General features: G+C 46.9%; 50 protein-coding genes and 3 pseudogenes (1 of these 53 running past the window's edge). 25 read left to right on the top strand and 28 right to left on the bottom strand.

The window, feature by feature from the left end; genetic code table 11:
- The 3 genes from ACFW2W_RS23840 to ACFW2W_RS23830 all read right to left on the bottom strand — a co-directional run.
- Positions 1–253, bottom strand: partial view of a glycosyltransferase family 4 protein gene (locus tag ACFW2W_RS23840; RefSeq protein ID WP_378184175.1) — the 5' portion only. The gene continues 938 nt to the left of window position 1, outside the view; only the first 253 of its 1,191 coding nucleotides appear in the window; the start codon lies at positions 251–253; its stop codon lies beyond the left edge, outside the window.
- 389 nt (positions 254–642) lie between these two features.
- Positions 643–867 (bottom strand): hypothetical protein, encoded by a 225-nt coding sequence (locus tag ACFW2W_RS23835; protein WP_378184173.1) that lies wholly within the window; start codon positions 865–867, stop codon positions 643–645.
- Entirely contained in the window at positions 831–2,528 is a 1,698-nt protein-coding gene (locus ACFW2W_RS23830) for a DUF2079 domain-containing protein (protein ID WP_378184171.1), read from the bottom strand. Before ACFW2W_RS23830 ends, ACFW2W_RS23835 begins: the two co-directional genes overlap by 37 nt.
- 114 nt (positions 2,529–2,642) lie before the next feature.
- On the opposite strand from ACFW2W_RS23830, the gene ACFW2W_RS23825 reads away from it, so the two are divergent.
- Together ACFW2W_RS23825 and ACFW2W_RS23820 are read left to right on the top strand one after the other, a co-directional pair.
- Positions 2,643–3,836: a histidine kinase gene (locus ACFW2W_RS23825; RefSeq protein ID WP_378184169.1), complete on the top strand. Its 1,194-nt coding sequence runs from the start codon at positions 2,643–2,645 to the stop codon at positions 3,834–3,836.
- A 78-nt stretch (positions 3,837–3,914) separates the two neighbouring features.
- Positions 3,915–4,058, top strand: a complete 144-nt coding sequence (locus tag ACFW2W_RS23820; protein WP_378184167.1) for a hypothetical protein — start codon at positions 3,915–3,917, stop codon at positions 4,056–4,058.
- Here the strand turns inward: ACFW2W_RS23820 and pyk are convergent.
- The 9 genes and pseudogenes from pyk to ACFW2W_RS23775 all read right to left on the bottom strand — a co-directional run bounded on the left by pyk (position 4,055) and on the right by ACFW2W_RS23775 (position 12,328).
- Complete coding sequence (gene pyk, locus ACFW2W_RS23815; RefSeq protein ID WP_378184165.1) at positions 4,055–5,839, bottom strand: pyruvate kinase; 1,785 nt, start codon at positions 5,837–5,839, stop codon at positions 4,055–4,057. The genes ACFW2W_RS23820 and pyk overlap by 4 nt on opposite strands.
- Positions 5,840–5,985: 146 nt before the next feature.
- Positions 5,986–6,534, bottom strand: coding sequence for a pentapeptide repeat-containing protein (locus ACFW2W_RS23810; protein ID WP_378184163.1), 549 nt, complete (start codon positions 6,532–6,534; stop codon positions 5,986–5,988).
- Positions 6,535–6,597: 63 nt separating this feature from the next.
- Positions 6,598–7,890 (bottom strand): pentapeptide repeat-containing protein, encoded by a 1,293-nt coding sequence (locus ACFW2W_RS23805; RefSeq protein WP_378184161.1) that lies wholly within the window; start codon positions 7,888–7,890, stop codon positions 6,598–6,600.
- Positions 7,891–7,923: 33 nt separating this feature from the next.
- Complete coding sequence (locus tag ACFW2W_RS23800; RefSeq protein ID WP_378184159.1) at positions 7,924–9,282, bottom strand: PQQ-dependent sugar dehydrogenase; 1,359 nt, start codon at positions 9,280–9,282, stop codon at positions 7,924–7,926.
- 119 nt (positions 9,283–9,401) lie between these two features.
- On the bottom strand, positions 9,402–10,487 hold the full coding sequence (locus tag ACFW2W_RS23795; RefSeq protein ID WP_378184157.1) for an RNA ligase family protein: 1,086 nt from the start codon (positions 10,485–10,487) through the stop codon (positions 9,402–9,404).
- An 82-nt stretch (positions 10,488–10,569) separates the two neighbouring features.
- Entirely contained in the window at positions 10,570–11,256 is a 687-nt protein-coding gene (locus ACFW2W_RS23790; RefSeq protein WP_378184155.1) for a chromophore lyase CpcT/CpeT, read from the bottom strand.
- Positions 11,257–11,271: 15 nt separating this feature from the next.
- Positions 11,272–11,487 (bottom strand): annotated as a pseudogene (locus ACFW2W_RS23785) (hypothetical protein); the annotation flags it as partial.
- A pseudogene (locus tag ACFW2W_RS23780) lies at positions 11,463–11,615 on the bottom strand (deoxyribodipyrimidine photo-lyase); the annotation flags it as partial. The pseudogenes ACFW2W_RS23785 and ACFW2W_RS23780, both read right to left, overlap by 25 nt.
- 29 nt (positions 11,616–11,644) lie before the next feature.
- Complete coding sequence (locus ACFW2W_RS23775) at positions 11,645–12,328, bottom strand: S-layer homology domain-containing protein (protein WP_378184153.1); 684 nt, start codon at positions 12,326–12,328, stop codon at positions 11,645–11,647.
- A 485-nt stretch (positions 12,329–12,813) separates the two neighbouring features.
- On the opposite strand from ACFW2W_RS23775, the gene ACFW2W_RS23770 reads away from it, so the two are divergent.
- From ACFW2W_RS23770 to ACFW2W_RS23745, 6 genes and pseudogenes are all read left to right on the top strand, one after another.
- A complete protein-coding gene (locus ACFW2W_RS23770) occupies positions 12,814–14,610 on the top strand; it encodes a serine/threonine protein kinase (RefSeq protein ID WP_378184151.1) in 1,797 nt (598 codons plus the stop codon).
- Between the two features lie 241 nt (positions 14,611–14,851).
- A pseudogene (locus tag ACFW2W_RS23765) lies at positions 14,852–15,020 on the top strand (IS630 family transposase); the annotation flags it as partial.
- 831 nt (positions 15,021–15,851) lie between these two features.
- The gene (locus ACFW2W_RS23760) at positions 15,852–18,065 is read left to right on the top strand and encodes a GumC family protein (protein WP_378184149.1); all 2,214 of its coding nucleotides are present in this window, start codon (positions 15,852–15,854) and stop codon (positions 18,063–18,065) included.
- A gap of 987 nt (positions 18,066–19,052) precedes the next feature.
- Complete coding sequence (locus tag ACFW2W_RS23755; RefSeq protein ID WP_378184147.1) at positions 19,053–20,300, top strand: glycosyltransferase family 4 protein; 1,248 nt, start codon at positions 19,053–19,055, stop codon at positions 20,298–20,300.
- On the top strand, positions 20,297–21,472 hold the full coding sequence (locus ACFW2W_RS23750) for a glycosyltransferase family 4 protein (protein ID WP_378184145.1): 1,176 nt from the start codon (positions 20,297–20,299) through the stop codon (positions 21,470–21,472). Before ACFW2W_RS23755 ends, ACFW2W_RS23750 begins: the two co-directional genes overlap by 4 nt.
- A 336-nt stretch (positions 21,473–21,808) precedes the next feature.
- The gene (locus ACFW2W_RS23745; protein ID WP_378184143.1) at positions 21,809–21,970 is read left to right on the top strand and encodes a hypothetical protein; all 162 of its coding nucleotides are present in this window, start codon (positions 21,809–21,811) and stop codon (positions 21,968–21,970) included.
- Positions 21,971–22,121: 151 nt separating this feature from the next.
- Here the strand turns inward: ACFW2W_RS23745 and ACFW2W_RS23740 are convergent, their stop codons facing one another.
- The gene (locus ACFW2W_RS23740; RefSeq protein ID WP_378184141.1) at positions 22,122–24,338 is read right to left on the bottom strand and encodes a hypothetical protein; all 2,217 of its coding nucleotides are present in this window, start codon (positions 24,336–24,338) and stop codon (positions 22,122–22,124) included.
- 389 nt (positions 24,339–24,727) lie between these two features.
- On the opposite strand from ACFW2W_RS23740, the gene ACFW2W_RS23735 reads away from it, so the two are divergent.
- The 6 genes from ACFW2W_RS23735 to ACFW2W_RS23710 all read left to right on the top strand — a co-directional run bounded on the left by ACFW2W_RS23735 (position 24,728) and on the right by ACFW2W_RS23710 (position 31,262).
- Positions 24,728–24,913 carry a hypothetical protein gene (locus tag ACFW2W_RS23735; RefSeq protein ID WP_378184139.1) on the top strand — a complete coding sequence of 62 codons (186 nt, stop codon included), beginning with the start codon at positions 24,728–24,730 and terminating at the stop codon, positions 24,911–24,913.
- Positions 24,910–26,304, top strand: coding sequence for an oligosaccharide flippase family protein (locus tag ACFW2W_RS23730; RefSeq protein ID WP_378184137.1), 1,395 nt, complete (start codon positions 24,910–24,912; stop codon positions 26,302–26,304). Before ACFW2W_RS23735 ends, ACFW2W_RS23730 begins: the two co-directional genes overlap by 4 nt.
- A 166-nt stretch (positions 26,305–26,470) precedes the next feature.
- Positions 26,471–27,799, top strand: a complete 1,329-nt coding sequence (locus ACFW2W_RS23725; RefSeq protein WP_378184135.1) for an O-antigen ligase family protein — start codon at positions 26,471–26,473, stop codon at positions 27,797–27,799.
- 217 nt (positions 27,800–28,016) lie between these two features.
- Positions 28,017–28,985 (top strand): methyltransferase domain-containing protein, encoded by a 969-nt coding sequence (locus ACFW2W_RS23720; protein WP_378184133.1) that lies wholly within the window; start codon positions 28,017–28,019, stop codon positions 28,983–28,985.
- A 46-nt stretch (positions 28,986–29,031) separates the two neighbouring features.
- Positions 29,032–30,126, top strand: a complete 1,095-nt coding sequence (locus ACFW2W_RS23715; RefSeq protein WP_378184131.1) for a glycosyltransferase — start codon at positions 29,032–29,034, stop codon at positions 30,124–30,126.
- A gap of 185 nt (positions 30,127–30,311) precedes the next feature.
- On the top strand, positions 30,312–31,262 hold the full coding sequence (locus tag ACFW2W_RS23710) for a glycosyltransferase family 2 protein (protein WP_378184129.1): 951 nt from the start codon (positions 30,312–30,314) through the stop codon (positions 31,260–31,262).
- Between the two features lie 131 nt (positions 31,263–31,393).
- Here ACFW2W_RS23710 and ACFW2W_RS23705 read toward each other — a convergent pair whose 3' ends face one another.
- The 4 genes from ACFW2W_RS23705 to rpmI all read right to left on the bottom strand — a co-directional run bounded on the left by ACFW2W_RS23705 (position 31,394) and on the right by rpmI (position 33,550).
- Positions 31,394–31,921 carry a tetratricopeptide repeat protein gene (locus ACFW2W_RS23705; RefSeq protein WP_378184127.1) on the bottom strand — a complete coding sequence of 176 codons (528 nt, stop codon included), beginning with the start codon at positions 31,919–31,921 and terminating at the stop codon, positions 31,394–31,396.
- A gap of 97 nt (positions 31,922–32,018) precedes the next feature.
- Positions 32,019–32,849 (bottom strand): transporter substrate-binding domain-containing protein, encoded by an 831-nt coding sequence (locus tag ACFW2W_RS23700; protein ID WP_378184125.1) that lies wholly within the window; start codon positions 32,847–32,849, stop codon positions 32,019–32,021.
- 48 nt (positions 32,850–32,897) lie between these two features.
- A complete protein-coding gene (rplT, locus tag ACFW2W_RS23695) occupies positions 32,898–33,254 on the bottom strand; it encodes a 50S ribosomal protein L20 (protein ID WP_378184123.1) in 357 nt (118 codons plus the stop codon).
- A 98-nt stretch (positions 33,255–33,352) separates the two neighbouring features.
- Complete coding sequence (gene rpmI / locus ACFW2W_RS23690; RefSeq protein ID WP_190413800.1) at positions 33,353–33,550, bottom strand: 50S ribosomal protein L35; 198 nt, start codon at positions 33,548–33,550, stop codon at positions 33,353–33,355.
- Positions 33,551–33,660: 110 nt separating this feature from the next.
- Here rpmI and ACFW2W_RS23685 point away from each other — a divergent pair, with 110 nt between their 5' ends.
- Entirely contained in the window at positions 33,661–33,786 is a 126-nt protein-coding gene (locus ACFW2W_RS23685) for a hypothetical protein (protein WP_378184120.1), read from the top strand.
- A 28-nt stretch (positions 33,787–33,814) separates the two neighbouring features.
- Here ACFW2W_RS23685 and galK read toward each other — a convergent pair whose 3' ends face one another.
- Both galK and ACFW2W_RS23675 read right to left on the bottom strand, forming a co-directional pair.
- Entirely contained in the window at positions 33,815–34,873 is a 1,059-nt protein-coding gene (gene galK / locus ACFW2W_RS23680; protein WP_378184236.1) for a galactokinase, read from the bottom strand.
- A 180-nt stretch (positions 34,874–35,053) separates the two neighbouring features.
- Positions 35,054–35,527, bottom strand: coding sequence for a TspO/MBR family protein (locus ACFW2W_RS23675; protein WP_378184118.1), 474 nt, complete (start codon positions 35,525–35,527; stop codon positions 35,054–35,056).
- Positions 35,528–35,538: 11 nt separating this feature from the next.
- Between ACFW2W_RS23675 and ACFW2W_RS23670 the strand changes: the two genes are divergently transcribed.
- Both ACFW2W_RS23670 and ACFW2W_RS23665 read left to right on the top strand, forming a co-directional pair.
- A complete protein-coding gene (locus ACFW2W_RS23670; protein WP_378184116.1) occupies positions 35,539–35,661 on the top strand; it encodes a hypothetical protein in 123 nt (40 codons plus the stop codon).
- Positions 35,662–35,773: 112 nt separating this feature from the next.
- Positions 35,774–36,514, top strand: a complete 741-nt coding sequence (locus ACFW2W_RS23665) for a PEP-CTERM sorting domain-containing protein (RefSeq protein WP_378184114.1) — start codon at positions 35,774–35,776, stop codon at positions 36,512–36,514.
- On the opposite strand, the gene ACFW2W_RS23660 is transcribed toward ACFW2W_RS23665, so the two are convergent.
- Positions 36,498–38,963: an ATP-dependent helicase gene (locus tag ACFW2W_RS23660; RefSeq protein ID WP_378184112.1), complete on the bottom strand. Its 2,466-nt coding sequence runs from the start codon at positions 38,961–38,963 to the stop codon at positions 36,498–36,500. The two genes, ACFW2W_RS23665 and ACFW2W_RS23660, sit on opposite strands and share 17 nt — an antisense overlap.
- A 183-nt stretch (positions 38,964–39,146) precedes the next feature.
- Here ACFW2W_RS23660 and ACFW2W_RS23655 point away from each other — a divergent pair, with 183 nt between their 5' ends.
- Positions 39,147–40,955, top strand: a complete 1,809-nt coding sequence (locus ACFW2W_RS23655) for a glycosyltransferase family 39 protein (RefSeq protein WP_378184110.1) — start codon at positions 39,147–39,149, stop codon at positions 40,953–40,955.
- A gap of 90 nt (positions 40,956–41,045) precedes the next feature.
- Here the strand turns inward: ACFW2W_RS23655 and ACFW2W_RS23650 are convergent, their stop codons facing one another.
- The 4 genes from ACFW2W_RS23650 to ACFW2W_RS23635 form a co-directional block, all read right to left on the bottom strand.
- Complete coding sequence (locus ACFW2W_RS23650; protein WP_378184108.1) at positions 41,046–42,116, bottom strand: LOG family protein; 1,071 nt, start codon at positions 42,114–42,116, stop codon at positions 41,046–41,048.
- A gap of 25 nt (positions 42,117–42,141) precedes the next feature.
- Positions 42,142–42,318, bottom strand: a complete 177-nt coding sequence (locus ACFW2W_RS23645) for a hypothetical protein (protein ID WP_378184106.1) — start codon at positions 42,316–42,318, stop codon at positions 42,142–42,144.
- Between the two features lie 173 nt (positions 42,319–42,491).
- Positions 42,492–42,815, bottom strand: coding sequence for a thioredoxin (trxA, locus tag ACFW2W_RS23640; protein WP_378184104.1), 324 nt, complete (start codon positions 42,813–42,815; stop codon positions 42,492–42,494).
- 313 nt (positions 42,816–43,128) lie between these two features.
- Positions 43,129–44,292: a GuaB3 family IMP dehydrogenase-related protein gene (locus tag ACFW2W_RS23635; RefSeq protein ID WP_378184102.1), complete on the bottom strand. Its 1,164-nt coding sequence runs from the start codon at positions 44,290–44,292 to the stop codon at positions 43,129–43,131.
- A gap of 92 nt (positions 44,293–44,384) precedes the next feature.
- Here ACFW2W_RS23635 and ACFW2W_RS23630 point away from each other — a divergent pair, with 92 nt between their 5' ends.
- Positions 44,385–44,507 (top strand): hypothetical protein, encoded by a 123-nt coding sequence (locus ACFW2W_RS23630; RefSeq protein ID WP_378184100.1) that lies wholly within the window; start codon positions 44,385–44,387, stop codon positions 44,505–44,507.
- A 13-nt stretch (positions 44,508–44,520) separates the two neighbouring features.
- Here ACFW2W_RS23630 and ACFW2W_RS23625 read toward each other — a convergent pair whose 3' ends face one another.
- The gene (locus ACFW2W_RS23625) at positions 44,521–44,772 is read right to left on the bottom strand and encodes a hypothetical protein (protein WP_378184098.1); all 252 of its coding nucleotides are present in this window, start codon (positions 44,770–44,772) and stop codon (positions 44,521–44,523) included.
- A 394-nt stretch (positions 44,773–45,166) separates the two neighbouring features.
- Here ACFW2W_RS23625 and ACFW2W_RS23620 point away from each other — a divergent pair, with 394 nt between their 5' ends.
- On the top strand, positions 45,167–47,497 hold the full coding sequence (locus ACFW2W_RS23620) for a tetratricopeptide repeat protein (RefSeq protein WP_378184096.1): 2,331 nt from the start codon (positions 45,167–45,169) through the stop codon (positions 47,495–47,497).
- A 120-nt stretch (positions 47,498–47,617) separates the two neighbouring features.
- On the opposite strand, the gene ACFW2W_RS23615 is transcribed toward ACFW2W_RS23620, so the two are convergent.
- The 3 genes from ACFW2W_RS23615 to ACFW2W_RS23605 form a co-directional block, all read right to left on the bottom strand.
- Positions 47,618–48,097 (bottom strand): hypothetical protein, encoded by a 480-nt coding sequence (locus ACFW2W_RS23615; RefSeq protein ID WP_378184094.1) that lies wholly within the window; start codon positions 48,095–48,097, stop codon positions 47,618–47,620.
- An 8-nt stretch (positions 48,098–48,105) separates the two neighbouring features.
- Positions 48,106–50,325, bottom strand: coding sequence for a flotillin domain-containing protein (locus ACFW2W_RS23610; protein ID WP_378184092.1), 2,220 nt, complete (start codon positions 50,323–50,325; stop codon positions 48,106–48,108).
- 274 nt (positions 50,326–50,599) lie between these two features.
- Positions 50,600–51,304: a DUF1449 domain-containing protein gene (locus ACFW2W_RS23605; protein WP_378184090.1), complete on the bottom strand. Its 705-nt coding sequence runs from the start codon at positions 51,302–51,304 to the stop codon at positions 50,600–50,602.
- 72 nt (positions 51,305–51,376) lie between these two features.
- Here ACFW2W_RS23605 and ACFW2W_RS23600 point away from each other — a divergent pair, with 72 nt between their 5' ends.
- The 5 genes from ACFW2W_RS23600 to ACFW2W_RS23580 all read left to right on the top strand — a co-directional run bounded on the left by ACFW2W_RS23600 (position 51,377) and on the right by ACFW2W_RS23580 (position 57,361).
- Positions 51,377–51,508, top strand: coding sequence for a hypothetical protein (locus ACFW2W_RS23600; RefSeq protein ID WP_378184088.1), 132 nt, complete (start codon positions 51,377–51,379; stop codon positions 51,506–51,508).
- 642 nt (positions 51,509–52,150) lie between these two features.
- A complete protein-coding gene (locus ACFW2W_RS23595) occupies positions 52,151–52,390 on the top strand; it encodes a hypothetical protein (RefSeq protein ID WP_378184086.1) in 240 nt (79 codons plus the stop codon).
- A gap of 103 nt (positions 52,391–52,493) precedes the next feature.
- Positions 52,494–54,953: an endonuclease MutS2 gene (locus tag ACFW2W_RS23590; protein WP_378184084.1), complete on the top strand. Its 2,460-nt coding sequence runs from the start codon at positions 52,494–52,496 to the stop codon at positions 54,951–54,953.
- Positions 54,954–55,097: 144 nt separating this feature from the next.
- A complete protein-coding gene (locus ACFW2W_RS23585) occupies positions 55,098–55,688 on the top strand; it encodes a DUF3038 domain-containing protein (RefSeq protein WP_378184082.1) in 591 nt (196 codons plus the stop codon).
- Between the two features lie 41 nt (positions 55,689–55,729).
- On the top strand, positions 55,730–57,361 hold the full coding sequence (locus ACFW2W_RS23580; protein ID WP_378184080.1) for a DUF4335 domain-containing protein: 1,632 nt from the start codon (positions 55,730–55,732) through the stop codon (positions 57,359–57,361).
- The last annotated feature ends 310 nt before the right edge of the window (positions 57,362–57,671 follow it).

The raw sequence follows: 57,671 nt of genomic DNA, 5'->3' as shown, positions 1-57,671 counted from the left end.
TACCGCCGTGAATCCCCATGCTCTGGTTCAAATTCACGACCCAGTGGAAGAAGTCATAACCGTAACCCACTGGCACCCGATGTACGTGGACGCCATCTACCACTTCGTACAGCGGCGCGTGACCAAACTCCACTGTCAGCAAGTGGACTTCATGCCCCAGTTTGATCAGTTCTGGATATAACTCCCCTACATGGCGGGCAATTCCTCCGACAATGCGCGGCGGAAATTCCCAAGTCAGGACTAAAATCTTCATTTCCCCCAATCCCCCCAATTCAGTTACAAATCGCTACAGATCGACATAGTTCTAAAAATTATAGTCTCCTAGTTGGGACAATAAGGGTGTTATAGATTTAAATAATCTTTTAACCCTGAGCAGAGATAGACACTCAATCTATTTCTATTGTTGCTTTTATTTGAGGGATAAGCAGTTAATACAATAAGAAGCAAGAAAAGAATAAATTATGAAATGTGAAGCCTAGAGTTTATTTCTTTTCTAGCTCTAGATATCAATCGCCTTCATCCTACCGCTAGCTCTTGATGTGCTGCCGAATAGATATTTCAATAACGAAGTTTGTCCCCAAATAAACTCTAAAAGACACTTCAATTGCCTATCCGGTTTTTCCACAATAATCCCCAGATTAATTAACCACCCCAGACCGATGCTCTTGCCCATCGGTTTCGTTGTGAAAAAGAAGGCATGATTTGCCATCCATATTGCCATTTGGGAACATCTATGACTTCCGTGGGAATGCGGATGTTGCTGGGTTGATATGGAATTGCTCGGTGCGTGCGATCGCTTAGTTTGCCACTAGATGCGACAAAAGACGAATTTAAGTTAGAGAAATCTGTTGGCGAAATGCCTGCCACGCAGCGATCGCTTGATCGTTCGAGGCAACTCCTTTTTGCATTAAAATAACGCCATCTTTGAAGCCAATGATGCCATACTCCCCACTACCAGACAGCCGATCGATCGTGGGAACACCCTGTTGCAATAGTCCGCGTTCTTCCTTGAAAGCGGCTTTATACTGCTGCGCTTGCCACAAATCAGCAATGATGTAATCCACATTGACCACTTCACCAGCATCATTGCGGAGTTGCAAAGACGGGAAGCGGATGATTTCGCGGCGACCAGAAAGATGGGGCACGAGATAGGTTGTTGCCGTTACACTGGCGTCAGGCGGAATCTGAGCCAATAAAGGGCTTCCTTGGCTGACGTGTTCCCATTGCCGCGTCAGAGGGACATAAACCAAAGGCTGAATAGAATCTGGGATCAGGAAGTAAAAAGTCCGATTGGGGTTAGAAGTGAGCGTAAAAAACACTGAAAGGCAGAGGCAGATGACCCAAAAGCGCCGAAACGACGGCGAAATCGATTTGGGATAATTAGGTTGCACCTCAGACTCAGCAATCTCTGATGTCTGAGGTTTTCGCCCCCATTTAAAATCTCTTATCCAGATTCTAAAGTCGCTTTGCCCTGCCCACCAGAGAATTGCCCCGTAAAATAGCCCAGGCACGATTGTCATCGCATAGCGAATATTAATGGCTAGAACCGACTGTCCCTTACCTAATAAAAGTTTCAATAGGGGAAATCCCGCTACCATCCAAGAAGCCGGAGAAATCGCTGGCACAAAAGCCAGGGGCAACCATTGACCTAATAAATACTTAATCGTGCCAAAGAAGGGTGAAAACAGCTCGACGATGAGTCGCCAGGGGTTAGTCACCATTCCCCAGATAATTTCTAAGGTAGAAGCTTCTTCGCCATCCGCATACTGCCCGAACCGCTCCATCATAAACCGCTGAGAAATATCCTCGGAAAACAGCGGCATGATCAGATTAGTGAGGACAATCATGTAAGCAAAACTGAGGCTACAGACGGCAAGACCCGCCCTGGGATAGCGTTTGCTCAGGATCATGTAAAACCCGATACTAAACAGACTCACACCCGAATCTTCCCGAACCGCCAGAATCAAAACAGCCAGCACCCAAAATAGCCACCACCAGCGCTTTTCCATTGCTAGCAGCAATCCAAAGGTAAAGAGGGGAATTTGGCAAATATCGTGGAAATTAGCTAAGGTAGGGCCAAGAACAGCGTTAGCGCCGTAAAAGCTGACAGTAATTAGGGCGGAAATTCCCGGTTCCAGATGCTGTCGAGCTAGGACGTACAGAACCAAACCGGCGGTGGTTACGAGCGTAACTTGCAAAACGCTGAGAGTTGCGGGTGAGGGAAACAGGGCATATAAGGGTAGCCACAGCAAAAGGGCTGGGGTGAAGTGTTGCCCTAAGCGGTGGTAAAAAACTTCTGGGACTTCGCCATTGTGGACAACGTTGGTCGAAAGCTGCGAAGACAGGGAACTCTGAAAGAAGCGACCGTGAATGCCGTTCCAGAAGACTTGATTAAAGATGCCTTGATCGTAGGAGGAATAAAAGGTGAAGTGCCGATGCAGGATGAAGATGAGAGCGAACAAAAAAAATGCGATCGCTGCACCCATCACTACCCGTAACGCTGGCTGCTTGTGTAATTTCAACAACATCACTCACAATCGTTTATAAATGTTAAATAGATATTAAATTGAAAGCGGACTTTCGCTTCTCGTCCACTCTCAGTCAATACCCCTAAGAATTAAAGTGTCATCGGTTGGTTCCCAGTGCTGAAACCAGATTACATACAGGCAGCTCTTGAAAAACCTACCCATTCTGAAGCATCGCTACAGCTACTGCTGTTTGTCGATGAGCGTCCGAGTTCGCGCAAACAAATCCAGCAAATCCAAACTTATCTGGAGAACTTAAAGACCGAGTTTCCCTTTGAACTTCAGATGGTCGAGGTGGGGGAGCAGCCCTATTTAGCCGAACACTTTAAACTGGTGGCAACCCCAGCCTTGATCAAGATTCATCCAAAACCCCGACAGACGCTGGCTGGGAGTAATTTAATCGCTCAACTGAAGAATTGTTGGCCTCGCTGGCAACTGTGTGCCGAAGAATACCAGGAGACTTTAGCACGCGAGACCAACTCACCGACCACCGAGGCAGAAAAATCAGCGATTCGTTCTGTTGCTCATTCCGCAGAACTGATTCAACTGTCTGACGAAATTTTTCGCCTCAAGAAAGAAAAAGAAGAACTGCTGGAGCAGCTACAGTTTAAAGACCGGGTACTCGCCATGTTAGCTCACGACCTGCGGAGTCCCCTAACAGCCGCCTCTCTGACAATGGAAACTTTAGAATTAAGCTTAAATTCAAACAACAGCAGCAGACCCGCCAAGCTAACACCAGCACTGACCGAGCAGTTAAGCAAGCAGGCTCGTACCCAAATCCGGGCAATGGATCGGCTGATCGCAGATATTCTGCAAGCCGCCAGGGGTACGAGCGCCCAATTGCATATTCAACCGCATAAGTTGGACTTGGGGGCGCTTTGTTATGAGGTAATTAATTCACTGAAAAATCGGTGTCAGGGGAAATCTCAATCCTTGGAAACCGATATTCCCCAGGATTTGCCCTATGTCTATGCGGATGAAGAACGGGTGCGCCAAGTGATAGTCAACCTTCTGGATAACGCGATTAAGTACACGCCAGAGGGTGGCAGGATTCAAGTTTCAATGCTGCACCGCACGACCCAGAAAATTCAGGTGAGTGTTGGGGACACGGGTTTTGGTATCCCTGCGGAGAATCAAGAGCGCATCTTTGAGGATCGCTATCGCCTAGAGCGAGACGAAGCAAAAGAAGGGTATGGGATTGGTCTTGGCTTATGCCAGCGGATTATTCGGGCGCATTATGGGCGGATTTGGGTAAACTCGAATCTAGATAAGGGCAGCATTTTTCACTTCACGCTGCCGATTTACAAATAATTAAAAATTAAAAATTAAAAATTAAAAATTAAACACAAATAATTAAAAATTAAACACAAATAATTAAAAATTAAATTCTTGCTTTTTTTACCTTATTGTGCAAGTTTGGGGGAAATGAGCGATCGCTCTCGTTGCCGATGTGTGTTTGTGTCCTCTGCGACGAAAGCAATTCGTCAAAGGAGCGATCGCACAAAAGAGATCAACAGAAGCGATCGCGCTTAAACCGGCAGTGCCGCAGTCGTCGGAGAAGTCCCTGCCATAGCACCAGAGTAAACCAGACCCCGTTGCATATCTAGCGTCAAAATCGCTCCATCCCGAATAATTTCCGTCGCCTTCTTGACGCCCACAATTACCGGCACCCCAAGGCGTAAGCCAATCACAGCCGCATGACTGGTTAGGCTTTCATCCTCAGTAATAATCCCAGATGCCTTGCGAATTGCTTCCACAAAATCGGCATTCGTGCGGGGCACCACCAGAATTTCCCCATGATTAAAGTTTCCCACCTCTTTAGCAGTGCAAGCCACTCGCGCTCGACCGCTCACCGATCCCTGACCAATCCCAATTCCCTTGCCGAGAACTGATGTCACCATCTCAACTTTAATCAGGTCGGTTGAACCAGAGATGCCTTGGAGCGTCCCGGCAGTCATCACCACCAAATCTCCTTCAGCCAGCAGATGTTTCTCCAGTGCCACGTTGATTGCCGCCTGGAACGTCTGACCCGCTGAAGGTAAATCCAGCACCAGAAGCGGCTTCACGCCCCACACCATCTGCAACTGCCGCGCCACGTCCACATGGGGAGTCACTGCCAGAACCGGCGTAGAAGGTCGAAACTTAGAAACATTTCGGGCAGTGGCACCGCTTTTGGTCAACGACATAATCGCTGCTGCCCCCAGCTGCTCGGAAATTTGACCAACCGCCTGACTAATAGCATTCGTGATCGAGCGAGTGGTGCCCCGCACGTTACGGGCGATTTGTTCTTGCTCAATCCGCACGGCAATTCGCGCCATCGTCTCCACCGCTTCGATGGGGTATTTACCTACCGCTGTCTCGTTGGAGAGCATCACGGCGTCGGTTCCGTCCAAAATCGCATTGGCGACATCGGAAATTTCAGCACGGGTGGGACGGGGATTGTTCACCATGCTGTCCAACATCTGAGTTGCCGTAATTACCGGAATGCCCAGCTGATTCGATGTTGCAATCAGCCGCTTTTGCAGGATCGGGACATCCTCAGCAGGCAATTCAACGCCCAAGTCACCACGAGCCACCATGACACCATCGCTGAGCGAGAGAATGGCTTCCATTTGGTCGATGGCTTCGTGCTTTTCAATCTTGACAACCACCGGCACTTGCTTACCAGCACTGGAAATCAGCTCTTTAATTTCCAGCACATCCTGGGGGTTGCGGACAAAGCTCAGCGCTACCCAGTCAACGCCTTGGTCAAGACCAAACATCAAGTCTTTACGGTCTTTGTCAGTCAGCGCCTTAATTGACAGATAGACGCCAGGGAAATTCACTCCTTTGTTATTAGAAAGTGGCCCGCCTACGACAACGCGACAGTGCAATTCCCGCGCCGTGCGGTCTATCTGTTCCACCCGCATTTCCACTTTGCCATCATCCAAGAGAATCGCTGCCCCGGTCGGGACTTCATCTGCTAGAGGTTCGTAGGTGACAGAGCTAATTTCTTGGGTGCCTGGGACGAGGTGACTGGTTAAGATGAAGCGATCGCCCTTATTGAGGACGATAGACCCCATTTCAAACCGTCCCAAACGAATTTTGGGGCCTTGCAAGTCTTGCAAAATGCCCACCGGCTGATTCAGTTCAAAAGCCATCTGGCGGATCAAGCGAATGCTACGCTGATGGTCTTCATGAGTTCCATGAGAAAAGTTGAGGCGCAGGGTCGTCGCACCCGCTTCAATTAAAGCGCGTAAGACCTCTGGACTACTGGTAGCAGGGCCAATCGTAGCGACAATTTTTGTCCGGCGCTGGGGATTTCGCAGTTGCATGGGGCAAAATTCAGGGAGAGCAGAAGAGGACTGCGTGTAACACGAAAGCAAAGGGATACTATCACATTTGTTCCAACTCCTATTAGGGCTTTGGAGCCACTTCCCCTCTCTACTGTGTAGATATTATACTAAAAAACTTATGAATTTTACGGATTCATCGGTTCCCTGCGGTCTTGGTTGATGGGTTGCCCGGTCTCAGGTGCCGGTTTCTTTTGTGCCTCAGTAACCGGCTTGTAGACTAGACCTGAAGGCATAATTGTCCCGGTGAGATCGGCACCCGTCACGTCAAATGCTTCCTTCGCTTTGACCCCCTGTAGACTCGCATACTGCATCTTCGCAAACCGCATCTTCGCACCGCTGAGGTTAGCTCCATTTAGAACAGCATTGCTCAGATTAGCATTCTCCAAGGTGGCTGCTGTGAGATCGGCACCGGCTAGCACGACACTGGTGAGATTGGCACCCTTGAGATTGGCACCCTTTAAGTTGGCACCGCTTAGGTCATACCCGGTCAAGTTCACATTGCTCAAGTCACAAAATTGACATTCTTTATTAATTAATAATCTCTGAACGTGTTCTGGATTCTCTGCTTTGACCGACACTGCAAAGCAGACAGGCATCAACAGGGCGGTAGCGAGGATTCCTGGTTTCATGGGATGGTAGCCAACTGAGGAGATGAGTATCGATTGAACTGCCAAGACGCTCTCTTGTTAGCCATGCGCGTCGGAACAAAAGAGTCAACGGGGATGGAATGCGATCGCTCAATATCCATTCAATCCAATGACACCTTTGAGCTTAGCATCCTTCCAATTGGCACCCGTCAGGTTGGCATTCGCTAAGCTAGCCTGACCCAAATCTGTTTGAGTCAAGTTGGCATAACTCAGATTAGTATTTCCTAAATTGGCACCCCTGAGATCGGCACTGCTGAAATTGGTGTAACTCAGATTGGCTCCTGTCAAAATAGCATTCATCAGATTGGCACTTTCTAGATTGGTGCCAATCATCGACGCACCGCTTAAATTGGCAGACCGCAAATTCGCCCCGCGCAAGTTTACACCGCTCAAGTTGGCACCGCTCAAGTTGGCACTATCCAGATAAGCATCATGGAGATTAGCACCCGCCAAATTAGCGTTGGTGAGGTTGGCAAGCGGCAGTTTGGCATTGGTTAAGTCAGCATCGTTGAATTTAGCACCCGTCAAATTCGCACGATTGAAACCAGCACCCGTCAAATTCGCACCCGTCAAATTCGCACCCGTGAGAGTAGCACTTTGCAAATTAGCTGCTGTCAGCGATCCTTTTTGCAGATTGGCACCCGTGAGAATTCCACCATTCAAGTCAGCATTATTCAAAGAAGCCTGACTCAAGTCAGCATTGCTCAAGTTGACACTATCCATATTGGCAGTATCTAACTGGGCATTATTCAACTTGGCACCTGTGAGGTTGGCACCTGCTAAGTTAACAATTTGCATCTGAGCATCTTTTAGGTTTGCCCCGCCTAAATTGGCACCCGAAAGATTAGCTTCTATCAAATTGGCTTGTCCGAGATTTGCACCTGCTAACTGGGCAAAATTCAGTTGAGTTTGCGCTAGCTGGGCACGCTCTAGCTTAGCGCCCGTGAGGTTAGCTGCATATAAGTTTGCCCCCCGCAATTTAGCGTCTGTTAAATCAGCAACAATTTTATTTGCAGCCGCCAATTTTGCCTGTCTCAAGTTCGCCTTTTCCAAATTAGCGGCAGTTAGTTTGGCACCGTTGAGCTGGGCACCCTCTAGCTTAGCGCCCGTGAGGTCAGCAGCCGTCAAGTCGGCACCGTCAAGCTGGGCATTCCTCAAGTCGGCATTTCTGAGGTTAATTCCCCTGAGTTGGGCATCTTTCAGGTTACATCCAGGGCAAGTTTTCAGCGTCAGCAACTTCTGCACGTCTTTGGAGTTTGCCGCTTGGGCTGGGGTTGGTAAGCCAAGCGTTAACACTCCGACGACTGAAGTCGCGGCTAAACAAACCAAGCCCGTCTTCGCGGGCTTAAGGACAGCGAATTGATTAACTGGTTTTGGGTGCATGGGGCAGTTCTTCGAGCCGCGATTAACAACTAGTTAAGAGCCACGATACTGGATGCGGTAAATCCGGTTATTGGCTTCTTCCGTCAGCAGCAAACTCCCATCAGGTAGCACGAGTAAACCCACCGGACGCCCCCAGGTGGTTGGGACAGATGGGTTAAGCAGGAACCCGGTGAGAAAATCTTCATAGTAGCCCTGAGGACGCCCGTTAGAGAAGGGGGCAAAGACAATTTTGTAGCCGGTGCCTTGGTTACGGTTCCAGGAACCGCGAAAGGCGACAAAAGCGCCGTTGCGATATTTTTCGGGAAAGGTATTGCCGTCATAAAACTGCAATCCCAAAGCAGCCGAGTGGGCTTGGAAGAGAACGTCGGGCGTCTTTGTTTTTGCTACCAGGTCGGGACGTTTGCTCTTTCCGTTGACCAGATGACGCGGGTCAAGAAGATTTGGTGCCAGGTAGGCGTAAGGCCAGCCATAGAATTCTCCCTGTTGGATGCGGGTTAGGTAGTCGGGTACCAGGTCGTCGCCCAGTCCGTCTCGTTCATTCACGGCAGTATAAAGTTCGCCAGTGGTGGGGTGAAAGTCGAGTCCGACTGGGTTGCGTAAACCGTAAGCAAAAGTTTGCTGGTTGGAACCATCTAGGTTCATCACCTGTACAGAGGCACGGGGTATGGGTTCTTCTGAAGCGTTGGATGCCGACCCAATTGAGACGTAGAGCTTTTGCCCATCGGGTGAGGCAACGACGTTGCGCGTCCAGTGCTGGTTGTAGCCGCCGGGGGTTAAGTTAGCGATTTTTTCGCCTGTCCCGGTGAGTTGCTGTTGTCCTTGAGTGTAGGGATACCGCCGGACTTCGCCTGTGTTGCCGAGGAAGAAGTATCCGCCCGCAAAGGTCATGCCAAAGGGGATATTTACCCCATTTTGAGAACTGGCGAAGGTTTGGCGGACATCGGCGACGCCATCGCCGTTGGTGTCGCGCAGCAGGCGAATCTGGTTTTGTCGGGTTTCGGTGACTAACACGTCGCCGTTAGGGGTGAGTGCCAGCCAGCGGGGTCTGTCTAGATTGTCGGCAAAGACGTTGACGACGAAGCCAGCCGGGACGCGCAGGGCGGGGTTTTGCGGGATGGGCACCACGTTGGGCGAGTTGGAGGCACTGTCGCTGGCGTAGGGTTTGGGTAAGTTATTGAGGGTGATGCGAATCGGTTGGGGTGTGAGTGGTTCGGTTCGCACCACGTTTTTGGTCTGAGCCGCTTGGGAAAGCTGTTGGTTCGGCTGTGCCGGAGTTTCTGTCGGTTGCTCGGTTGGTTGGGTTGTCTGGGGGTCGAGGGATGCCTGAGTTGAGTCACAGGCGGCTGCTGTAGTCAGGATGAGCAGCAGCAGCAAGAAACGTATCGATTTCATGTCAACAATGTGGGAACTCTAATTCCAGGGTAGTCATTGAAGACTGGAGTGCGATCGCATCCTTAGCTCCAGATCGAGTATTAGTTGACCACTGCTGACCCTACAACTGTCCTTAGATATTATTTTTTGAAGTAATTATTAACCAATTTTTTTGATTCCCGCTCCACTTGCTCCATTAGAGTTTGCTGACTTTTCTCAGGTAAGGTTTTTAAAATGCTTTCATAAGATTCGTTAAATGTCTCTAATACATCATTTACGAACAATCGAAAAACTTTCTCCAGGCTTTTTGTATCTTTACCAGAAATTCGCCCTACTTTCGATATAGCATTAATCAATCTATTTTCTGTAACCAGTGCAAGCATCGCCTCCTTTAACCATTTTTCATCACTAAAATAGTTAGTAGCTGTTGCTGGTTTTTGGTTAGTCCATTTCTCTGCCTGATGAAATCGGCTTTCTTCAGCGAATTCTGGGATTTTTCTCTTCAAAACTGGTCTGATTCTTCCCTTGGGAGTATCTATATAGATTGACTTTACAGGTTTAATGACAATGCCTTCCGCTTTATTGCTAAATGACAATTTTGGTAAACCTAATAAGGCAGGGATGGTAGAATCAAACTCTATATTCTGTGCAAGCGCTTGTTCGTATTTCCCAATAAATAGCGGTTTCGCACCCAGCATTTCTACTTTATGAAATATTTTTAGCGCTTTCTCATAATCTATATAATCTCGTTTTGCAGCGCTACTATTTTCTTCAACAGCGATATCAAAAGCACAAAATTCAATTTTAGGTGAATAATATATGCCTGTTTGGACAGCCTGGACATTAGGAACAGCAGCTACATCAGGATGGGGATATTCTCCTCCAAACAATTCCCCATACACAGAAACTCTAAACGTTCCCTGACGTTCCGCCTGGATAATATTGAATATTTCTTTAACTTGTTGGGCTAATTTATATCCAAGTGTTTGATATCCAAAAAAGTCTTCGTCTGGCTGCAATAATTCTTTTCTCTTGGCAAACTGAACGTCTGATCCGTCTGCAATTATACAAAAATTGGCTCCGTGAATTTTTTCAGTTACCACCCAATCAGTTTTCTTGAAAGCGCGATAATCTGATTCTTTCAAATTCCAATTATTCGGATTTTCCGGTATTTTTTCATAGCTGATATGCGTCCAGCCGGTGAATTTGCCTTTTTGTTTGTCCATAGATTTTAGTTTTTTGGAAAGAAGCTGAGAGAATGCGATCGCTGCAAGCCAGCTTCTTTCAGAAGATATATAATTTAGCAATTCAGCGACTCGCGTTTGGCTTAACCCACCGAAACTGATAAGGTTCGCCTTTTGTACCCCAAACCTGATTTCCTGCGGCATCAAAAGCGCGATCTAATGTGTCCATGCCAGTAGAATGCAATACAATCCGATTTGTTACCTTGACAGCGCCTTTGTAGTCGCTGGGACAACCCGCCTCCGGTGTTTCGCCAACATATTTATCATCCTCACGCTTTAAGAATACGCTACACTTGGCAGAACCAACGTCGCTCAACTTGACAACGCGCTGGGCTTCTGGCTGACTGCACAAACCAATCAAAGCTTCTGGAGTTGGGGGTTTAAATGATTGCGATTCAATGCTTTGATTATCGGCAGCGGGGGCAATTTTCAAGAATCTCTGCCGATAGGGTTTGGCAAGATTCTGAGACATGGCTTGTTCTTGATAGAGAAAAACTGCCTGGGGATTTTGTTTAGTATCCTCGACACTAACTTTGCAAGTCGTCATTCTTACATTTGGGGCTTTTGGTTTGGCTTGCGCTTGTGCGGAAGTATCCATGACTCCCACTAAATGCGACACCACTTCCCCTACTTGCTGCTGAATTGGCAGCGATGCCTGAGTATTGGGTGGTTCCCCACAGGAATAAGCCGCTGTTCCAGTTGAAGAGACAAGGGCGATCGCTATCAAACTCCTAATTCTTGTATTCTTCACAATAGTCTCCTAGTGCTAATCAAAAACATAACGTTCGGCAACGCGCCAGTAGCGAGAAAAGCGTTTAAGGTCAATATATCCGTCGTATTTCACAAACGGCTCAACAGGTAACACTTCGATAGGCAGCGATTCCTTAATTTTGTCGCAAATGTGGGCAAACCGGGGGCTAGGACTTTCTGTTGTAACGATCCTATCGGCATTGTGTTCCTTGGCAAAAGCGATCGCTTCTCTAGTTCATCGTAGCTGCCCTCAAAGTCACAATGATCGTAGAGGGGGCATTGGCGACAATAGACGCCATCCGTGTAGCGTTCTAAGTTCTCCCGGTTGAAGAAATAGGGCTTTTGGCTAAAGGTACTCGCTTTCTCAAAGAAAATGGGTTTTTCGGAACTTACTGGATTGGTAAGCTAGCCGGAGAAGGCAAATCTTCTTCTAACAGCGGTGCGGGTGCTTCTTGCCGTTCCAAAAATTTACTCAAGGCGTAAGCCATATCTCCTCTCGTCATCGGATTTAGAGGGTTAATATTGCCTTGTTCATCGGTATTGGCAAATCCCTCATAAAGTGCAGTTGCCATCGATTTTTTAGCCCAATCCGGTATATTTCCTGAATCTGGATACTTTGCAAGAATTTTGGCAACAGTGTCAGTCGGAAACTGAAATACACCGTGAGCTTGGGCAAAGATGGATAAAGCTTCAGCGCGATTGATTTTTTGGTTGGGGAAAAACATATTTCCCCGATATCCCTTCATAATGCCAGTTTTTAAAACTGTCTGAATGTCGTTATATGCCCAGTAGGAAGAAGGTACATCTTGAACTGAAATAACTTCTTGTTGGGTGGCACCAGCTCGTTTATCAAGTTTAAAAGTCTTGACCAAAATTGAGGCAAGTTCTGCACGACTGATGAATTGTTCTGAATGAAACTGTCCATCTGGATATGCAGTCATTAATTTGGCAGCAATCACCTGTTCGATGGGATCGGATGGGGCGTCTGAAGCAGGTTGTGTTTGAGCATAAACAACGGCTGGAAAATATTGTAGAAGTCCCAATAGAGAAAGAGTGCCCAGGAGCTGACGCATAATTAAAACCACTTTTCAGTTGCTAACTTCACTGTACAAACACTGTAACCAAATCTTCATCGCCCATTCGGGTTAATCAATGCGAGGTTCTTAGCGCAACAGCGATCGCTGCGCCCAACCCTAGACGACCCAAACCTCTCGAATTATTAACTTCCTTAGAAATATCCAGATTAGCAACTGAATAGCTGTGTCATAATTACAATCCTTAGATATCAAGTTCTTAACTAGGTGTAGCTTACCCACTTTGCCTTTATGAACTTTCACAGCGAAAACAGAAATTCCTACTCCTAAGCTGGTGAACTAGGATGAGAAAGGACAACTGGGAAGAGAAAGATGGTGTCTCGGAAAAGGCGTACACCTACTTCGTTTTATCAGCTGTCTATTGTTTGCCGGAGCAGGCTACTCGCTCTGGCGGATGCCGCTAACTGCAACTGCTCGCGTAGCGGTTGCATAGAATCGTTCAACCTGCGTTCGTTCTCTCACACATGAGCAACTTTCCAGACTTATCCAGCCACGGTTATCAGGTCGTCCGAGAATTAGGACACAACCGCGCCGGTGGTCGAGTAACCTACCTGGCGCTCAATCTGAAAACACGGCAACCCGCCGTCATTAAACGGTTTCAGTTTGCTAAAATCAACGCCACCTGGTCAGACTACGACTCCTACCAGCGCGAAATTCAAGTGTTACAGGGGCTGAATCATCCCGGAATCCCCCGCTACCTGGATTCCTTCCAGACATCCGATGGCTTTTGTATGGTTCAGGAGTATAAAAAAGCACCGTCTTTAGCCGTGCCCCGTAGCTTCGACCCCGATGAAATTAAGAAAATTGCGGTCTCTTTATTAGAAATTCTCGTTTATCTGCAAAATCGCATTCCCACTGTTATCCATCGAGATATTAAACCCGAAAATATCTTGGTCGATGGCAACATCAATGTTTTTTTAGTTGATTTTGGTCTGGCTCGAATTGGGGATGGCGAAGTGACGATGAGCAGCGTGGCAAAAGGAACTTTAGGGTTCATGCCGCCCGAACAATTATTCCATCGTCAACTCACTGAAGCCTCAGATTTATATAGTTTGGGAGCAACGCTGATTTGCTTACTAACTGGAATCAAATCTGCTGAAATTAGCCAGTTAATTGATGATGATTATCGCCTTAATTTCAAGCATCTCGTTCCCAAACTCAGTCTGCGGTGGATTGACTGGTTGCAAAAGATGGTGGAAATCAAACTAAAAGACCGCTATCCTAACGCAGCGATCGCTTTGGAAGCACTCAAGCCTATTTATGTTATTCGCGTACCAGAAGCAAAGCTGAGTAAACCCATCCTAGAATTTAAGGCAAGAAAATTAGGTGAAAGGGTGACTCAAACAATCGCAGTTACGAACTCGATTCCTGATACCCTTCTGGAAGGAAATTGGCAAGTGGCACCGCACGAAAGCGATCCACCCCATACACCAGATACTCACACTTGGATTTCTTTTGATTCAGTTAAGTTTGAGAGCAATCAGGCGAAGTGTAAAATCAATGTGAATACCAGCCGATTGATGGCAGATAAAACCTACGAGCGTCATCTGTTATTACACACAAATTCTCTGCCAGAAACTCACGATATTACTGTTAAGATTCAGACTGCGCCAGTTCCGATTGCGAACAAAAAACTACCTTATATTGCTCTCGCTTTACTGGTGACACTTGCTGCCTCGGCGGCTTGGGTTGAGGGAATAGCTTGGGGCGGAACGATTGCCCAAGTTGGGGCGATGGGTGTGGTAATGGCTGGGTTTGTAACTCTGTTTGTCGCTGCATTTGGTGTGGCAGCGGCGGCTACGGCGGCGGCTGGGGCTGTGTTCGTCGCTAAGCTTCTATCCAGGTATAAAATTAAGTTTGCGGGTGTAGACGCGGCTGTGGCTTTGTTGGTGGCGGGAATTGTCGCTTTTTTTGTGACGGGGTTTGGCGAGCAATTTAGAGCGGCAAATTCGGCGGCGGTTGGGTTTGAAGCTGTGGATTTTGCTGTATTTATGGCTGGATTTGGGGCACAGAGTCTGGCAGTTAGTTGTTTGAAAAGAGGATTTAGTACCAATCTAGCGATTGGGGTGTCGCTATTAGCAATGGCGTTAGGCATGACTTTAGGAATTGGCTTCCAAGTTGGATTGCTAAATCCTTTGGTGATGGGCGCTGTTTTGGCAGTTGGTTTACCTTTGGGAACAATCTTGTTTTATCCCCCTTTTGAGCGGGCAAGGTTGATTGGTAACTATCGCAAGTTTGAGCAACATTTGATTAAGCCGTAGTCAGGCAATTTGACTCACGCCGCGTGCAACTTTTTTTCAGTGAGTTCGGTAGTTATCCCCAATTTATTGGGAAACTAACACAAGTTGCACATCGCGTTTTTATATTATGTCCGGTTAATTAACCCATAATTAACCGGCAATCGGAACCCCACCTCCAGCCCTCTCTGTTCGCAACTATGCCTTACCCATAAGTCGCAAAACGAGTGTAGGGAGGGGGGTTGAGAAGTATTCATTTAGCACATCGAAGCAAAGCTATTACAATTTATTTAAAGAAGCCCGGATGAGTTGGAAGAAAGCTCAAATGCACAATCCCAAATATGACTCACAATTAGTTGCCTTAAAAAAAAGAAATTTGTGAACTATTGGAGGGGCAACCAGGGGAAATAGAGGCAGGAGAGCTAGTTTTATTCAGGACTTACGCAACATCACCACATCTCAGAGCAACCACAAGGGGATTGAACCGACAAGAACGCTATATGTATAAGCTTTGCGTAAGTCCTGTTATTGCTGGAAGTTAGATTTCCTATAAATTGTCTTGCAACGGGGTTGGGGAAAGCCAGAGGAAGCCGCTTATAAATGGGGACGGCCTCATTCAGGCAGCAAGTATATTCATGCAGTGAATCCTGGCAATCGTCCTATTTGTTAAGGCTGGTGGTAATACCATTGACTAAAGAATAATTGTATGTTTATACACATATCTCAGCATTTGGAGAGCGATCGCACAAATCAGAAATATGTTCCCAAATATTTATGATAAATTAATCCTCCAATTACTCCGCCCTGCGCGTCCCAAAAACTGCCTCAGATATGACCAAAAATATTTCGGACTCAATTGTTTGCGTGATTATATAGCGATCGCGCAGTGAATCCTGCTTTAAGATGTAAGCTTAGAGGTGCTTTAATCCAATGCGATCGCACTTCTACTCTTTGCCATAGTCCTGTTGTCCGTCAGCATCAAAACAAATTTCACAGCCAGCTCTTGTTAATCCGTCTTATCTAGAGCTGCCAGCCGGATGCTACTGCATACAGCTTTAAGCTCATCCTTTGATTGATTAATAGTTTTAATCGCTCTAACTTTCACTAGCCTTGTTAGGATACAATTGTCGGCTGAGTAAGAACTGCCAGATGCTGCCTCTTGATAAGCGAGGAAATAGTCTACACTGCAAGGACTCGCTTCTGGGGGCGACTAATACACCTGCCTCCAAAACAACCTTATTACCACTCTCCTACACGAGCCTCTTATGGAAACTAGAGAATACACAGAAGATATAGATTTTAAGAAATACTGGCTTATCCTCAAACGGCGTTGGCTACCCGCCACCACCGTCTTTGTATTTACAGTTACACTAGCTACCGCATTTGCGTTCTTAAAAAAGCCTACCTATGAAGCCGAAGGAAGGCTTTTGTTTAAGAAGCAAAATACGACTTCTGCCTTAGTCACAGAGGCAGGAGCAAAAATCGGACAGTTGGAACCGCTAAACGTCTTGAATACCCCTCTGGATACAGAAGCAGAGATAGTCCGTTCTGAGCCTCTGATACAAGAGACGATAAATTCCCTAAAGCTAAAAGACCAAAAGGGAGACCCCCTAAAAACTATTGATTTCCTAAAACAGCTTACGGTAAAAGGTATCAAAGGAACCGATGTTTTGCAGATATCCTTTAAAAGCAAAGATCCCGAAGAAGCTGCAAAGATAGTCAACAAAGTTATGAGTCTGTATCGCGAGAAGAACATACTTAATAACCGCGCTCAAGCAGCTGCGGCTCGCGAATTTATTACTCAGCAGCTACCCAAGACTGAAGCTAATGTTCGTCAAGCAGAAGCAGCTTTGCGTAGTTTCAAAGAACAAAATAACATTGTAGCTATAGAAGAAGAAGCCAGCTCAGCTGTAAAAGCGATCGCAGAGCTAGACAGCAAAAAAGCTCAAACTCAGGCTGAACTTGAAGATGCAACTGCTAGAGTCGCCGCCTTCCAAAATAAGATAGGTCTGAATTCACAGCGGGCTATGACACTAAACTCGCTTAGTCAATCTCCCGCAGTTCAGCAAGTGTTGATAGAACTCCAAAAAATTGAAGGCGAGTTGACAGTCGAGCGCACCCGTTTTCAGGATGAAAACCCCAAAATAATTAATCTCGAAAGTAAACAAGCGGCATTAAAAGCTTTACTACAGGAACGAGTAACGCAGGTTGTTGGCAGTAACCAACAAGTGTCCGGAGAAAATTTACAAATTGGTGAATTTGAACAAAAACTAACCGCAGAATTAGTTAATGCAGAGGTGCAACGCTTAGGTTTGGCTAATCAAGTCGGTTTTCTATCTCGCGCTCAATCTGCATACAAACAAAGAGCTAACATTTTACCCAGATTGCAACAGGGTCAGCGGGATTTCCAACGGCAAGTAGAAGCCGCACAATCTACCTATCAAATCCTTTTGAAAAATCTTCAAGAGGTACAAATTGCGGAAAATCAAAATGTAGGCAACGCTAGTTTAATTGCCGCCGCTACAGTTCCAGAAAAGCCCGTAGGTACTCGCAAGGTAATAATCCTAGCTGCCGCAATTGTGGCAGGCAGTCTGCTTTATGTAATTACTGCTTTCCTTGTAGACCTGAAAGATCCAACCATCAAAACTGCCAAGGAGGTGCGGGAGTTATTTAAATATACCGTCTTGGGAATGATTCCTTCTTTGAAGAAAAAAGTTACTTTTCGCAGTAAGAAACTAGAAGGAATTGTTCCGCAGCTTCCTGTTAGAGATAATCCACATTCGGTTATCAGTGAAGCTTACCGAATGCTTCAGGCAAACTTGAAGTTTCTCACTCCAGATCAAGAGCTGAAAGTCATTGCGGTGACAAGTTCTGTTTCTAAAGAAGGCAAGTCTACGGTTTGTGCCAATTTGGCTATAGCTATGGCTCAACTGGGAAGACGAGTTTTATTAATAGATGCGGATCTGCACCATCCCATGCAGCATCATATCTGGGACTTGACTAATGCAATTGGTCTGAGCGATGTCATCGTTAATCAAGCTGAGTTTGAGATGGCTGTGCGAGAAGTGATGGATAACCTGGATGTGCTTCCTTCTGGGGTGATTCCTCCTAATCCATTGGCTCTTGTTGACTCAAAGCGGATGGCTGCATTAATTGAAGATTTTTCTAAAAACTACGATTTTATAATCCTTGATACGCCGCCAATCGTTCTGGTGGCAGATGCTCTAGCAGTGGGCAAAATGACTGATGGTATTTTATTGGTAGTCCGCCCAGGCGTGGTTGATACTGTCAGTGCTGCTGCTTGTAAGCAATTTTTGGTGCAATCAGGTCACAAGGTTTTGGGTTTGGTAGTCAATGGTGTGATTGTGGAAAACGAACCTGATAGTTATTTCCACCATGCCAAGGCATACTACAAGGAAGATGCCACTACGCCGAAAATGCTGACCGCTAAGACACCAAAAAATAGCGATCGCTCTTAAACGGGCATTCGTAAATACTTCTAGCTCGAACCATAAGCGTACTGTTGTAGGGACGTTCTATACGCTTATGGCAAATCATCTTATCCTAACCGTATTAGGAGCAGTGGAAAACTTTTTTTACGGGAGAGGGGCGAGTCCCCTTTCCTGGCAAGGAAGGCAGCTAAGTTTATATACTTGCAGGACTTACGCAAAGCTTATACATATAGCGTTTTTTCGGGTTCAATCCCCCTGTGGTTGCCGGTGGCAGATGTGGTGATGTGCGGCGAGTCCTGACTTGCTTAAATGCCGTTACGTAGATCAGCCTCTCCCGATCGGAAACTCCAGCAAATTCGCTCCTTAGGCAGGCTGCTACTGCGGATAAACCAAGAAATATATCTTTTAATGAAGAATATTAAAAAAATTGCTTTTTTGTGTAGTGGATGTCAAATTACACTTTTAAATGCAGACTTCATTAGTAGTTTATATCCGATGCCTCAGAAAATTCATTGTAAAGTACAAAAGTACAATTTATACAAGAACGAGCTTATTAAGTAGTTCTACGGAGAAACCAAATCAGCCAGCAACTGTCCTAAGGAGGATTTTGTAATTTCCTACTTTTGATAGTAGTAGTAGCAGGTTCGATTTGGCATAATATTAGATTTGCCAAAAGCGTAGGAATGGCTTGACCAGGGTTTTTCGGCTTGGGGACGAAATTATAAGGCAATGTTAGATCGAGTGAATCTTTTGGCTTCCTAGAGTTTTAAACCTGATTATGAATTTGCCATGAAGTCAAGTATGGAATTTGAGAAGTCTCTGTGAAATCTGGCAAATTCAATTTACTTGCGTAGTGCTTTACAGTAATCTAAGCAATAACGCTGAAGAGAATCTCAGATTCCCAAGTAAGCTAAGCAATCATGCTGAAATAAATCTACTAACAGGCTGCTAAATTAATCTTTGTTGCTCAAAAAAAACCACCAGCACACCTAGCTATATATAGGTTTTATAATTATGCGTAAACCTGTTTTGACTATCTTCTACCAGTTCAATCCTAATGGCATTAGCATCGGGGGCATTCAAACAGTCATACGCACCTTTGTCAAATACGCTCCCAGCGAGTTTGAAATCCGGCTGGTAGGAACGGAGAATGATCCATCCCAACCCATAGGAGTATGGAGAGACACCCAGTTGGCAGGCAGAGAAATCCGCTTTATGCCCTTGTTTTTCATAGAAAACGATAACTTTAAAAAATTAGTACCAACCACTATTAAATATACGGCTGCCCTTTTGGATCGTAACTTGAGTTCGGATTTCATGCACTTTCACAGGCTGGAACCGACGCTTTTTACTCGCAACTGGTCAGGAGAAAAGACTCTTTTTATTCACAACGATATTCAAAAGCAGGTAAATTCTGCGGACAAGAAAGATGCTATTTTGTGGCAACGTTTTCCAGCAGCGTATTTTGCTATCGAACGCTATCTTGTAAGCCAGTTTTCCCAAATATTGTCGTGCAACACCGATTCGGTGCAACATTACCAGCAGCGTTACCCAGAAATAGCAGAGCGCGTTTCCTACGTCAAAAACACAGTAGATAACGAAATCTGCTACCCATTAACTGACGATGAACGAGAGGAAGGTAGGCGCACACTTGCACAACGGATGGGTTTAGCGGAAGATACGCGCTTTATTCTCTTTGCTGGTCGCCTTCACGCCCAAAAAGATCCCGTACTGCTAATCCGCTCCATTGCCGCCCTGAACGATGCAAATGTTCACCTCCTCATAGCAGGCGATGGAGACTTAAAGGATAAGCTACGTTCTGAGATTTCCCGCCTTGGATTGTCCGGACAGGTAACGCTGCTGGGTGCATTAGCCCAGGCAGAACTTGCACAGTTGCAACGTGTATGCAGTGTTTTTGTACTAACTAGCGCCTATGAGGGTCTTCCTATGGTCGTTCTCGAAGCACTTGCCAGCGGTACGCCAGTGGTGACAACCCAATGCGGGGAAACGCCAAATCTACTCACTGCTGAGAGTGGAGTGGTATGCCAGGAGCGCACACCATCGGCAATTGCAGATGCCTTGCGTAAGGTACTGCACAACAGTGGAGATTATCCAATCGAGGCTTGTGTTAAGGCTGCCGAACCTTACAGTGCCAAGACTGTCGTGGGTGATATCTACAGCAATATGTTAAGCCGCTGGCAACAGCGGAATTTATCTACCAACCAGATTAATCATAAAAGCTTTACCGGGGTTTCACAATGAAAATTGCCGTAATTGGAGCGAAAGGCTTGCCTGCTAAACAGGGTGGAATCGAGCATCACTGTGAAGAAATTTACTCGCGGGTGGTTGAACAGGGTCACGAAGTAGATTTGTTTGCTCGTTCCTCATACACCGGAAATGTTTCACTGAGTCACTATAATGTTCATGGTGTGCGGGTTGTTTCCATACCCAGCTTAAATGTCAAGGGAATGGATGCTCTGTTGAGTTCGGCGCTGGGAGCGATCGCTTCCAATGCGAAGCGTTATGATATTGTTCACTTCCACGCTTTAGGTCCAGCCCTCTTTAGCTGGATGCCAAAAATTGCCTCCTCGGCAAAAGTTGTTGTTACCTGTCATGGCTTAGACTGGCAACGTGCCAAATGGAACAAAGCTTCTAGCGACCTAATCCGTCGCGGCGAACGCGCTGCTGTCCGCTTCTCTGATGAGATGATCGTCGTCTCAGAGGAACTGCGCTCATACTTTAAGCAAACTTACGGTAAAGAGACAATTTATATTCCTAACGCACCCTCAAATATGGGTGATTCAGACCCTACTTTTGCTTATGGAACTTCGCTAGGTCTAGAACAGGGACGCTATATTCTATTTTTAGGTAGACTGGTGCCGGAAAAGTGTCCCGACTTACTCATCAAAGCCTTCCAAAATCTTCAGCAAGAAGGATGGAAACTCGTCATGGTGGGCGGTACCAGCGATACCAATGAGTTCACCTCGAAGATAACCGACATGGCGGCGAATAACAAGAACATAATATTCACAGGTGAACTTAGAGGTCCCCGTCTAGCAGAAATCCTTCGGGGCGCGGGATTGTTTGTACTTCCTTCTGAGTTGGAGGGATTACCTCTATCAATGTTGGAAGCAATGCAGGAAGGTGTTCCCGTACTCGGTAGTGATATTCCCGTGCATCAGCAATTGATCGGCAAAGACCGGGGGATGCTTTTCCAGGTGAAAAATGTAGACTCCTGCCTCCGCAGCTTGGAATGGGCAATCAATCACCAGAAGGAATTGGCGGTAATGGCTAAAAACGCCCAGAGTTATGTACAAGCAAACTATACCTGGAACCAGATTACTGCCGAAACGTTGAAATTGTACAACACACTCACCACGTTTGTGCCAGCAAAACCACCAATTCCAGTTTCAAACACTCCTGCCAAGGCTTAAGAGTGCTGTTGCATATCTAGATTGCAATATAACTTAATATTTTCCGTCAGTGGTAGGGACGCACAGCTATCTGTACGTCCCTACTATTTTTTGTATTTGAATTTCTTTTACCGAAAAATAGCCGTTAACACAGACTTAACCAATGTTATAAGCGCGACACGTATTTTTACACTCAATTACGTATGTACTAGCACCATTAAGTTATAAAACTTAGCTTTCAGGACAAATTAATCACGAACCCTTAAATTTACTGGTTGAAAATTATACTTAAAAGTATCCCCGTAGGTTTTCGGGTTTATAAAGAAGTTCTTTACAATTAATTCAAGAAATTCACTGATGTCAACGCCACGTACTGTTTTATATGCTAGAGGGGTAAACAAAGCTATTTATAAAAATGAACGCCTTTATCAAGAAACTAATTTCTCTGAGCATAATGTTTATCTTCACGGCTGCTGGTTTCGTAGTATTGGCATTTTCGGTAGTCTTGATGATGGTTGAATCTCTCGTCTCGCAAGTGTTGTCAGAAGTAACCGCACTACAAAATAATTCTTTAACAGAAAGTGTTACTAGCGCGGAAGAACCGTCTAGAGGTTCCCAAATCTGTTAAAGGCTAATGCCTTGGTACTTGGCGGATAAATTTGACCAATATTCAGGGGCGAATTGCGTGTACGGGCGCGGAAGATAAAGCAGCCTGCTCCTTGGAATCGTTAGGAGTTCCATAGTAGATGCCCCTGCCATTGGTGCCAATGAAGACCAAGCCAAACTGCTGCCAACTCGCCTCCATCACATTTGGCTCCCCACCGATGGGATTTTGGCTAGAACCGATGCTTATCCAAGTTTTGCCTCTGTCGAGAGAACGGAAGATTCCCTCGCCCAGACCAGAAATTTTTCCATACAAATAAAGCGCCGGAGTTGTACTTCCTGTCTGCGGTTTCCCGAAAGTAAACAAATGCGCCTTTTCTACTGAAGGCAACTTAGCGAAAGTTTTGCCACCGTCTGTGGAGTGGAATAAACCTTCCCAGTCTAGGCTGAGCCAGACTTCATCTTTCGCATCTGGAATTGTTTTTAGCGCATACTGAGCATATTGATCGATAGTTGGAATGGATGAGTTGACAACGCTGAAAGATGCACCTGTGTCAGTGCTGCGGTAAACTTTGCCGTCGCTGTAATAGTAAAAAGTATTGCCATCTACTTTATCCGCCACCAAGGGCTGACCCCAATACCACGGGCCTTTTGGACCATTAGGTAGTCCTGACACTGCACTCCATGATGCGCCGCCATCGGTGGTGCGTAGGGGTGGAGCAAGACTTACAGCTACAACAAACAAATTTGGGTTAGTTGCCGATATAGCTACGCGCAGTGGCATTGATGCCGGAAATGACGCAAACTTCTTCCATGTTAATCCGCCGTCTGTTGAAGTTGCTCCTGTATAAGTTGAGTTCCACCTCGAACCGCCAACGCGAACGAGGCGCAAAGGGTCGCTTTGGGAGTAGGCGATCGCGTAGGTGTCGCGATTGGCATTATTTATGGGAGAAATACCTTCAAACCTTTTGGCGGGAAAGGCGTTAAGTCCATTGTTGTGATAGAAACCGTCTACATCGGCTACCCCACTCAACAAGAGTGCGCCCTTGGGAGGTGCAGCTAGAGCAAAAGCAACTACCTCTTCGTGTCCTTGCTCATAGTTAGTCCAAACGACCGAATTGGCGTTGATATTGTCTGTCTGCCAAATTCCAAACCCGTCAGTTAACCATACTTTCCCTGGAACTTTTGGGTCAAACTCAATCGCGGAAGTCCACAAGGAAAACATGGAGTCGTCCCACCAAGGAACGGTATGCTTTATCGATGCCTTTAACTCTTTCCAAGTAACACCACCATCTGAGGTTCTGTAGATTTTAGTAGAGGTAGATTGACCTAAGGCTACCAGTACGTCGTTGGGTGTAAGAGGGTTAACGCTTAAAGCATTAAAAGCTGCTGGTTTTTTTTCTGGGGTGATGTTGCTCCAAGTTCCGTTTTGATACTTGCTAACCCCTGCCATGTGGGTTACATACAGAATACTGTTGTTAGCAACAGCCATTCGCTGTGCTTGTGCTGGACTTCCCGCTATTTTGCTCCACGTAACACCCGTGTCAGTGGACTGATAAATGCCGTCTCCGTAAACATTGGCATAGACTAAACCTGGTACTTGGTTGTCAAACACAATGCCCAAAATGCCAACGCTTTTGGTAAAAGTTGGGGAAAAAGAAGCGACTTTTGCCCATGTCGCGCCTGCATCCTCAGACTTCCACAGCCCATCGTGCCGCGAACCAAAGAAAATAACGTTGGAGTTGGCTGGATTGACAGCTAGCCTTTTTCCCGCCCAACGATGCTCGTCGTTGCTGTCCATCCCTAAGTCTATGTTTAGTTTAGTCCAGTTTTTACCTCGATCTGTGGACTTAAAGATTGACCCTTTGGGTTGCCACTGGGAGTATTTACCTGCTGCCATGTAGACGATATTTGGGTTGTTGGGATCTGTGGCGATCGCTTCTCCCCCGTAATATGTTTTCTCTTGACTTTTGAAGCTGTCATTTAATGGAATCCAGGTTTTATCTTCGGCATTCCAGCGATAAAAGCCACCAACGTCGGTTCTGATATAAACCAGATCCTTTTGTGCGTTGTGGGTGTAGACACCTGTTACAAACCCTCCGCCTCCTATCGACACGTTAGCCCAGCGATACCCATTTGCCCCAGCGACGTAGGAAGTTGGTGCAATCGGTGCGGACACAAGACCCGCGCCTACAATCGGCTGTTGGTTGCTACTAGCAGTACACCCAAGCATAATGCCAATAAAAACAGGAGCCACAGCCCGATGGAGAAGTTGTAATATCATGATTGACTAAATACTGGTACGATTACAGCCATTTTGCAGAGAATAATTGAGTTATCTACTCATAAATTTCAAGTTCTAATGAAAAATTATCAAGCCTTCCATAGCTCAATGCCAAATGTGTAAATATTAAGTGTCTTTATAAAAGCTTTAAACTTCGGGGGAAAATTCTCACGAATGCACGCTGTTGTCTGTGGTAAATTAAATTTGCTTGCTTAGCAAGAGATTGGCACCCAATTACAATAACTTTAACTGCTGCTGAGATATTTTTGCCAGTCTGTACTAGCATTATTGGCAATTGACTAATTTATTCTATGAAATATGCTGACGACCTGTAGAAGGCAGTCTACTGATACAGTAGCGACGAACCAAGGCAAACTGAGGAGAAAAATGTGCTGGAGCTGAGCCACCTGCTCAAAAAAATGATGAGCATTCTACCGATTTTCCCTAATTTTGCGCCGCTAAAGACTCCCAAGCTGCGATCGCTATCTATAAATCTCTTTTTCTGGAAGTCTTCATTGGTAGAACATCAAGGTTTTCCCGGCAATATTTGCTACTTCGAGGGACGACAAGCATGAGCTTAAAAACTCAAGTCATGCGGGGAGGAATCTACCTGGTACTGCGTCAGGGACTGGGAGTATTCATCAGTCTGGCGGGAGTGATGCTAGTTACCAAGGTCATCGGCCCAGAGAACTACGGACTGTACGCTGCCGCTATCAGTATATTTTTGTACCTTCAGATGCTCAGCCAGCTAGGCATTGAAGTTTATCTGGTGCGGCGGGAAGGGGAAGAAGAACTAGGAGTATACCACCAAGCTTTTACCCTGCTGCTATTGCAAGCGGTTGCCGGAATGCTTTTAGCTTTTTTGGCGCTTCCCTTAATAGAAAGCTGGGTGAACATCAAAGGGTTTCGCCCGGTAGCGCAAGTCTTGTTTCTGGGACTTCCCGTAGTTCTCCTCAATCAAGTACCGCTGGCTCGGCTAGAGCGGAATCTAGATTACAAGCGAGTAGCTTTAATTGAACTTCTCGGTCAATTATTTTACTACGTGATAGCCTTTCCAATGGCTTTTCGGGGAGCCGGAGTTTGGGCGCTGGTGGCTGGATGGTGGCTACAGCAAGTTCAAACTCTAGCACTACTCTACTGGAGTGCAGGCTATCGTCCCCGCTTTGCCTGGAACTTGGATTTAGTTAAGCAAATGTGGGGGTACAGCATGAGCTTCTCCGCATCAATTTGGGTGTGGCAACTGCGTACCCTAATCAACCCCTTGCTAGTAGGTAGGTTCGCCGGGGCGGAAGCGGTGGGATACGTGGCTTTAGCCATTCGCATTATCGAGATTCTTGGTTTTGTCAAGGCAGCAACCTGGCGAATTTCTATCGCTACCCTCTCCCGCTTGCAGGGGGACAAAGAACGCCTAATAAAGGCTGTAACTGAAGGCATGGGTTTACAGATATTAGCAGTGGGACCGCTGTTAGTCGGAGTTAGTTGGGTTGGTCCTTGGCTAATTCCTCTAGTATTTGGCGATCGCTGGCTTCCCGTAGTACAAGTTTATCCTTTTATCGCCTTGGGCTACCTGACCAACTCCCTGTTTAATATGCACTCCTCAGCACTCTACGTTCTGCGGCGAAACTGGGAAGTTACAGCCTTTCACGTCGTACACATGGCTCTTTTTGCGGGAGCAGCCTTTTTGCTTTTACCCCGCCTGGGATTAATAGGATACGGTTGGGCTGAGGTAGTAACTCTGGCGAGTTACCTTGTAATTCACTTCTACTTGGTGCGGGATATTGGCAACCCAGACTATCGACTGACTGGCTTGTGGTGGAGTGCTTTTGCTGCTGCTCTGTTTGCTTATCAGTTAGGATGGTGGGCGGCGCTGGGATTAGTAGTGGTGGCTTTGTTGCCCAGTACGCACCAAAAGCTGAGAGATTACATTAAAAGTATCAGGGGAGCAAAGTCTGAAGGCGCGTCTTGAAGTTAGCGCGATCGCAAGTACGGACTCTCAATGTTAAAAGTTATACCATTGGATTTTGGAATTGCAATTAAAATTGTGAAATCCTTTACAGACAAGGGTTTGTCAATCCAAAATCCAAAATGGTATTAGCAGCTCATCAGAAAATTCCGATTAATTTTCCTTCCTTATGTCACCAGCTCAAACTGTAAATCCCCTCCTAAACTTCGTTGAAAAAAGATTCGCCATTCTTACCCTGGTAGTCTTCACAGGTGTCTTGAATTTTGCCAGCTATTACAATGTGTCTGAGGGCGTACCAGGATACGGTTTTTACGTCTCGTCCTCCTTTGACCGTATGGTGTTACTGCTACAATATGGGATTTATGCGACAACTTTATTCTTTATTATTGCCCGGTTCAAAAGTGTTGTTCGCCCTGCTCTGAGAGACCCATTCTTATTAGTTTTGATAGGACTTATTGTCACCTCATTTCTGTGGTCTGATTTCCCAGCTATATCGAGAAAAGCTGGCATATTTACATTAATAACAACCTTATTTGGATTGTATCTTGCTTCCCGCTTTAGCTTAAAAGAGCAATTAAAAATAATAGCGTGGGCGTTGGGTATAGTTGCAGTATTTAGCTTATTGTATACGCTAGGTTTGCGAGGGGCAGGAATAGAAAATGGGACTCATTCGGGAGCTTGGCGAGGACCATTGTTACACAAAAATCTCTTTGCTAGGCTGATGCTTGTATGTGCGTTTCCTCCCTTACTCGCTGCTCTGGATCTTCGCAACAAGTACCGCTACCTTGCGTTTGGTGTTGCTGGTCTGGCAGCTGCTCTAATTATACTTTCAACTTCAAAAACTGCCCTGGTTATCTTTCTTACTCTGATAATTCTGTTACCTCTGTATAGAGCTTTGCGATGGAGCGATAACCTGGCAATTCCCTTGTTCATCACTTTGATATTAATAGGTGGAAGTATGGCTACATTTACTGTAGCCAGTTGGGACAATTTGCTGTTTAGTTTAGGGAAAGATCCTACCCTCAGCGGTCGTACAGAGATTTGGGAAGCTGTCATGCATAAAATTTGGGAGCGTCCTTGGTTTGGTTATGGGTATCAAGCGTTTTGGATAGAGGGAGGAGAGTCAGATTATGTGTGGCGCGTACTTCGCTACAGGGTGTATCAGGCTCACAATGGCTTTTACAATATAGGAGTAGAAATTGGTTTATTAGGAGCCTTGTTTTTTGTGCTTAGTATGGCTTTTGCTTATATACGGGCAATAAAATACGTGCGTTCAAGTAAAACATCAGAAGCTCTATGGCCTCTAATCTACTTAACGTTCTTGCCTATGTATAATTACACCGAGAGTACGATTGTTGAACCAAACTCTATTTATTGGGTTTTATTTGTCTCAATCACTTTCTCTTTAAGAAATGTCCAAGCGGTAAAAACTAGGAAAGAAAGCGAAAGATTCAGGGAAGAAACTGTTAGTCAAACAGGTATAGAAAGCTTTCCTTAATGTTTTTCGTACCCAGGTTGAGCCTGGGTACGCTGGAACGGGAGGTACCTCCACCCTCACAACCAAAAGACTTGCGGAGAATGTGAGGCGTAGCCTCACAGTAAGCATTTCCCGGCTCAGCCTGGGAACGAGATAACAAAATATCAGGGTAAGCTGGTTATGCATTTCGTCAGAGAAATTACTTTGTACTACCAATCAAAAATAGAGGGATTATTTCATGAATACCCAGATGAAGTTATCGGAAAATACGCAACAATTGCTCAATTGTCCAATTTGCCACTCAAAGTTAGAATTGGTCAAGGAGGAATTTGAATGTATAAATTCTGAGTGTAAAGCTCGTTTTCCTGTGGTTGATGGGATACCTGTTTTAATCAATGAGTCTTCAAGTATCTTTTCTTTTAGCGACTTTTTAAATCGTCAAGATACAACTTTCAATTTTCAATCCCAGTCAAAATTGAAAAAGGTTATTGCAAATCTACTTCCGGATATTCATGCCAATATCAAGGGAAAAGCAAATTATAACCAGTTTTTAAAGGTGGTGATGAAGCAGAATGAAAAGCCTAAGATTTTGGTAGTTGGTGGGGGTATAGTGGGAGATGGAATGGAAGCTGTTTTTTCCAATCCCGATCTGGAAATTGTTAGCAGTGATGTTTCTTTTGGTCCTTGTACAGCATTAATCTGTGACGCTCACGACATACCCTTTGCTGATAACTCGTTTGATGGGGTAATTGTACAAGCTGTACTCGAACACGTTCTAGATCCGAACCGATGTGTAGAAGAAATTTATCGGGTACTTAAAAAAGGTGGAGTAGTTTACGCAGAAACTCCCTTTATGCAACAAGTACACATGGGAAGATATGATTTTACTCGCTTCACCCATTTAGGACATCGCCGTTTGTTCCGCAAGTTTGAAGAAGTTTCTAGTGGCGCAGTGTGTGGTCCGGGAATGGCATTAGCTTGGTCATATCAATACTTTCTTTTGAGTTTCGTGAAGTCTGATGCGGCAAAATCTGCGGTGAAAGCTTTTACCAGGTTGACTTCCTTTTGGTTAAAATATTTTGACTATTTCTTAATTGATAAGCCCGGTACATTTGATGCAGCATCAGGATATTATTTTATTGGGACAAAGAGCGATCGCGTTCTTTCTGACCGAGAATTGCTTAAACTCTACAAAGGTATACAATAGAGTTTTTGCTCATTAAGATTAGTAAAAATTTATTGCCGGATTTAAGATGTCTAATGTGGCAATTTTTCTCACCTCCCTGGAAGGTGGTGGCGTTGAAAGAGTGCTTGTTAATTTGGCTCGTGGTTTTATCGAGCAAGGTTTAAGCGTAGACTTAGTTTTAGTTAAGGTCGAAGGACCTTTTTTGTCTTTGGTTCCGCCAGAAGTAAACATCATAGACTTGCAGGGTAAGCGGCTAATAACCAGTCTTCCCGCGCTGGTACGCTATCTAAAAGAAAACAAACCGCAAGCTTTACTTTCGGCTTTGGAAGATACAAACTTGGTGGCTTTGTGGAGTCGAAAAATAGGTGGCGTATCTACTCGAATGGTAGTTAGCGTGCATAACACTCTTTCAATAGAGTCTCAAAATTCAACTCAACTCAAAAGGCGAATTTCACCTTATTTGGCACGCTGGTTTTACCCGTGGGCTGATGCAGTTGTTACAGTATCTCAAGGGGCGGCGGATGATTTAATAAAATTGGGTTTGTCTAAGGAACTGGTTAAAGTAATCTACAACCCAGTTGTTACCCCGGAACTTTTTAAAAAAGTTGCTGAACCTTTGGATCATCCTTGGTTTAAACCGGATTCACCTCCGGTGATTTTGGGTGTAGGACGCTTGGAAAAACAAAAAGATTTCCCAACGCTGATTCGCGCTTTTGCTCAAGTGCAGCAGCATCGTCCGGTAAAGTTGATGATTTTGGGTGAGGGAAAAGAACGACCCCAGCTTGAGGCTTTGGTGCAGGAACTAGGTTTAACAGAAGTTGTGGCTTTACCTGGGTTTGTGGCGAATCCTTATGCTTACATGGCTGCATCGGCGGTGTTCGTTCTCTCGTCTTTATTTGAGGGATTGCCTACTGTATTAATTGAGGCGATGGCTGGAGGAACCACGGTTGTTTCTACTGATTGCGAAAGTGGTCCTGCTGAGATTTTAGAACAGGGTCGCTATGGAAAATTAGTACCTGTGGGAGATGTTAAGGGTATGGCAGAGGCTATTATTAGCACTTTAGAGGAGCCTGCAAATTCTGAAGCTTTACGGCGAAAGGCTGCGGAATACTCTCTTTTAAACGCTCTAGCAGCGTATCGGCAGGTGTTGAATGTTAATTAACGGGATTTTATTTCTTTGTTTCTACTTTAATTAGAAAAAATTTGTAGGGAATGGTTGAGGAACGATCCCCAGTAAGGAACGTTGGGTTTCGTTCCTCAAGCCAACCTACAGATTCAGTAATTTTTGAGAGGGAAGAAAGTAACATGACGACGGATGAAATTTGAAAATATTGAAGAGGCTAAAGCATGAACAATAATCCTAAAGTTAGCATTCTCATCAACAACTACAACTATGCTCGTTTCTTGGCGGAAGCGATTGACAGCGCTCTCAACCAAAGTTATTCTCACACTGAGGTAATTGTAGTAGATGACGGTTCTACTGATAATTCACGGGAAATTATTGCCAGTTATAAAGATAAAATTACCCCAGTGCTAAAGGAAAATGGGGGACAAGCTTCGGCTTTTAATGCTGGTTTTGCCGCGAGTACTGGAGATATTATTTGCTTTTTAGATGCTGACGATATCTATGTGTCAGAAAAAGTGGCAGAAGTTGTAGATGCGTTTAGCGATCGCGCAGATTTAGGATGGTGTTTCCACTCGCTTAAGTGGGTGGATGCTGAGGGTAAACCTTCTCTTACTAAAAATGGCAATGAAGCTGCATCTATTAGTAAAAAAGGTGATGAAAATCCCAAACGCGAATACGATCTGCGAGAACACATAAAAAAGGGCAAACTGAAGGATAAATTAGACGATCTTCCTTCTACCACAGCTCTTTGCTTTAGGCGATCGCTTCTACAGCAGATTTTACCAATGCCTGAAGCCAAGAGAATTGGTCTTAATGATGGTTATTTGGAATTTACTGCAATAGGACTGAGTAAAGGGCTAATTTTTGATAAAGAATTAGCTCTTTATAGAGTACATGGCTCTAACGCCTATTCCATGAGGAAGGATAAACAAAAGGTGCAAGCCAGAATAATTGTCCTTACAGCTTATTGGATAAAGAAGAAATTTCCATCGCTTTCTAAGTTTACCAATAACTTGTTGGCAACAGGTTTGGGTATGTATAGCCGTTCTGGAGGAATTGAGGAGGAATGTCAAGAATTTGTCAAAAGTTATTTATCTTCGGTGACGCTACGAGAGAAAATTGAAATTTATCTGAGAGCGCTTTACAATTACCTGAAGAATACTAAATTTTAGGTAAGTTAATCAATACTCCGTCCAGACTGAATATTACTGATAAATTGCTACCGATAAAACTCTAGGGGCGCAAAGCTTTCCGCCCCTACAAAGTTTCACGGGAGGCAGAGCCTCATTGATGAAAAAGCGTCTTAAGTAGAGGGAACCAACCGTTTCCGCAAGGATTCGGCGCGGCGCTTGGCGGTGGCATTGTCAGGCTCGCGCTTCAGCGCTTCCTCATAGCTTTCCAACGCTTGAGCGGTTAACTTCTTCTTCTCGTAAACATGACCCAGATTATTGAGCGCCGTGACATAATCTGGAACTATCTTCAAGGCTTCTTTGTAGTTGCGAATCGCTACGTCGTACTGCTCTTGCGAGAAGTAAGCAAAGCCCAAGGCATTGTAGATAGGCGCGAGAGTTTCTTCGCCAGCATCCTCAGCTTTGAGAGCTTTTTGAAGCAGCGAGATCGCCTGCGTGTAAAGTTTTTTATCTAAATAGATGCTGCCCAGTTCGTAATACTCTTGGGTTGTGCATTTGTCGTTTTGCAGCTTATTTTGCAGCCGGGAGAGGACACTTTCAACTTTGCGGGTTTTGAAAACCTGGCGCACAACTGCCCAACCGGCAACGGCAAGCAGTGCCAGCAACAAGGAAAGATAAAAAATTGCCAGAGAGTTATCCATTGCCCTTCAAATACAGAGATTAATTTGCCTTCTCTATTCATTATGGGACTTGGTTGCGGCAGAGGAGGATCGCCACAGCTGCCCTAGCGGAAGTTTTCTACAATCGGTTGGTATCGCTCTGGGGTAGTCCCCAATACTTAACCCGTTCCTGTAGCCAGCCTTCTCTCTTCCAACGCGCGATCGCATCATTCACCCGTTGCCGCAACTGAGTGTACTGTAACCCTTTGGGCATCACCACCGCTAGCGGCTCTCCTGACAAGCGTACTGGCAGCAGTCGGTACTGGGGATATTCCTGCACCCAGCCGCACAGAATGCTGGCATCGGCGGCAAAGGCATCGGCGTCACCTGATTCTAGGAGCATGAGCGCCTGTTCGTAGGAATCGACGCCAATTAGCTGAACTTGGGGGATAAGATAGCGCACCGTAGAAATCGTATCCGATCCTTTCAGAACGGCGACTTTTCTCTGTTGCAGATCGTTAAGCCTTTGTAAGGATGCGTCCTGGGTGACTAAAGCGGTGCCGTCTAGGTAGTAGGGAATGCTGAAGTTGACCAAGCGATCGCGCGAAGAATTTTCTGTCACCCTAGCGATCGTCAGATCGACCGTTCCATCCAGCACTACCGAGAGCCGATCTCGATTCGCCACCGGCTGCAACTTTACAGCATCGGGTTTATCCAGAAGTTCTACTGCCAAACGCTGGGCAATGTCAATTTCCAGCCCTTGCAGTTTGCCTTCCCCATCCCGAAAAGCCAGGGGACGGACATTGTCTTTAACTGCAACAATTAGGTAGCCGCGCTCCACAATCTCTTTTAGCTCGGCGGCAACCGCTAAATTTGGCGTTTTTATACTGGCAAAGAGCAAAAGAAAAAACATTCCCAGGCGGTGCCTGGGAACGAGAGAGAGCGGCAACAGACGAGTGGCGAGCTTCATCTTTCATCCCACCCTTCGGGAAGGGCAAAGCCCTACATCCTTCATCCTTTACCCTTGAGCCTGTGTAGCTAGTTGCAGCACTTTGTCAAAGCCAGCTGGATCGAGAACAGCCATCTGCGCTAGCATCTTGCGATTAATCTGGACATTCGCCTTTTTCAATTTGCCTATCAGCTGGCTATAGCTAATGCCGTGCTGACGTGCTGCGGCGTTGATGCGGACGATCCAGAGGCTGCGGAAATCGCGCTTGCGCTTCTTGCGATCGCGGTAGGCGTTACGCAGCGCCTTCATTACCTGTTGATTGGCTGTCCGGAACAAAGTTGAGTGGGAACCTCGGAAGCCTTTGGCTAGTTTGAGAATTTTTTTGCGGCGTTTGCGAGCAACGTTACCGCGTTTTACCCGTGTCATGGCTAATTATTAGTTGTTATTGATCGGTGGTCATTAGTCATTAGTCATTAGTCATTAGCAATTGACTAGAGACTCGTCACAGAAAGCAAATTGCTTCCTTACAAATAGGGCAGCATCAAGCGCACATTTTCTTCATCGCGTTCATGCACCAGAGCCATTTTAGATATCCGCCGTTTTCGGTCAGAACTCTTGTGCTGTAGCAGGTGACTTTTGAAGGCTTTGCGGTGGACGATTTTGCCGCTGCCGGTGGCTCTAAAACGCTTTGCCGCTGCTTTACGGGTTTTCAGTTTAGGCATGGATGGTCTTTAATTCGACACAATCTATAAAGTTAGCACTATTTAGGCTGATTAGACAAGTTATAAATTTCAAATCTCAGGCAGAATCATAGCAGGTTTGCCCTTTTGAAATGCGATCGCTAGGGAGAAATTCACATCGCTTATTCGGGCAACTTTTAACCGATGAAGCGATCGCCATCCCCGGAAAACAGTTCATCAATGTGATGGCGATGATGGCGGCTCGCCCTTACCCTTAGTGTATAAAGTGTAGAACGCTCTTAACCCTTACTGAACCAGAATCCGCCCGGTGTAGCCCGATCCGTTGTAGCGTTGAAGTACGTTTTGGGCGATCGCTTCCGCCTTCCCCACCTCCACCAAAGCAACGCAAGCGCCCCCAAACCCAGCACCCGTCAAGCGTGCGCCAAATACACCACGGGTTTCTTGCAACATCCTCACCAGCGTATCCAGCGCTGGCACAGAAACTTCGTAATCGTCTCGCAAACTGGCATGAGAAGCATTCATCAACTCGCCAAAGCGCTCCGCAGAGACTCCCTGTATCGCCTCCAGCACCCGATTATCCTCTGTAACCACATGAAGAGCGCGACGCCGCAGCGGTTCGGGTAAAGACTCTACAGCTTGCGGATCGGTAATATCTCTGAGCGCCTTCACTCCCAACAACCGCGCTGCTTCCTCGCAATCAGCACGTCGCTGGTTGTAGCCACTTGCCGCCAGGGTACGAGGTACGCCGCTATCGATTACCACAACTTCTGCTCCCTTTGGGAAAGGAAGAACTCGACGTTCCAGCGATCGCGTGTCCAGAAACAGCATCGAATCGGTGTCAGCAAGGCTCGACGCCATCTGATCCATAATCCCGCATTGCACGCCAGCATAGTGAATTTCCGCCTGCTGTGCGAGTTGGGCGATTTGCACATCATCAAGAGTCAGTGAAAGAAGCGATCGCAATCCTCTGAGAGTCGCCACTTCCAGCGCCGCACTACTAGACAAACCTGAACCGATAGGAACGGAGGATGTAACGTACACATTAATCGGCGCGATGGTATTACCTTCCTGTTCTAAAAGTCGGATACACCCAAATATATAACTTGCGAAACTAGACGGCGTATGACTGCTTTCTAAAACGTCTACTTTTTCATCAAGTTCCGCAGAGTAAAAGTGGTGCTGTTCATCTTTGCTAAAACCCAATTGTACCGTCGTTTTTTGGGGGATAGCTGTCGGGAGGACAAATCCATCGTTATAGTCAGTGTGTTCGCCTAGTAGGTTTACTCGTCCTGGTGCGCTGGCTTCGATTTCTGGTTCTGTACCGAATATTTGTTGGAAATTCATCATGGTTTGTTGAGAGAAAGTACCTGGCGATGTTCGTAATCGCAACTTCTGCCCCCCTTTTTTTGAAGGGGGGCAGAAGTTGCGAGAGCTTTTATCAAACGAAGTCTGCCTTCGCCGACTGTCGAGACGCAAAATTCGCGTTTTTACAAATAGATTTGAAACCAGCTTAGAAACTCCCAACTATATAGACTCAGGATTCAGTTGAATCATCTCCCAAGTCGTATAAGTTCCAACCGGACTCCAAAGCACATAGGGGAGTAATAAAAGAGCAGCTAATCCAGAAATAGGTAATACAACCAATGCCAAAAGAATTCCTAAAATTGCGCCAGATCCCCCTAATATCGTACCGACTGTGAGACTACGGAGTCTGAGCGTGGTAGGAATGTAAGCGACTGTGACAATTTCCAATAGTAGATAAAGTGCCATTAATAACGAAGTTTTCAGGCTACCTGGATCTTGTTCCCAAATTATGGTTGCTGATAAAGCTCCGCCTGCAAAAACAATCGTCCAGATAAACGGAATCAGAGGCTCAAAGACAAGCCAACTAGGTCGGTTCAAGTTTTTGACCCATTGAGTATCGCGCGGTCTAAACAAGAGACTTCCTAGCGCGACTAATAAGGTCACGCCCCCAATAATCATCATTGATTTGATCATTTTTTTACCCTATGCGATCGCTACCGCGTGCCCAATGGTCTATTGCTATACTTGCGCTCCCGATCGATCTGAAGCAACCCGTACAACTCGATCGTGTCAATTTAAAGAATGACTTTAATCAGTCTTTGGGGTGAGAGTGTATGCAATTTTGACTGTTTATAGATAGATAGCGATCGCATTCCACATCGCCTTCCACTTTTACCCATCCCCACTCGCAACTTCTACAATTTTTGAGAAATGGCTTGTATGGCTACCTTCAGAAAAACACTTTCAGCCTTAGTCTTCAGCACAGTCTGCTTTTCCTTATCTGCACTGATGGCACCTAAAAGCGTGCAAGCTGCTACATTAACCACATTAACTTTTGATGAGTTGCCGACTCAACCAGTAGATGATTTAAGTGTTAAGGGCGTTACATTCGACTTTAAAGTAAATGGAGAAGACTCAACTGCTGCCACCTACAATGTTGTCAGAAAATTGAATCTCGGAGGTTTAACAGGCATTCCTGGAGCATTTGCTCGACTTGATTTATCACCCCCCGTCTTAGAAATCGGTGCGCTGGGAATGTTAACACTTGACTTCGCCATGTCTACCTCTAATATTATGTTCGACGTGGCGAAGCTAGGGGATTTTCAATTTCAGCCTATACCCAAATTAACCGTCCAACTCTTTGACGAAGACTTCACTTCTGTTGGTATTAGCGAGTTGACTCTGGATGAAGAACTCATCGATGAGTTTCCCTCCCCGATTAGAGATAGTGTTTTAGGCACTACTTTTACCTACAGCGGAACCCCTGTAAAACGGGCAGTTGTAGATTTCACTAACGATTCAGGTTCATGGGGATTTGACAACCTTAGTTATCTAACCGCCACTCAAACCGCTTCGGTTCCCGAACCAGGTTCTGTATTGGGTTTACTGGCATTTGGTGCTTTCGGTGCAACTTCAAGACTCAAGCGCCAACAAAAAAAGCAGATTAACTCGGCATCCTAGACAAAGCAACCACCGCTTTAGGAAAGCGACTCTTCAACGCTGGTATCACCGGACACGGTTTTTTCTCCTGTAAATTGTCTTGATTATTCCAGTTGAAAGTGTTCCAGCGGAAAGGTCCTTTTTGAGCAGCTGCCATCCAGAGTAAGCGCTTCGCCCGTGTCATCGCCACGTAGAGGAGGCGGAATTCCTCTGCGTTTTTGAGCTGTCCCGCTTGTTCCCAGGCTGCGGGTGCTGGGGGTAAGGGATATTGACCGTGGAGACTGGCGCGAATCTGTGCCCTAGCGACCTCTGCTAGGGTAAAATCGCCCAGGAATTGGGCGGCTGTGGGCACCCAAGGACTGCCGGGAATGCTATCTTCGTGCAAAAACGGCATAAAGACATAATCCCAGTCCAGTCCCTTGGCTTTGTGCATGGTGATGATGGTGAGTTGACCGGCGCGGATATAGCGGGCGTCTGTGTCCTCAGTTTCTACGGGTTCAAAGCGTTCGGAATTCACAATTTCGCTTAAGACTTCCAGGGTGGAACTCATGGAACTGTTGCCGTAGGTTTGCTGGGCGATACGTTCGGCTAATTTATCCGCTGTGGCCAATTCGGACGGGTCGTATTTTAAGGTGAGAGCTAGAAAGGTTGGCAATTGGTAGTGTGGCAGTTCCAAGCGGGCGCGAAGCAAACTGCGACAGTACCGCCCCGCCTGATGCACGGGTGGCGTTTGGGGAGGGTCGAGAGGGCCGGGATAGAGAAATTGCTCTGGAAAGGTGGCGAGGGCGTTGAGGTCTTGGGTGGGAATCAGCTGGCGCTGTACGAGTACTTCTAGTGCGGCTTTTATGTAGTCGGGGGAGTGGGGGCGATCGAGAAATTGCAGGAGGGCGAGGATTTCGGTGGGGACGTTAGAGTGGCGATCGCTCTGGGAAACATCGTACACCTCAATCTGGTGCTGATGCAGATAACTCAGCCTTTCAGCCACAAATCGGGCTTGCCGATTTTCCCGCACCAAAACCGCCGCCCGACCTTGGGGATTTTTCTCAAATAATTCGATCGTCCGTTCTCCGATCAACTGGACGGTGTGGTAAATGTCGCGGGGGGTGTAGATTTCCAATCCTCGACCCGTTGGTTCGGGGTTGGCGTCAGATTGGGGATCGCCAGCGTCAACGGGAAGAATTGTTTGGGGACGAAAGGGAAGTTCGGTTGGGTTTTGGGGGGATTTTGACTGCTGGATGGGCGAAGCATTCGCATCTGAATGGGTCGCCTGTTGCCCAGATCGATCCGCCGAATGCTTTGCCCCTACCACTGACTCTCGGCTCCTCCCATAGGTGCGATTCACCCACTCCAGGACGAAGTTCGCGGCGTCAACAATTGTCTGGCTGCTCCGACCCGCGCGATCCATCGTTGCCAAGCGTTCCTGGGCTTGGCAGGCTTCGCAGAAGCGACGAAAGTAAATCGGATCGGCGGGGGTGAAGGTGGAGTTAATCGCCTGGTTGGGATCTCCCACGCGCACCAAGTTGAGGACTGGGGAATTGTTCGCGGGTTGAGCGGCGAGAATTTCTAACAGTCGGCTTTGGAGGGGGCTAGAGTCTTGGGCTTCATCTTCAAAGACGGCAAAGACTTGGTTTTGCCAAAGTTGGCGGGCGCTTTCGTTTTGCAGCACCCGCAGGGCACCGAGAATCATTTCGTCGTAGTCGATCAAGTCGCGCGATCGCAATAAAGCTTGATATTGCTCGTACAACCCGGCAGCTACGCTCAAAATTCCATAATCATCCGGCGTCTGTCTTGCGAGTTCCCACAAATTCTCCGGTAACAATCCAGAGCTTTTTGCTTCGTGAATTACTGTGTTGGCAAGACTTGGCAAGACTTCGGTGCGTAAAACTGCCTGACGGCGCAACCGCTCGGTTTCTTCCCCATCAAATTGCCATCCCTCTAACAGCGTGGAATAGCGCCCAGGATTGTGGGACATCCATCGCTCTACGCAGTCCCGAATCAAGCGGTGACTTTGGTTCGGAGAAACCAAAGTTACAGTTTCCAAATTCAAACCCGATAGCTCTGGATGACGGGTGGCAATATTCAGTGCCAAACCGTGCAACGTATGGACAACAAAGCCAGTTTGCGGTAGTCGCAAATCCTCCCGCAGGCACTGGCGAATCTTGGCTTTAATATTTGCCGCCGCCGAGCGAGTAAAGGTGACAACGACTAAATAGCGTCGAGTATGCAATTGGTAACGAGCGATCGCTAACGCCGCCGCTACTGCCATCCCGGTAGATTTACCTGCACCGGGTACGGCAGAAACCGCTAAAGGGCCGCCTCGCCAGTCAGCCATGCTTTGCTGCCCCGCTCGCAACCCATTGCGGAGTCGCTGCATTGCCTGTTCGCGCACTGCTGCCAGCGACGGCTGAGCCAAATCCGGCACCATTTGGGCTGCTGTACCATCTGGGTGAATTAGATTATCGTCATTCATGGCTAATGGAAGACTGGCTAAACAGCTAATGGCTTGTAGAGACGCGATTTATCGCGTCTGAGTTTTGAGTAGAGACGCGATCGATCGCGTCTGAGTTTTGAGTTACAAGAGAATTCTTTAATTCCAAACTCAAAATTTAACACTTAAAACTTTTTACCAATTAGCAACTGACAACGGAAAAACATGAATCGCCTAAAGTTCTTTTTACATTATTTAGCGCTAGCTGGGGTAATTGTCTTGGGCGCTGCTTTGCGGTTTTGGCATCTTGACCTGAAACCGTTGTGGCTAGATGAGGTGATTACAGCGTTATTTAGTTTGGGACGTACTTACGATGATGTCCCGCTCAACGTAGTTTTTCCCCTATCAACCTTAAAGCAAATTTTTACCCTGAAGCCAGACGTTAGCTGTGCTGAAATTGCTCATACACTTGCGACTCAGTCTACCCATCCTCCCCTATTTTTTTGCCTGATGCACGGCTGGCTAAAAATACTCAGCCATCAGCACTCTTCCCTCAGCACTGACTTGCGATCGCTACCTGCGATTTTCGGAGTAGGAGCGATCGCGGCAATATACTGGCTGGGTCGCATCGCCTTCTTTCCCGCCGCCGGTTTGATGACCGCCGCAATTATGGCGGTTTCCCCCTTTGGCGTCTATCTTTCCCAAGAAGCACGGCACTATACCCTACCGATACTGCTGATTACCTTGGCACTGCTGGGATTAATTCAAATTCAGCAAGACCTGGAAAAGAATCGGCAAACGAGATGGCGCGTTTGGCTTGGCTGGGGCGTTGTCAACAGTATTGCCTTCTACGTCCACTACTTTTTTGTCTTGGCTTTTGTGGCGCAGTTGGTGACGCTCCTAGCGATATTTTACCAGCGGCGGCGATCGCTTAAAATTCACACTTGGGTGGCGCTGGGTCTGACAATCTTGGGGATTTTACTCAGCTTTATGCCTTGGTTGCCGGTACTGCTGGGACATTCTGGACGTTCGGAAACCAGTTGGCTTCCGTCTCCCCATAATGTTGCTCCTTTATATCAAACTTTGATCGGTTGGCTGCTGATGGCGATCGCGCTACCCGTAGAAGATCAGCCTCTATGGATGGCGATTCCATCGGGGCTGCTGATGCTTCTGTTTGGCTTTTGGCTGGGATGGCAAATTTTTGATGCTTTTAAGGTAAAGAGGCAATTAACCACCTCTGGAGGGCGCACGCAAGCAAATCCAAGTCGCTTTAAAACCCTCTCCACCCTCTCCTACCCAGCAATTTTCACCTTGGGTAGTTTCACCCTTTGCGTGCTGCTGCAATTCTTTGCCATTATCTACCTGCTGGACAAAGACATCACCATTGCCCCTCGCTATCACTTTGTCTATTACCCAGCTTTGTGCGCCCTTTTGGGAGCTATCCTCACAATCGGGACTGCGGTAAAAGAATTGCGGAGTGAGGATGCACAAGAAAATTCTGATGGAAATGCCCGGACTCAGCAGCAAAGCAACACTCCATACTTACTCCTGAGTCCTGAGTCCTCATTTCTACTGCTAGTTTGCCTTCTCAGCAGCATCTTTGTCGTTTCTAACCTGGCATTCTTAAAGCCCTTTAACCCCCTGCGAGTCGCCCAGCACATGAACTTAGAACCGACCGTTCCCCTGATGGTTGTGGTGGGATACAACGATTCCCAGGATGTCGCTTTAGGGTTAAGCTTTGCCCTGGCAGTCGATAAAATCCGGGCACCTGGCGTCGGTAGTTTTGAGCCGGAGGGAGAGAAAGCCTACTTTGCTTTCTTAAACGCGAAACCTAGTTATGATGCCCTTTGGCAACATCTGTCTGGCATCCCAACTCCTTTAAAATCGCCGCTGAACTTGTGGGTGGTTGCCCCTGGACTCAAGCTGGTGGATTATCCCCAGTATTTGGCACTTGCCGAGCCAACGAGTTGTACGATTGACTCCACTCAGCACTACCGAATCGGGGTTCCTTATCAGCTATATCGGTGTCAGTAGTCAGTTACCGGATAGCTAATGGCTAATGCAATACGGTTCACGAATCAGGCAACGTTACTCAACGTACACGGCTTAGGTTGACTGAACTGGTTACTTGCGCTCTGGATGCGCTGCCACATAGGGTGGGGGAGTTCCCATGCGGTTAATTGTAGAAATCATCTGGTACAAGCGCCCCAAATCCCGTTGGTTGAAGTACAAAACTAGACGAGGCAAATCTAATGTTTCATCCACTGCCTCTTCGGGTAATGCCTGAGTTTTTTCAATTCGTCCCTTCACCAAGATGTCGCTGAAGTCAGCATTCAGCTGTTCAACCTCTGCATCCGATACTTCAGACTTAAGACGGAGGACAAATTTATCCTCAACATAGCGGCTGGAATGATAAACCCGGTAAAAGCGATTGATCGCTTCACAAGCGACCTCTAAGTTATCTGTAATTGTGTATAAACTCGGATCGTCATGACTAACTAAACCGGGTTCGACTAAATGCTTGCGAATATAAGCATCCCATGCTTGCCAATAATCGCCGCCAGGACGGTCAATTAATACCATCGGTACGGGGCCATATCTGCCCGTTTGGCAAAGCGTCAAACATTCCAAAGCTTCATCCTGGGTGCCAAACCCACCTGGAAACAGAGCGATCGCATCGCTTTCTCGCAGGAAAAACAGCTTCCGCGTGAAAAAATACTTAAAAGGAATCAGCTTGCGATCGCCTTCAATAAACGGGTTTGCTCCCTGTTCAAAAGGTAGCTGAATATTCAAACCAAACGATTTTTCAGCTCCAGCGCCTTCGTTTCCCGCCTGCATAATCCCTCCACCGGCACCCGTCATCACCATATAACCCAGCTGGGTGACACGCCGAGCAAACTCAACCGCCATGAGGTATTCGGGACTATCGGGCGCAACGCGAGCCGAACCAAAAATCGTTACTTTGCGGACGTGCCGATAAGGATAAAAAACTTGAAATGCCCGCTCCATATCTTGCAAAGAAGCGCTCAAGATTTTCCAGTCCAGCCGGTCGATTTCCTCCCCAGCCAGTCGCACCAGCACTGACAGCGCCCGTTGTATCCATTTCCCATGTTTCAGCTTCGGCAGCTGGTGAATTAGATCGGCTACGTCTGATTCCAGCGACTCAAGGGCATTAGAAGGAGGAGTAATGGTCATAATTTATGCAAGCACCAGCGGCACTTTATTCTAACGAGATTCGCCCCAGCATCGCCGCCACTGGTATCATTCTATACGATTTTTCTCCCCAACCGGCTCTCAGCGCCTGTCTATCGGAAAGGTTGAAGCTGCCATTAATGGTGCCGAACTCCTCAAAAAAACCCGTTTTCTTGTAGAAAACGGGTTTTTGCAGGTCGTGCATATCGTTCGTGATTTGGAACCACCTACTGAATGGCTCAAGAAGGCGAGCAAAAAAGACAAATGACAAGCAGAACTCCCCAGCCAGCACAGAGCGTCTGGGTTGATAAGCGTCTAGTTCCCGAAAAAATAGGTAACTATACTGACGGTTTAGCCATTGTTACTTGGAAAAAGTGGTTAGAGATACTTTTCCAAAGTATTTGCCAAAGTGGTTTTGGGAACCGCACCCACCACCATATCCACCCGTTGACCGCCTTTGAAAATCATGAGCGTGGGAATGCTGCGAATCCCATACTGGCTGGCAACGTTAGGGTTTTCATCGGTATTAAGTTTGACTACTTTTACTTGACCGTCGTACTGCTGGGCAATTTCCTCCACCACAGGCGCAACCATCCGGCAAGGTCCGCACCAGGGTGCCCAAAAATCTACTAGAACGGGAACTTCACTCTCAAGTACTTCTTGTTTAAACGAAGCGTCTGTAACTTGTGCGGCTGCTGACATGCCTAGAAATCCTTAGCGTAACTGTTTCTAATTTTTAGCAAATTCTACCATAGGCAAAACAGACATCTTCTGACTCAAAAGGTATACATTTAGACATAATTGACGAATCAGTGGGTTTGACTGCAGGCAGGCAGGCGATTATTTTAACCCTAAATAAGGAACCGCCCGAACAGTAGTCCGGGCGGAGTGTGGTGTGAGGAGTGAACGGAAACTTGCGTCTCCGCTTTCTCTATTCTAAGCGACAGCTTTAGATTTTCCAGTCCTCCGAGCAGGAGTCCGGAATTTTTTAAGGAACGCAAATAAGGCAGTGGGTCTATTTACCCATTCCCAACTGCTGTGCTTTCTGGTAGACCTTCCCTTCTGTCAGCAAAGAGGGTGCAATTATAACTTCAACTTGCTGCATCTGCTTGATATCTTTGGCTCCCAGCGTGCCCATACTGGTTTTCAAGGCTCCCAGCAGGTTATGGGTGCCATCATCCAGACCGGCGGGACCGCGCAGGATTTGTTCGCACGTCCCTGTTGTGCCGACTCGAATGCGAGTACCACGAGGGAGAACGGGGCTAGGTGTTGCCATCCCCCAATGATACCCCCGTCCGGGTGCTTCTTTGGCTCTGGCAAACGGAGAACCAATCATCACGCCGTCAGCACCGCAGGCGAGCGACTTGCAGATATCGCCGCCAGTAATTAAACCGCCATCGGCAATCACGGGGACATAGTTGCCGGTTTCGTCGAAATAGTCATCGCGGGCGGCTGCACAGTCGGCAACAGCGGTGGCTTGGGGAATCCCTACGCCCAAAACGCCACGAGAGGTACAAGCGGCACCGGGGCCAATCCCCACCAACACGCCAGCCGCACCCGCCTTCATTAAGTTCAGCGTCACGTCGTAGGTGACGCAGTTCCCTAAAATGACCGGGATTGGCATTTCTTGACAGAATTGAGCCAAATCTAGGGGTGTTACTGACTCCGGCGAGAGGTGAGCGGTAGAAACCACTGTCGCTTGCACAAAGAACAAGTCAGCACCCGCTTTTGCCACAGCCGCGCCGTACTTTGTCGCTCCCGCTGGTGTGGCGCTGACTGCTGCAATGCCGCCTTGTTGTTTAATTTCTTGAATCCGTCGTTCGATTAATTCTTCCTTAACGGGTTCTGCATAGAGTTCTTGCATCAGCGCGACAAACTCTTCTTTCCCCACGGAGGCGATGCGATCTAAAATCGGCTCTGGGTTTTCATAGCGAGTTTGAATTCCTTCTAAATTGAGGACGCCTAATGCCCCCAGTTGAGATAGTAGAACTGCCATGCGGACATCGACTACCCCATCCATTGCACTGGCAATAATGGGGATTTCTCGCTCAATGCCGCCGATGCGCCAGCGGGTATCTGCCAAACTGGGGTCTAGCGTCCGATTTCCAGGCACTAGCGCTATTTCATCGATGCCATAAGCTCGGCGAGCTGTCTTGCCCCGCCCAATTTGAATATCCACTCTTAACTTCCCGTTCCCAAGACTATTTAAGTTAGAGTATCAAATTCAATGGGGAATTTGTTCTGGGCTGGGGGTCAAGTTAGCTTGGGCGATTGAAATCGCGGCTACACAAACGAAGTCCGGCGAGATCGGACTGTGGGGGCGATCGCGTTTTTGAGCAAGGTTTGACAGAAGTAGGGGCGATCGCACTTTTAGTATTAGGTGCGATCGCCTAGATTAGAAAAGAGTTTAGAAGCCAAAGACTTTCTTAGCAGTCTCTACAACCCAACCTGGAGTTTGCCCGTATCCATGCGCCCAAATCCGACCATTAACCTTCACTTCCCACTTGCTACCAGGATAGGTCAATGTCGGATCTGCACTGTAGTCGCCAAGGAAAAACTGCTTGCCGTTGATTTCAAAGTAAATTCCTGTAGGAACAGGAAGCCAATCTCCAATTCCTCCGGCAATAGCTGGTTGAATTCCCAGGGGAGCAATTGCCATAGCACTACCTAAAGCAATTGAACCTGAAAGAACTAGAAAAAATGAAGCAAGCAAAGCGGTTTTTGAGCGTTTCATAGTTGCGATTCCTTTGATAAAGATAAAGTTTTCCAGAGAAACAGTTTCACTAACTGATGTAAGTCTCCTTTCTTGTTGTTTTGGCTGTTTCTGTTGGTATTCTCATCAAAGTGCAATGTTTTTTCTAGAGGAGAAAAGGGTGTTAAGAACAAAGTTAAAATTTATAGTTTAATATCTTGTAAAGCCAGACATAACAAGGGTTTTAATTAAGATAAATTTTAGGAACTAAAATCTCTTAAATCCCTTAACCTCCTGAAAAAGTTGTTATCTGCCCTGCACGCAGCTAAAGTCCCGACAAACCGGAGTTAAGCCAAGCATCATGACTCTACTAAAGGCAAGACGCGATCGCGGTCGGATACTAACTGACAAAGGATGGAAAAGAATCTGGGATGCGATCGCTTTATCGTTTCCTGACAGGCAAACCATCCAAGCCATATCAGAACAAACTGACCCTAATGTTAATCCAGAAGCAGTAGCTTTTGTATCGTGTGATACAGTATCTAATATTGTGAATCGACGGGAAGCGGCTGACAAACCAAAAATCGAACATCTTTTCAAAGCCTTTGGGCTAACACTGGATAAGGATGACCATATCTCTGCTCTTAAAACTCCTCAGCTAGAACCAACCGCAGAGAGTACAACATCCAAAAATTCTAATTTTGTGGGGAGGGAAAGCGATATCGCCCACCTCAACACCCGTGTCAGCCAAGGGGCGAAAGTCATCGTCATACAGGCACCTGGCGGCGTGGGTAAGACAACTTTGGCAGGGCAATATCTCAAAACTCAAGGGTTTGATTTGGTGCTGGAACTCCTGATGGCAAAGGAGAAAGAGAACATCACCGCCGTCGAGAGTGTGATTGAAGAATGGCTCAAACAGGATTTTCAGGAGGAACCTGGGCGGGAGTTTGGGATAACGCTAGGGCGGCTAAAACGGCAACTTCAGACGCGCCGAGTTGGGGTGTTGATTGATAACTTGGAACCTGCACTCGATAAACAAGGCAGGTTTATTGAACCGCATCGCCGCTATGTGGAACTGTTGCGAGTTTTGGCTGATCCAACCGTGCAATCTGTGACGCTGATTACCAGCCGCGAACCGCTGGCTGAATGCGTAAATGTGGCAAACTATTCCTTGCCTAGATTGAATCAGCAGGCATGGCAAGAGTTTTTTTGCAGCCGCAACATTGATATAGATGATACGGCTCTGCGGGAAATGCACAAAGCTTATGGTGGCAATGCCTTAGCGATGACAGTCCTCTGCGATCCAATTGTAAGAGATAGGGGTATGACAGCCTATTGGCGAGAACATCAAGTCGAAGCTGACTTATTAGTGGAATTAGCTGTAGAAAACCTCATTAAAGATCAGTTCAACCGTCTCCAAGAAATTTACCCGGAAGCCTATCGACTCCTCTGCCGTTTGGGATGCTTTCGCTATCAGGATGTGCCGACTGTCCCCCTTGAGGGGCTGTTTTGTTTACTTTGGGATGTCCCAGAAGCACAGCGTAGACGCATCATTGAATCGTTGCGAAATCGGTGTTTAGTAGAGTACAAAAAGGGAGAATACTTGCTGCATCCAGTAATTCGGGCAGAGGCGATCGCACGTTTGAGACCAAGTGAAGATTGGGAAGAAGCCAACCGGAAAGCAGCAGCATTTTGGACAGAGAATGTTAAGACAGTTGAAACTGTAGAAGAAGCACTGAGAGCGTTAGAAGCTTATTATCACTATGTGGAAATTAAAGATTTTAATTGGGCTGGTAATGTCATTACTAAAGAGAGAAGTAATAAATGGCAAAAAGATGAAGATTTAGGTATGTCATTCAGCAGATTAGGTCTATTACAACAAATGACAACTGCGATTAATCAAATAATAAATAATCTTAATCCTAGTTATACTGCAAGTAGGATTTATAATATATTGGGCGATCTTTATTGGTTAACAGGACATACTCAATCTAGTATTGAATCTCATAAAAAGTCTGAAGAGATTGCAATTTTTATTCAAAATAAAGGTCTTGAAATAGTTGCTTATTTTAATAGAGGTCTTTGTCACATAGATTTATTAGAAATTCAAGAAGCAGTAGAATTATTTGAAAAAGTTATATCACTCTCAGAAAATACAGAATGCCATAGATACGCAGTACAATCTTGGTATTGCCTAGCGTTTTTAAAGTCATTTTTAGGTCTTGGGCAGGAAGCATTTTACTTAGTCGAGAAGAGTCAACATGAAAGCTCACCTGGGAGGTCGACTACATGGGCCGTAGGATATAGATTCTTGTTTTTAGGTCAAACATACAACAATTTAGAAGATCATGAAAAGTCTTTTGATATGTACCGCAAAGCGATCGCGTATGCTGAAGAAAGCCACTACACGCAGGTTAAGGCTAAAGCTTTAACTGGTCTAGCAGAGCTTTATCGAGAACAGGAAAATTTTGATACAGCACTTTCAAACCATTCAAAATCAATAGAATTGCTGGATAAAATAGGCGCTAAATGCGATCTTGCTGAAGCTTATTATCAACTTGCCTTGACTTATCAAAAGATGGGTGAAAACGAGAAGGGTCAGACAAACTTTAAAGAAGCAATTCGACTTTTTGAGGAAATGGAAGCACCAAGGCAAGTTGAGAAAGTGCGACGTGCAATAGGAGAAAAATAGATGAACAATAAACTGGTTGAATCGATTTTACATTGAGTTGACATAGCGCGATCGCATTCCTCTCATCAACAGCGCGAACTGACAAGTCAGCCCTTCGCTATCGCATTCTCAAAAATGCGCTCAACACCGATTATTTTGCACAAAGTTCACATCATTAATGCGCCGCAGTATTTTGTCATTTTTGCCGAGTACCCGCATTTGGCAAGAATGATTAGCGCCTGGTGATATTAGGACAAAAACACCGTTAGTGGCTTCGTCGCGCAGAATCTTCCCGTTATCAAAGGTTATTTCGACAGCAGCGACTTCTGGTGAGAGTACCTTACCGTAAGTGAGGGCGTAAGTCTCACCTTTATCGTTCGAGTAGTTGCTACCTCCATACCACACCAGCTCCTCTGGCGGTAACGGTGGGCGATCCAGAAAGAATTCAGCGCTGCCATTCCCAATCTGTTCCCAGCCACTTCCTTTACGTACAAGGACACTGTGACCCAATATCTGCGGCGCAGATGGCGCTATAGAACCCCACCCCCAACCCCTCCCCGCTTGCGGGGAGGGGAGCCGGAGCCGCAGGCGAGGACGGGGTGGGGTTCCGGCTCTACTCAACCGACAATCTAATTTCCGCTGTTTTTGCGATCGTCTTTTCCAGTTTCTAAACTCCCTAGCGGCTTGGATGGCGGTGGGGGAGGCGTTGGCATTGTTACCAGCGTTTGGACTGATGGCTCTTTTTTAGGAGGTGTCTGGGGAATGCTAGGCGTTGGTTTTTGGGAGGAATCGCCTGTTATCACCTCGGTGGGAATACTGCCGTTGTTGCTACGAACCAGATTACTAACTTGACCAATTAATGAGCCTAATTTGCCATCTTCTAGCAAGGTGTTAATTAAAGCTAAGCCGCTGGTAGAAAGTAACATTTTGTTGATGTCACCGGCACCGTTGCCGTTGCTGCCATTTGCACCGGGGAAGGAGTAAATTCGGGCATCGCCGATCACTCCTGGTTGAGGTGCCAGTGCCTTGACAATTTCTGGTAGTTTATCTGCGAGATCGGGCCAAATTGTGGTGATAATCTTGGCAGTGAGGTTAGCGTCGCTGATAGTATTTTGGGCGGCAATTTGGGCTTGAATACCTTCAGCTTCGGCTAAAGCTTTGTCGCGGTTGGCATCTGCTAGAGTGCGAATTGCTTCGGCTTCAAGTTCCGCTGCTTGTTGGGCAATTTCTGCTTGCCTTCTGCGCCGGAAAGCGTCAATTTCTACGACGTTGCGATCGCTAATACTCTTCTCTTGGGCTTCTCGTTCGGCGGCAATAATTGAAAGCTGTTTGTCCCGTTCGGCTTTTTCAACTGAACTGGCGGTTGTCACAGATGATTCTGCCTTCGCTTGTTGTGCCTCGGCGACAAAGCTTTCGCGTTTTTTGTTAGCAACTGCGATCGCTACCTCTTCTTGGGCAATTCTTGACAGTTTTTCTGACTCCGCTACCTGCACTTGCGCTTGTAGGCGAGAAGATTCTACTGTCTGCTGACGGATAATTTCCGCCATTTCTGCTTCTTGTTTTTGCAGTGTTTGCGCCACCTTGAATTGTTTATTGCGTTCTTCTAGGGAAATATTTGCCTCAATTTGACCTTGTTCCACCGCCAGTTTTTTCTTTATCTCTCCCTCTTGGATGATGCGCTGACGGGTAATTTCCGCCATTTCTGCTTCTTGTTTTTGCAGTGCTTGCGCCACCTTGAGTTGTTTATTGCGTTCCTCTAGGGAAATATCTGCCTCAATTTGGCTTTGTTGCACTCCCAATTTCTTGCGAATTTCTTCTTCTTCAACGGATTTAAGCTGTAAAATCTTGGTACGCTGTACCGTGGCTGCTTCTGTGTCTTTCGATTCTTGAATCTCCCGCTCTTTTTGAGCTTTCAGTGCTTCTACTTGCAGTTGTTGCTCTAGTTTAGCGGTTTGTTTCTCTTGCTCAATTTGGAGCGATCGCTTTTGGGCATCCAGTTCTTTCTGTTCAATGGTAACTTGAGTGGTTAATTCAACTTCTCGTTTTTGCTGAATCGAGCGTTGAATCGTTTCAGTCCGCAGTCGCACGCCTTGAGCATCGAAGAAGTTATTCGTGTCGTAGGTATCGCTTTCTTCTATTTCCGAAATGGCAATATTGTTCAGCGTCAAACCTACTTTCTTCAAATCTTGCTGAACTAAATTTAAAACAGCATCAGCAAACCCAATCTTATCCGAATCAATCTCGGCTAAACTCTTATTTTTCGCCGCTGCCCGAATCGCATCATCTGCGCGTTTTTCCAGAGCATCTTTAATATCTTCCGGCGTAATTTTCCCGGCCCTGGACAGTCTAGCCGCCGCCGTTAAAACATCTTGTTCGTCGGCATTGATGCAGACATAGAATGTCACCCGCATATTTGCTCGGAGGTAATCTTGGGTACGAACTGCCAACTTCCCGGTGCGCTCAACATCAATAGAAATTTCCCGCAAAGGTACGCGGGTAAGCTGATGGAATCCAGGTAAAACAACGCAACCGCCATAGAGAATGACAGATTTACTTTTAATGAAAACGCCGCCCGTTCTCACAAAAGCTTCGTTGTTGGGTGTAACAACATAAACTCGCGTATACGCCCAAATGCTTAATAGCAGTAATACAACTAAAGCACCAATAATTCCTGGGAAGACAATCCCACTTCCCAGTTGGGCAATCGCTGGTTGTATTGGGGCTGGCAGTGTTTGAGCGATTAAAGTAGACTCATTTTTGGGTAAATTTGTCTCGGTTTGCCATTGTTTCTGCGATTCAGATGTGGTGGCAATCGGTAATGATTGGATGAAGGTAAGCCAAAATAGCATAATTTTGAAGAAGTTGGTTGTTAGTTGTTAGTTTCTCTAGCGATTGGAAGTTGCGGATATACAGATGAAATCTACCTAGGCAACTTGAACTTCTAAAGTCGGCGTTAGCGTAGCGTGCGCGTAAACGCACAGGTGGACTTTGTTTGGATAGCGGTGTATTTTATTCTTCAGGAATTACGCAAATAGCACCACATCTGAGGGCAACCACAAGGGATTGCCCCGACAAAACGCTATATGTATAAGCTTTGCGTAAGTCCTGTTCTTCTGGGATTTCTTACTTGATTTTGTGTGCATTTTCTAGCCAATGTTCTTGATCGAGACTATCTTTGGCGACGACTAAATAGTGGTGTTCCAAACGTTCAATGACTAAGACTTTTTCATTGCGACGCGGGAGAACAGTTGCCCAATCAGGTAAAGTGGCGCTGATGGTGACAAGATTTCGCGCTGAATCGATGACATCTACCTGACCAATTTTGCCTCTGTGTTTATGGGGAATAAAGGCAGAACTTACGGTGCCGAAGCAACCAATTAAGCGATCGCTACTGGCATCTTCCCCAAAGGCGGCAAAGATTTTTCCCAGTGGTCGAGCAATCAACCCCCCCAGAAACAGGCTGATAGCCATTGAACCTAATAACACCACTCCCCCTAATCCAAAAAAACGGTAGGGGATGCCACCTGTGAGGCTGCCAACCCAGACATTGAGCATCCAGCCGATGACACCCCAGAGGCTAAAGTCAGTTCCTAATAATAGGATTAGCGGCGCTTTGCCAATGCCTAGCCATCCCAGGATTTCCAAGGAGTCGAAGTCACCATCTGCATCGGTGTCTACGTCTATAACATCTATGTCGGTATCTATGTCAGCATCTATGTCAGCATCTATGTCGGAGTCTCCCCCACCGGAAACAATCACCAATAGGAATAATAGGACTCCCATCCCTAGAAACATCCAGTAGGGTAGGTTGGCTGAATTAAACAGCATGAATGCCTAGTGTCCTTAATTGAGTTGAGTTGAAAATTTTAGCGTTTCAAGACTTACGGAGGAAGGTGCTTAATGGAGAAGTTTGTCTTTGAGCTTCATCGATTAATTAAGCTGACTGCACTTCGATCGTCTCAGAGCGGTCTCGGCGATTCGGCTCACTCTTTGGCTCAGTTGTTGGCTCAGTTGTTGGCTCAGTCCGCCTGAAGCTAAAACTCTAAATTTCACCAAATGTGGGTCGTAATCAGCCCAATATGGTTCACTAAGAATAGTTGTAGGTTGGGTTGAACGATAGTGAAACCCAACATAAGTTATTGGTGTTGGGTTTCGTGCCTCAACCCAACCTACGCAGGTTTTGGATTGTTAGCTTTAAGCGAACCGTATTGATGACAACCCTTGATCAAACGGCTTTCTTAAAGTTGTACATTGAGTGAACTGAGATAAAACATCACCAGTTGTAGGTTGGGTTGAACGATAGTGAAACCCAACATAAGTTATTGGTGTTGGGTTTCGTGCCTCAACCCAACCTACGCAGGTTTTGGATTGTTAGCTTTAAGCGAACCGTATTGATGACAAGTCTTGATCAAACGGCTTTCTTAAAGTTGCACATCGCGTGAACTGAGATAAAACATCACCAGCGTAGCCACAATTCCGGAAAAACCGGAAAAACGATAACTTTTTTTAATTTTTATTCTTTATAAAGAGAATTTTATCGTTTAAATTTAATTATTTCATAAATAGCATCCTTCTAAAGGCAGACTTTAAGAGCAATAAACTTCAGTAATGGGATAGAGGTAGGACGCTAAAGCCTGTTTTAGGTTGAAACAATTATCTTCATCAGGAACGCAAATGTCTGCATCTACGAACCAGTCAGCTCTGGCTTGCTATTTCACAGTGTTGCAAATGCCTTTGAGGCAGCGCGACTTGCAAGCACTTACTGAAATATTTGATGATTTTGACACAGACGAGCTAATGCAGTTGGATGCGATCGCTCCTTTAGAGTCAATAGGATTTCTGGAGCCTTGGGAGGAAACCGCGTGGGTGACGCTTACCCAAAGCCAGTATGAGTTGGAAGGTGCCCCAGCGTAAGGAAAGCGGCGAGTTGCGTATGTTTGTTCTCGCGCTGTCAGTTAATCAGAGCTTAAAATTAATATAGATAAGCACTTGAATATTTAGATATAGCTTTTAAGCTTTGATTCAATCTGAGACCTTAGAATTACTCGAATGGCCCCGCCTGTGCCAGCATTTGTCTACTTTTGCTGCCACTAAGTTGGGCGCTCTAGCTGCCAATCATCTGCAAATTCCAGCTACTCAGTCAGAGAGCCTGCAACTCATCGCCCAAACTCAGGAAGTTTACCAGTTGGAGAATCGTCTTTCTCCGGGGTTGACTTTTGAAGGAATTCAGGATATAGGAGATTCTCTGGAGCGAGCGGAACTTCAGGGAATTTTAGCGGGGGAAGAGTTGCTGGCGATCGCCACCACCCTGGCTGGAGTCAGGCGTTTGCGGCGCATGATTGACGATCAAGAAGACGTGCCGGTGCTGAAAGCGCTGGTTGCCGATATCCGCACCTATCCAGAATTAGAGCAGGAAATTAACCACTGTATCGATGAAAGGGGAGACGTAGCAGATAGGGCGAGTGCCAAGCTGGGCGGAATTCGCATCCAACTGCGGCAGCTGCGCGATCGCATTTATCAGACATTGCAGGGGATTTTGCAGCGCCAAGCCAATGCAGTGCAGGAACAGACGATCAAACAGCGGGGCGATCGCTTCGTGATTCCCGTCAAAGCACCGCAAAAAGACGCCATTCCCGGCATCGTCCACGACACTTCCAGTAGCGGCGCGACGCTATTTATCGAACCGAACGCGATCGTGCAATTGGGCAATCAATTGCGGCAGTTGCGGCGTCAAGAACAAGTGGAAGAAGAAGCCATCCGCCAAGTGTTGACGGCACAAGTAGCAGCCGTGAAGCCAGATTTAGAGCAGTTGTTGGCAGTGGCGACAACTTTGGATTTGGCAACCGCTAGGTCACGATACAGCTATTGGTTAGAAGCGAATCCTCCCAGATTTATCGAACGCACCCCCCCAGAAAAGCCGGGGAACCGGGAAGATGAGGAGTCTGGAGAATCCCCAGCCAAAAATCCCCAATCCAAAATCGAAAATTCCATCACCCTGCGCCAGTTGCGCCATCCTTTATTGGTATGGCAGCAGCGACACGAAAACGGGGGTGCAGTCGTGCCCGTAGATTTACTGATTCAGCCAGAGATTCGGGTCGTAACAATTACTGGACCGAATACCGGCGGCAAAACCGTCACCCTAAAAACCCTGGGATTAGCCGCACTGATGGCAAAAGTGGGGTTATTTGTCCCGGCGCGGGAGCCGGTAGAATTGCCTTGGTTTGATTTAGTGCTGGCAGATATTGGCGACGAACAATCTTTAGAGCAGAGTTTATCGACTTTTTCGGGGCATATTCGTCGCATCAGCCGAATTTCTGAGGGAATGACGCCAAATACGCTAGTTTTGCTGGATGAAGTGGGAGCGGGAACCGATCCGGCAGAAGGGAGTGCTTTAGCGATCGCTCTCCTCCAGTATCTAGCAGACCATGCCAATCTAAGCATTGCCACCACCCACTTCGGCGAACTCAAAGCGCTCAAATATGAAGACGAACGGTTTGAAAATGCCTCGGTGGAATTTGACGATCGCACCCTCAGCCCCACTTATCGACTGTTGTGGGGAATTCCCGGACGTTCCAACGCCCTGACGATTGCGCGACGCTTGGGATTGAAGGCGGAAATTGTCGAACAAGCTCAAACTTATGTGGGAGGTGCTTCAGAAGACATCAACCAAGTGATTGCCGGACTGGAAGCACAACGCCGCAATCAAGAAACTAAAGCAGCTGAAGCTAGTCAGTTGTTGCAGCAAGCGGAGCGTTTTTATCAGGAGGTGTCGAGAAAAGCTGCCGCTTTGCAGGAACGGGAACAGCAGCTCAAGCTTTCCCAGGAACGCGCTGTACAGGAAGCCTTGATTCAAGCCAAAGGAGAAATCGCTCAAGTGATTCGGCGGTTACAGCAAGGCTCAGCCACTGCTCAAGATGCTCAAGGTGCAACCAACGCCTTGAATGAAATTGCCGAACGTCATCTTTTGCCCTCGCCGCCACCCAAACCAAAGCCGGGATTTAGCCCAAAAATGGGCGATCGCGTCCGCATTCCTCGCTTGGGACAAACCGCCGAAGTGCTGAGCAATCCAGACGAAGCTGGTCAGATGAGCGTGCGATTTGGGTTAATGAAAATGACCGTCTCCCTTGAAGATATCGAATCTTTGGACGGTCAGAAACCCGAACCCATCACTAAAGCCAAACCGACGGCTACTCCAAAAGAGCAACCCGCACCCTCCAAACCGCAACCCACAATTCGCACCTCCAAAAATACCGTCGATATTCGGGGGAGTCGAGTGCCTGATGCCGAGATGGCATTAGAAAAAGCGATCGCTCAAGCGATGGATGCGGGTTGTTTGTGGATTATCCACGGCAAGGGAACCGGACGACTGCGAGAAGGTGTCCACGAATTCTTGAAACAGCATCCTCTAATCGAGCGTTTTGAATTAGCTGGCACTCCAGAAGGTGGCACGGGTGTCACAATCGCCTATATTAAGTAGCGAATTACTAATAGCTAATTGTTTAAAAACAGTTAGCCATTCGCCATCAGCCGACGACAGGAAACTTACTCAAAACCGCGATAGTCTGGTTTCAAGACTCGTAACGGCGAAGTTATCACCAGTTGCGTCACCTAAGCTAAAAATATGCCCTCCATCGTGAAGACACCAACGACGCCAACCCCCCACTGGGAGGATTTACCCCTTGCTTCCGCGCCAGATCCAGTACAGTTGGACAATATCAAAGCCCAACTGGATTTAATTTTATTGGCTCTTGAAGCATTGGCAGGCATCGGTTCCGACGCGATACTTCAAGCCGCAGCTCAATTGAATTTAGAGTCAATGGTGGCAGATCGGGTGGCTTTGTGGCGACTGCGCCAGTCTAACCCCATGCGGAAGAGTTCGGGAGGGCGGAAAAAGTTAGATGTGGAGGAAGCGCGATCGCTTGTTTTAATCATCTGTCACCTTGCCAGACAGCAGCAAGAGCTAATCCGCCGTGCCGTTGCCTTGCTCGAACAGCTAGCCGAGCAAAACCGGGAACCCCACGAAGCTTCTTTACTGGGAGATTATCTTGATGCCTTCAGCAACACTTACCAGGAACGCATGGAGGAAGAAGAAAATGTATCGTCCGACGCTTTGAGCCACTTGGCTTTGAAACTTCTCATCGATCTCCTGTTCTACAGTAGCCCCAATGGTCATCGGCGTCTCTGGTTAGCACTTTTGGATCGCGCCCGCTAGCAATTCACACTTAGCAATTAGCAATCCTTTCAATTAGCAAAATGGTTTTGCGACGCTATACACCCCCCACCTGCACGTTGGAAATCCAGGCGAAAGACTCGCCCCTGTCTCGCTGGGCAGGACAACCCGTGCTGAAGCATCTACGATTTGAGCTAAGCTTTGACGATCCGCGACAGCCAGAAGATCGACGAGTATCGATTCGCGGAAATCGCGCTCAATTAGAAAGCCTTTGCGAAGCCGTTAGCACCTACGTGCAGGACTTCCTTCAGCAATCCCCTCGACCGCAGCCGGTGGCGCATCAAATGCCCGTAGGCGAGCCGATGGTCGCTGCTGCTGCCCCCGCCCAAGCGGCAACCATTCTTTCCCCGCCCGAATCCCCCCATTTTCAAACCTTTGTCCCCTATATACAACCGAGGGGACTTTTGTCCCACGACCTATTTTTGGGGCATTTGGCGACTGAAGAAACGGGGTCAGTCGTGACGCTGAGTGCGCTGCAACTATTCGACTTAGCCACGGCTTTGGATGAATACAACGCTGAATTAGTGGCATTGCCTCCCCTCAACCGCACCCAGTGGTTGAAAAATCCGCCCCTCTGGACTCGGACGGCAGCCATCTTTCTGTTGGGGGTGGGTATAACAGCCGCCACGCTCAAGCTGCTGAACCAGCCTAGTCCCACTGTCATCTCCTCTGCACCGGCACCCACTGCATCACCCAGCACCCCGGCACAAGTGCCCGGTTCCACCGAGGTGTTGCCAGTTCCGACAACGACGCCTACGGCGGGAGTGCCGACGCCTCCTCCTTTGTCCTCCGTGTCGCCGACGCCGACTGGGTCTCCTTCGTCCATTTTGTTATCTCCGGCCCCTGTAGGCACGCCGACACCTTTCAATGCCAAAAGCCCAGGGGTCGTCGTTGTGCCTCGGAATCCCCCTGGAAATTCCAGCCCCATTTTCACCAATCTGCCCCCCATTCAACAACGTTCTGCCCCAGAGGGAAGAGCCATTTTCCAGCCCCCTCCTCCCAGTAATTTTCCTCCCATCCCCAAACCCCCGGCTGAACAGCCAAAACAGGCTATCCGCAATAATCTCCCGTTCGATCCGATCCCCAGTAGCGGCGGGGTGACAGCGCCCCGAATCGGGCAACCGGCTCCTGGTGACAGCGCCTCAAGTTCTCAAGGCACAAACCAGTCTGCATCCCCCAATGCCGGGGGCATTCCTCCCGCGCCTCCCCCGCTTCCCAATCTGCCGTCGCTTGCCAGCCTTCCGGCTGAAAGCTCGGCTGCAAATAACAGCGAACCTAGTCCCGGTACGACTCGCGGCAGCGTTGCCCCACCGGCGGGGAAACGCGATCGCGCCCAAACCAGTAGCGATCGCGCCCAGGAAGACCGGCTATTTGACACGATTCCCCAAGTTGCACAAGTGCGGAACTATTTCCAACAGCAATGGAAACCACCCGCCGGTCTGACACAATCGCTGCAATACTATCTCCGGCTCAATCCGGATGGCTCCATCGAGCGCATTCGACCGCTTGGAGAAGCGTCAGTCAAGTATATTGACCGTACTGGGATGCCAGTACCGGGGAAACCGTTTGTTTCTCCCATCGAAGGCGATCGCAATGCCCACATCCGGGTAGTTCTTGGCTCCGATGGCAAAGTGGAAACCTTTCTGGAACCTTAAGCGGGTTGTCGATCGAGAAAAAGAGAATTCTTCAGAAACCGGGTTTTTTAAAACCCGGTTTTTTTGTTTTCCCAGCAAATTAATCTAGCAATTCTCGATGAGATGCCCTAGGGTTTGACCCCACCCCTGCCCTATACACTGGAACACCTCTCCCCAAACCCCTCCAAGTGAAAACCGCTCTATCGGGACTTAAACGAAAATCAAAAGGAAAAGAAAGTATAATGCTTGCAGAGTAAACAGTTCACGTCGAGGTTTCTCCCGATGAAACAGACAACTCCCGCCGCCATGCCCCCTTGCTTTGATAGATGGT

Source organism: Coleofasciculus sp. H7-2, assembly GCF_042747725.1.
Classification (GTDB): Bacteria; Cyanobacteriota; Cyanobacteriia; order Cyanobacteriales; family FACHB-T130; genus FACHB-T130.
The sequence above is the reverse complement of the archived record's forward strand: the minus strand, read 5'-3'. Positions and strand labels throughout refer to the sequence as shown.

Bases quoted from the DNA above. Each gene is read 5' to 3' on its own strand.
- ACFW2W_RS23830 (WP_378184171.1), bottom strand. From the start codon at position 2,528: ATGTTGTTGAAATTACACAAGCAGCCAGCGTTACGGGTAGTGATGGGT.
- pyk (WP_378184165.1), bottom strand. From the start codon at position 5,839: ATGCAACTGCGAAATCCCCAGCGCCGGACAAAAATTGTCGCTACGATT.
- ACFW2W_RS23805 (WP_378184161.1), bottom strand. From the start codon at position 7,890: ATGCACCCAAAACCAGTTAATCAATTCGCTGTCCTTAAGCCCGCGAAG.
- ACFW2W_RS23800 (WP_378184159.1), bottom strand. From the start codon at position 9,282: ATGAAATCGATACGTTTCTTGCTGCTGCTGCTCATCCTGACTACAGCA.
- ACFW2W_RS23795 (WP_378184157.1), bottom strand. From the start codon at position 10,487: ATGGACAAACAAAAAGGCAAATTCACCGGCTGGACGCATATCAGCTAT.
- ACFW2W_RS23775 (WP_378184153.1), bottom strand. From the start codon at position 12,328: ATGCGTCAGCTCCTGGGCACTCTTTCTCTATTGGGACTTCTACAATAT.
- ACFW2W_RS23770 (WP_378184151.1), top strand. From the start codon at position 12,814: ATGAGCAACTTTCCAGACTTATCCAGCCACGGTTATCAGGTCGTCCGA.
- ACFW2W_RS23760 (WP_378184149.1), top strand. From the start codon at position 15,852: ATGGAAACTAGAGAATACACAGAAGATATAGATTTTAAGAAATACTGG.
- ACFW2W_RS23755 (WP_378184147.1), top strand. From the start codon at position 19,053: ATGCGTAAACCTGTTTTGACTATCTTCTACCAGTTCAATCCTAATGGC.
- ACFW2W_RS23750 (WP_378184145.1), top strand. From the start codon at position 20,297: ATGAAAATTGCCGTAATTGGAGCGAAAGGCTTGCCTGCTAAACAGGGT.
- ACFW2W_RS23745 (WP_378184143.1), top strand. From the start codon at position 21,809: ATGTCAACGCCACGTACTGTTTTATATGCTAGAGGGGTAAACAAAGCT.
- ACFW2W_RS23740 (WP_378184141.1), bottom strand. From the start codon at position 24,338: ATGATATTACAACTTCTCCATCGGGCTGTGGCTCCTGTTTTTATTGGC.
- ACFW2W_RS23730 (WP_378184137.1), top strand. From the start codon at position 24,910: ATGAGCTTAAAAACTCAAGTCATGCGGGGAGGAATCTACCTGGTACTG.
- ACFW2W_RS23725 (WP_378184135.1), top strand. From the start codon at position 26,471: ATGTCACCAGCTCAAACTGTAAATCCCCTCCTAAACTTCGTTGAAAAA.
- ACFW2W_RS23720 (WP_378184133.1), top strand. From the start codon at position 28,017: ATGAATACCCAGATGAAGTTATCGGAAAATACGCAACAATTGCTCAAT.
- ACFW2W_RS23715 (WP_378184131.1), top strand. From the start codon at position 29,032: ATGTCTAATGTGGCAATTTTTCTCACCTCCCTGGAAGGTGGTGGCGTT.
- ACFW2W_RS23710 (WP_378184129.1), top strand. From the start codon at position 30,312: ATGAACAATAATCCTAAAGTTAGCATTCTCATCAACAACTACAACTAT.
- ACFW2W_RS23705 (WP_378184127.1), bottom strand. From the start codon at position 31,921: ATGGATAACTCTCTGGCAATTTTTTATCTTTCCTTGTTGCTGGCACTG.
- ACFW2W_RS23700 (WP_378184125.1), bottom strand. From the start codon at position 32,849: ATGAAGCTCGCCACTCGTCTGTTGCCGCTCTCTCTCGTTCCCAGGCAC.
- rplT (WP_378184123.1), bottom strand. From the start codon at position 33,254: ATGACACGGGTAAAACGCGGTAACGTTGCTCGCAAACGCCGCAAAAAA.
- rpmI (WP_190413800.1), bottom strand. From the start codon at position 33,550: ATGCCTAAACTGAAAACCCGTAAAGCAGCGGCAAAGCGTTTTAGAGCC.
- ACFW2W_RS23685 (WP_378184120.1), top strand. From the start codon at position 33,661: ATGCGATCGCTAGGGAGAAATTCACATCGCTTATTCGGGCAACTTTTA.
- galK (WP_378184236.1), bottom strand. From the start codon at position 34,873: ATGAATTTCCAACAAATATTCGGTACAGAACCAGAAATCGAAGCCAGC.
- ACFW2W_RS23675 (WP_378184118.1), bottom strand. From the start codon at position 35,527: ATGATCAAATCAATGATGATTATTGGGGGCGTGACCTTATTAGTCGCG.
- ACFW2W_RS23670 (WP_378184116.1), top strand. From the start codon at position 35,539: ATGCGATCGCTACCGCGTGCCCAATGGTCTATTGCTATACTTGCGCTC.
- ACFW2W_RS23665 (WP_378184114.1), top strand. From the start codon at position 35,774: ATGGCTACCTTCAGAAAAACACTTTCAGCCTTAGTCTTCAGCACAGTC.
- ACFW2W_RS23660 (WP_378184112.1), bottom strand. From the start codon at position 38,963: ATGAATGACGATAATCTAATTCACCCAGATGGTACAGCAGCCCAAATG.
- ACFW2W_RS23655 (WP_378184110.1), top strand. From the start codon at position 39,147: ATGAATCGCCTAAAGTTCTTTTTACATTATTTAGCGCTAGCTGGGGTA.
- ACFW2W_RS23650 (WP_378184108.1), bottom strand. From the start codon at position 42,116: ATGACCATTACTCCTCCTTCTAATGCCCTTGAGTCGCTGGAATCAGAC.
- ACFW2W_RS23645 (WP_378184106.1), bottom strand. From the start codon at position 42,318: ATGCACGACCTGCAAAAACCCGTTTTCTACAAGAAAACGGGTTTTTTT.
- trxA (WP_378184104.1), bottom strand. From the start codon at position 42,815: ATGTCAGCAGCCGCACAAGTTACAGACGCTTCGTTTAAACAAGAAGTA.
- ACFW2W_RS23625 (WP_378184098.1), bottom strand. From the start codon at position 44,772: ATGGCAATTGCTCCCCTGGGAATTCAACCAGCTATTGCCGGAGGAATT.
- ACFW2W_RS23620 (WP_378184096.1), top strand. From the start codon at position 45,167: ATGACTCTACTAAAGGCAAGACGCGATCGCGGTCGGATACTAACTGAC.
- ACFW2W_RS23610 (WP_378184092.1), bottom strand. From the start codon at position 50,325: ATGCTATTTTGGCTTACCTTCATCCAATCATTACCGATTGCCACCACA.
- ACFW2W_RS23605 (WP_378184090.1), bottom strand. From the start codon at position 51,304: ATGCTGTTTAATTCAGCCAACCTACCCTACTGGATGTTTCTAGGGATG.
- ACFW2W_RS23600 (WP_378184088.1), top strand. From the start codon at position 51,377: ATGGAGAAGTTTGTCTTTGAGCTTCATCGATTAATTAAGCTGACTGCA.
- ACFW2W_RS23595 (WP_378184086.1), top strand. From the start codon at position 52,151: ATGTCTGCATCTACGAACCAGTCAGCTCTGGCTTGCTATTTCACAGTG.
- ACFW2W_RS23585 (WP_378184082.1), top strand. From the start codon at position 55,098: ATGCCCTCCATCGTGAAGACACCAACGACGCCAACCCCCCACTGGGAG.
- ACFW2W_RS23580 (WP_378184080.1), top strand. From the start codon at position 55,730: ATGGTTTTGCGACGCTATACACCCCCCACCTGCACGTTGGAAATCCAG.